A 57671-nucleotide genomic window follows, 5' to 3' on the forward strand; every position below is an offset into this window, starting at 1 on the left:
CCCAGGGGGGGTTTTTACGCTTGGGGGGGGCCCCGGCCGGGGCCCCCGGGGCGGCCCCCGCCGGCTCCCGTGCGTGCTTCGGCGCGGCCGGTCAGGCCACGTCGTTCACGCACCGGAGCGCCGGGTGCGCGGTCAGCGCGGCCGGGTCCAGACCGGTGGCGCCGCTGACCGTGAAGGTCACCGTCTCCCCCGGCAGGACGGTCACGCCGACGGCGTCCACCACGGCTTCCGGGTGTACGCGATCCGCCTGCAACGTCAGGTCCCGAAGCACGTTGTGGGCGGTCACCCGTACCCGGGTGAGGTCGCCGTCGGTGTCCACCGCGGCGTCGTAGGAGGCCGGCGACCAGCTGATGTCGCGGTCCTCGGCGAAGAACCAGAAGGCCCGTTCGCCGTCGGCGGTGTCGACCACCAGGAACTCCGCGGCCGGGTCGGCGGGCGTGGCCAGTTCCGGCGGCAGCGCGAGCGTGGTGGCCGAGCCGGGCGCGACGGTCGCGCCCGTCGCGAACTGGGCGACGACCACCCCGGCGAGGGTACGGCGGGAGACCGTGGCCGCGACCGTCCAGTCGGTCGTCGCGTCGTTCACCGCCACCACCGCCGGCGCACCGTCCCGGGGCTGCACGGTGAGCAGCCGGTCGGCGTAGGCGTGGCGCATCGCGTACCAGAGTGGTTTGCGGCGGCCGTCGCCGTCGATCGCCGCCCAGGACGTCACCGGCCAGCAGTCGTTGAGCTGCCACATGATGGTGCCGGCGCAGAGCGGGCGGAGCGACCGGAAGTGCTCGATGCCGTACGACACCGCGCGGGCCTGGTTCAGCTGGGTCAGGTAGTGCCAGTCGTCGAAGTCACGCGGCGGCGGCAGGTGGTGGTCCAGCCCGCGCTGCAGCTTGACGTCGCCGTCCATCGCCTTCTGGTGGTGCGCCATGCCGGGCGAGTCCGGCGCCAGCGGCTCGTCGGAGATCGCCCGCCGCAGCGTGGCGTACGCCGGCGGCGCCTGGAACCCGAACTCGGCGACGAACCGCGGGCGGTACTCCCGGTACTTGGTGTAGTCGTCGGTGTTCCACACGTCCCAGATGTGCGTGGTGCCGTGCGCCGGGTCGTTGGGGTGCCGGTCGCCGCCGGAGTACGGGCTGCCGGGCCAGTACGGCCGGGTCGGGTCGACCGACGTGACCACCCGGTGCAGCAGGTCGAAGTAGTAGCCGGCGCCCCAGGTGCGGCCGCCCAGCTCCTCCTTCCAGCCCCAGTCCTCGTGGCCCCAGATGTTCTCGTTGTTGCCGGTCCAGAGCACCAGGCTGGGATGCGAGGCGAGCCGGACCACGTTCTCCCGGGCCTCCGCCTCGACCTCGGTGGCGAACGGTTCCTCCTCCGGGTAGGCGGCGCAGGCGAACAGGAAGTCCTGCTGCACCATCAGCCCGTAGGCGTCGGCGAGGTCGTAGAAGTCGTCGGTCTCGTACAGTCCGCCGCCCCAGACCCGCAGATAGTTGACGTTGGCGGAGACTGCCTGGGTGAACCGGGCGGCCAGCCGCTCCCGGGTGATCCGGGTGACGAACACGTCGTCCGGAATCCAGTTCACCCCGCGCACGAAGACCGGCACGTCGTTGACCACGAACTGGAACGGCGTGCCGTCCGCGTCCGGCGTGGTGTGCAGCCGTACCGACCGGAATCCGATCTTGCGGGACCACGAGTCGAGCGGTTCCCCGCCCTCGTCGGTGACCGCCACGTCGAGGTCGTACCGGTGCTGCTCGCCGTATCCGCGTGGCCACCACAGCTCGGGGTCGTCCACGTTCAGGATCAGCAGCGCCTCGTCGCCGGTGATGGTGGCCTGCGTGCGCCGGCCGGCGACGGTGGCCGCGACGGTGACCGGCGCGGCCGAGGCGCGTTCCAGCCGGACCCGCAGCTCCACCCGGCCCACGCCGTTGGCGACGGTGACCTGCGGGCGTACCTCGGCCAGCCGGGCCACCGACCAGCTCTCCAGCCCGATCCGCTGCCAGATGCCGGCGGTCACCAGCGTCGGGCCCCAGTCCCAGCCGAAGTTGCAGGCCATCTTGCGGATGAAGTGGAACGGTTCGGGATAGGCGTTCGGGCGGTCGCCGAGGCGCTTCTGCTGCGCCTCGGCGTACCCGTACGCGGAATCGAAGGTGATCCGGAGCCGGTTCCGGCCCGGGCGCAGGGCCGCCCGGGCGTCGAACCGGTAACTGCGGTGCATGTTGGCGGTCCGGCCCAGCTCGACACCGTTCAGGGCGATGGTCGCCACGGTGTCCAGCCCGGCGCAGAACAGATCCGTCCGATCGCCCGACTCGACGTGGTCGAAGGTGGTCTCGTAGACCCATCCGGTGCGGCCGATCCAGGCCACCTTCGACTCGTTCTCGTTGAGGTACGGGTCCTCGATCAGGCCCGCCGCGAGCAGGTCGGTGTGCACGCAGCCCGGCACGGTGGCCGGCAGCTCGTGTACGTCGCCGCCCGAGACGGTCCAGCCGTCATGCAGTGGAACGTGCCGGATCACAGACTCTCCCTATTGCTTCTCAAGCTGCGCCAACCTTGTCGTGCCCTCCTGGCCCTTGCTTCGCTGCGGTGCAGTCGGTCACGACTTGACGGCGCCTTCCATGATTCCCCGGACGATCTGCCGCCCGCCGATGATCAGCAGAATGAGCAACGGCACGGTCGCCGCGAACGCCCCGGCGAGCACCCGGCGGTAGATCACGTAGTTGCCGCTCGCCAGGTCGGACAGGGCCACCATCGAGGTCGGGAACTCGGTGCCGTTCAACGTGATCAGCGGCCACTGGAAATCGTTCCAGGTCGCCACGAAGGTCAGCAGGCCGAGGACCGCGAGCGCCGGCCGGATCGCCGGAAGGATGATGTTCCAGTAGATCCGCATGGTGAGCGCACCGTCGATGCGCGCCGACTCGATCAGCTCGTCCGGCACCGCGTGCTGGACGAACTGTCGCATGTAGAACACCCCGAACGCGGTCACCAGACCGGGTGCGATGACCGCGAGCAGCGTCCCGTTCCAGTTCAGCTTGCCCATCAGGATGTAGAGCGCCACGACACCGAGCTGGTTGGGCACGGTGAGCGTCAGGATCACCACGACCATCAGCGCGTTGCGGCCCTTGAACCGCAACTTGGCGAACGCGAACCCGGCCAGCGAGCAGAAGAACAGGGTGGACAGCGTGATGACGCTGGCCACGATCACGCTGTTGATCAGCGAGGCGGCGAAGTAGACCTGCTGCAGGCTGAAGACCTCCCGCAGGTTGTTCATCAGCTCGCCGCTCGGCGTCACCGTGGGCGGGATGGACGAGACGGCCTCGTCGGTGCTCGTCGCGATGACGAACATCCAGTACAACGGGAACGCCGAGACCAGCATGACCGCGGTCAACGCCAGGTACGTACGCCAGTTGCCGCGGGTGTCCTGCGGCGCCCGGCCGATCTCCGCCCGCTTACGCGGGGTCGCCGGAAGGGTGGCGGTCATCGTTTACCTCCTCCGCCCAGGCGGTTGGTCGCCAGCGCGTTGAGACCGGCGACGACGAGGATGATCAGGAAGAGGGCCCACGACATCGCCGCGGCGTACCCGAGGTTGAGGTCCTTCCAGCCGACCTTGTAGATCAGCTGCGCGATGGTCTGGTACTGGCCGTTGGAGCCACCGCTCGCGCCGGCCGGATTCTCGTCGAACAGCATCGGCTCGTTGAACAGTTGCAGGCCGCCGATGGTGGACAGGATCACGGTGAAGACCACGACCGGCTGGATCATCGGCACGGTGATCTGCCACAGCTGCCGCCACGGGCCGGCGCCGTCCACCGCGGCCGCCTCGTAGACGTCCTTCGGGATGGACTGCATCGCGGACAGGTAGAGCAGCGCGTTGTAGCCGATCCACTTCCAGTTGACCATGGTGGCGATCGCGATCCACGAACTCCACTTGTCGGCCCGCCAGTCGATCGGGTTCTCGGTGCCGATGCCGACCAGCGACAGCACCCAGTTCGCCATGCCGCCGTCCCGGGTGAAGAAGACCGCGAAGACCAGGGTGGACGCCGCGACCGGGGTGACGTACGGCAGCAGCACCCCGACCCGCCACCAGGTGGTGGCCCGGAGCTTGCGGTTCAGCAGGTTGGCGATCATCAACGCGAGCAGAAGCTGCGGTACGGACGACAGGATGAAGATGCCGAACGTGTTGATCAGCGCGTTCCAGAAGTCGTCGTCGCCGAGCAACTTGGAGAAGTTCTCGAAACCGGCCCAGCCGGTCTGCGTCGGATCGTCCAGTCGCCAGTTCCGCAGCGCCACCACACCGTTGAAGATGATCGGGAACAGGCCGAACACGGCGAACAGGATGAAGAACGGCGCGACCAGCAGGTACGGCATGAGCTTGGTGTCGAACCGGTAGAACCCGAGGCGCCAGCCACCCGGGTCCTTGGGTGCCGGCCGCTGCTGCGCCGGCGTGTCCGCCCTGCTCGGCGGCCGCTCGATGAGGGACACGGTCACGTCCTCCCTTGGATCGAGCGACGGGGCGGCCGCAGCCGCCCCGTCGCGATTGACGTGTCTGTCAGGAGGTGGCGGCCTTCTCGGCTTCCTTGACCGCTTCGGCCCAGGCAGCGCTGGTCGACAGCTTGCCCTGCTGCACGCGGGTGATCACGTTCTCCACGGCGACCCGGGTCGGGCCGTTCTTCCGGCCCAGGTACTGCGGCTTCAGGTTCTCCGCGGTGGTGGCGAAGATCTGGCCGGTGGGCGCGTTGCTCATGAACTCCTTCTTGAAGTCCAGCACCGCGGGGTCCTTGTAGAGCGCCGGCTGCGACGGCAGGTTACCGACGGTCTTGAAGACCTCGATCTGCTGCGCCGGCTGGATCATCCACTCGACGAACTTGTACGCCTCGTCGACGTTCTTGCCCTGCGACGGGATGGTCCACCACGAACCGCCCCAGTTACCGGCGCCGCCCGGGATGGTGGCGATGTCCCACTTGCCCGCCTGGTCCGGCGCGGTCTTCTGGATGTGGCCCAGCATCCACGCCGGGCAGGCCAGCACGGCGAACTGGTCCTTCTTGAAGCCCTGGTCCCAGTTCGGCTGGAAGCTCTGCAGGTTGGCCGAGAGCCCGGCCTCGATCGCCTTCATGCTGACGTCGAACGCGACCTTCGGGCCACCCTCCATGACGAGCTTGTCCTGCTCGTCGTAGAAGCCAACCGGCTGCTGCGCGTTCACCGGGTTGAACAGGTTGGTGCCGGAGTCGACGAACTTCTTCTTCGAGTTCTTGACGTACGTCTTGCCGGTCTCGATGAACTTGTCCCAGGTCGGCCAGAGCGCGGAGACCTCGTCCCGCTCGGTCGGCAGGCCGGCCGCCTTGAACAGGTCGCTGCGGTAGCACATGGCCAGGCCACCGACGTCGGTGCCGAGACCGATCTGCTTGCCGTCCGGCGACTGCGAGTTCTTCCACTTCCACGGCAGGTACTTCGACTCGTACGAGCCGGCGCCCTTGTCGTTCAGGTTGACGAACTTGTCGGCCTGGCTGCGGAACTGAACGATGAAACCTTCGTCCACCGCCGAGATGTCCGGGGCGCCGTTGCCGGCCACCAACTTCTTCTGCAGATCCTCGTGCTGGGCGTTGAACTCACCCGAGTTGAGGACGATCTTGACGTTGGGGTTGGCCTTCTCGTAGTCGGCCTTCAACTTGTCCAGCCCCATGTCGCCCCAGAAGTTGACCTTAAGGGTGACCTGGGCGTTTCCATTCGAATCGGTGTTACCGCTCTCCAGGCTCTCACCGCTACAACCGGCGACCACGAGCATCGCTGCGAGGCCGGCCGCGACGACCGAACCGCCACGCTTGCCGAACCGTTCCATAACTCCTCCACCCGAGGGAAAGTGTCGAGAGAACTTACTGAACCGGATAAGTGACGTGACGGTATTCACTCGGTTGAGCCATGTCAATAGCGTGTTACGGGACCGTGTCCTAACCGGTCAACAGGGTCTAGAGAGTGGTCTAAACAGGGCTAAAGGCGAAAGAATGCCACCGGGTGGTTACACAGCGGGACGTGGTCTGCGACACTTAACCGCTCAAGTGATCAGCCCTTGTTAAGTTATTTCAGTAGAGAGATAACGTGAGAGCGCTCTACCGGCCCGGATTCCGGGTCGTCGATGACGCCTGTCCGGCATGGCAGAGGGAGAACGAGTGAAGCGGCCCACGATCGCCGACATCGCCCAGCGCGCGGGTGTGTCCAAGGGCGCCGTGTCGTACGCCCTCAACGGCCAGCCGGGCGTCTCCGAGGCCACCCGGCAGCGCATCGTCGCCATCGCCCGGGAGATCGGCTTCAACCCCAACAGCGCCGCCCGGGCACTGTCCGGCGCCACCGCCAAGGCGGTCGGCCTCACCCTGTGCCGGCCCGCCCGGATACTGAGCATCGAACCCTTCTTCATGGGCCTGATCAGCGGCTTCGAGGCCGAGCTGGCGGCCCGGTCGTACGCACTCACGCTGCAGGTGGTGGCCACCCCCGAGCACGAGATCGAGGTCTACCGGCGGTGGTGGGGCGAACGCCGGGTGGACGGCGTGTTCGTCAGCGACCTCCGGGAGAATGACGTCCGGATCGCGGTGCTCCAGGAACTCCAGTTGCCGGCCGTGGTGATCGGCGGGCCCGGCAACACCGGCACCATCGCGCAGATCTGGTCCGACGACGCCGGCGCCGTCACCGAGGCGGTGCGCTACCTGGTCGCCCTCGGCCACCGGCGGATCGCCCGGGTCGGCGGCCTGCCCGACCTGCTGCACACCCAGACCCGGACCCGGGCGTTCAACGAGGTGTGCGCGTCGCTGGGCATCGACAACGCGGTCACCGTGCCCAGCGACTACACCGGCGAGGAGGGCGGCCGGGCCACCCGGCGCCTGCTGATCGGCGCGGACCGGCCCACCGCGATCATCTTCGACAACGACGTGATGGCGGTGGCCGGACTCGCGGTGGCCCAGGAGATGGGCCTGAACGTGCCGGCCGACCTGTCCATCGTCGCCTGGGACGACTCCCCGCTGTGCAGCCTGGTGCACCCGCCGCTGACCGCGCTGAGCCGGGACATCTCCGAGTACGGCGCCCACGCCGCCCGGCAACTGCTCGCCGCGGTGGCCGGGGAACGGGTCACCAACGCCGAGGCCGGCACCGCCCACCTCACCCCGCGCGGCAGCACCGCACCACCCCGGCAGCCCTGACCCGGCTCAGGCCAGGCCGGTGCGCCCACTGTCCAGATAGGCCTCGATGCGCTCGGCCGGGCCTGGCCGTCCGACCGCGAAACCCTGCCCGTACAGGCAGCCGGCGGCCCGGGCGCGCTCGATCTCCTCGTCCGTCTCCAGCCCCTTCGCGACGATCTCCAGGCCCAGCCGCCGTCCCAGGCTGACCACCACGTCGATGACCGCCGGACCGGACGTCTCGGCCGGCGGGTTCACCAGCGTCTTGTCCAGCTTCAGCATGTCCACCGGCAGCCGCCGCAGGTGGGCCAGCGACGCCTGACCCGCCCCGAAGTCGTCGAGCGCGGCCCGGACGCCGAGTTTGCGCAGGCCGGCGAGGGCGGCCACGATGGCCGGCACGTCCTCGGCGATCCAGGTCTCGGCCACCTCGACGACCAGCCGTTCCGGCTCGACGGCGTACCGCGCGAGGGTGGCCGCCACCTGGTCCGGGAAGCGGGCGGTGAGGAGTTCCCGGGGCGCCACGTTCACCGACAGCCAGAACTCGCCGTCGCCGCCGGACCAGTTGGCGAGCCGGCGGCACGCCGTGTCCAGGACCCATTCGTCCAGCTCGGCGGCGATGCCCACGGCCCGCGCGATGGGCAGCAACTCGGCGGGCAGGATGGTGCCCAGCTTCGGATGCCGCCAGCGCAGCAACGCCTCCACCCCGACCGGCTGGCGGTCCCGCAGGCTCACCACCGGCTGGTAGACCAGGTCCAGTTCGCCCTTCTCGGCCGCGCTGAGCAGCTGCTGTTCCAGGTCCATCCGGCGGTGCAGCTGGATCTCGATGTCGGTGTCGTACCACTCGACCCGGTCCCGCCCGAGCTGGCGGGCGCGGCTGCGAGCCAGATCGGCGTGCCGCAGCACCTCGTCGGAGTCCGCGCCGCCGGCCAGCTCGGCGAGGCCCACGCTGGTGTGCAGCCCGACGATCGCACCGGGCAGTTCATACGGCTCGCTCAACGCGGTGACCAGCCGGGTGGCCAGCGCGTACGCCAGCACCGCACCGTCCGCGGTGAGCACCGCGAACTCGTCGCCGCCGAGCCGGGCCGGGACGTCGGTGTCGCTCAGCAGGCTGCGGATCCGCCGGCCCACCTCGATCAGCACCGCGTCGCCGGTCTCCCGGCCCTTGCCGTCGTTGACCTCGGCCAGCCCGTGCAGGTCGATCACCAGAAGCGTGCCCTGCTGCCCGGGACGCCGGCGGAACTCGAGCAGTTCCCGCATCAGCGCGCGCCGGTTGGCCAGCCCGGTCAGCTGGTCGGTGTACGACAGCCGGTGCAGCGTGCGCTCCAGCTGCCGCCGCTCGCTCACGTCCCGCACGTGCACGACCAGGGCCGCCACCTCGGGCACCGCGCGCTGATCGGCCACCGTGGACTCGGTGTCCCGCCAGACCCCGTGCCCGTCGCGGATCCGCGCGTTCACCAGGGCTGGCGACCCGCCGGCGTGCTCCCCGTCCAGCACGGACCTGATCGCCGCCTCGGCGCCGGCGACGTCGTCCGGGTGGATCAGCTCCCGGAAGTTGCGGCCCACCACCTCGCTGTCGGCCAGCCCGAACAACCGGGCCGCGGCGGGCGACTGCCAGCCGACCACCAGATGCTCGTTCAGCACCATGGTCAGGTCGGTGGCGCCGGCCACCAGGGACCGGAAGTGCGCCTCGTTCGTCTTCAGCCGGCCCGCGTACCGCCGGATGTCGCTGACCACGAGCAACTCGCGCATGGTCAGCACGGCCACCATGGACAGACCCAGGCCGATCGCGACCGGGTCGAACGTGCCCACCGTGATCAGGTGGTACGCGGCGGCCACCACCCCCACCGCGGCCGGCACCGCCAGCAGTGGATAGCCGGCCAGGTACTGGTCCGGCTCGCGCGGCTCGAGCCGCGGCGGGGGCAGGTCGCGCCGGGAGCCGCCCTGCGCGGTCAGGGTCAGGCCGGCCACCACGGGCAGGCCCAGCAGCGGCAGGGCGAACCCGTCGTCCTGGCCCTGGGCCAGCAGGCTGACGATCGCGTACGTCCCGAGGACCACCAGGACCGCGCCCAGCCCGCAGAGCAGCGAGGGACGCCGGTGCGGGCGGCCCCGCAGCACGGTCACCACCACGATGGACGCGCCGGCCGCGGCGATCAGGGTGGCCGGCAGGGTGGTGGCGGGTGCCCGGCCCATCGGCGGCACCAGCCAGGCGGCGAAGCCCAGGCTGACGCCCAGCCCGAGCCCGTCGAACGCCCGGCGCAACCGGACCGGCATCGTGGTGGCGGCACCGGGCAGCAGCATGGTGCCGAGCACGAACAACCCGGCCACCACGCCCAGCCCGAACGTCAGTGCCACCCGCGGGCTCGGCGGGCGCAGCAGCGGCAGCGCGACGGTGAGGCCGGTCGCCAGCGCCGCCATCCCGACGAAGCCGGCGCCGCGGCAGGCCGCGAACGTGCCGTCGGCGTGGTGGATGGCCAGCGCGGAACGCACCAGCAGCACCGTGGACCAGAGCGCGGTCAGGCCGACGCCGGCGACCAGGGCGGTGCGGGCGTTCACCAGCCCCGTGGCGCCGGCCAGCAGGGCCAGCACGGCGACCGCCGGGACAGCGAGGAGCCGGACCTGGTCGGCCGGGCGGGTCGGGGGGCGCGCGGTAGGCAGCAGTGCCACGTCAGCGGTCTCCTGCGCTGGGTGAGGGGCGGGCGGACGGGCGCGGCGGCGGGGAGGGGTCACTGCACCCACACCGGCTAACGCCCGTCCCTCGATCAGGTTACGGCGCGGTAGAAATGCTCTGCACGTTCGGATCGTCGGGTATGGATCGGCGCCGGTCAAACGCACGCCGGCCATTCGACCCGTCCGGAGCGCACGCCTGTCCCACCGGCCGATGCGCGCGGACGGCCGGCTACCCGCCCGCGACCGACGGCAGCACCTGGATCTCCGCCGTCGGCGGCACCGGCGTGTCCAGCCCGGCGGAACGGCGGCAGTCCTCCCCGTCGACATAGACGTTGACGTAGCGCCGCAGCACCCCCTGCTCGTCGCGGATCCGGCGTTCCAGCCGGGGCCACCGGCGGCCGATCTCGTCCAGCACCGCCGCCAGCGACCCGTCCGCGTCGACCCGCAGCCGGGACTCCCCACCGGCCTCCGCGCGCAGCACGCCGGGCACCAGCACCACCGGCATCAGCTCTGCACCGCCCGCACGCACAGCACGTCGGGGAGATGCGCGGCCACCGCCGACCAGGTCTCGCCCTCGTCCCGGGTGGCGAACACGTCGCCGGACCGGGTGCCGAAGTAGACACCGGCCGGCTCGCCGTCGTCCGTGGTCATCGCGTCGCGCAGCACCACCGGGTAATACGGGTCGGTCGGCAGGCCCTTCTCCTGCGGCTGCCAGGTCTCGCCCGCGTCGGTGGAGCGGAACACCCGGCAGCGCAGGTCGACCGGATGGCGCTCGCTGTCCGCGGTGAGCGGGAAGCTCCACAGCACGCCGGGCCGGCGCGGGTGCGACACGATCGCGAACCCGAAGTCGGACGGCAACGTCGCGGCGATCGACTCCCAGGTCCCGCCGCCGTCGCCGGAGCGGTAGACGCCATGGTGGTTCTGCAGGTAACAACGCTCCGGATCGGCCTGGTCGCGGGCCACCTTGTGCACGCACTGGCCGAACTCCGGCCACGGGTCGGGCAGGAAGTATGCCTTGACGCCGGTGTTCGACGGCGACCAGGAGGCACCGCCGTCGGACGTGCGGTAGACCCCGCCGGTCGACATCGCCACCAGCACCCGCTGCGGGTCGTCCGGATGCGGCAGGATCGTGTGGATCGCCTGACCGCCGTAGCCACCCTCCCACTGCGGCCGGTGCGGGTGGTCCCACAGGCTCTGCACCAGCGCATAGGTCCGGCCGCCGTCGGTGGACCGGAACAGCGCGGACGGCTGGGTGCCGGCATAGACCACGTCGGGCTCCGCCGGACCGGCCGGCGCGATCTGCCAGACCCGCTCGACCGCGGCGCCGGCCCCGGCGGGGAACGCCAGCGGCGCGGTGTCCGGCTCCTGCCAGGAACCTCCGAGGTCGTCGCTGATCGCCACGCTCGGCCCGAAATGCGAGTTGTCCACCCCTGCGAGGATGCGCGGCGGGCCACCGGGGCGCCTGGTGTCGAACGCCACGGCGTAGACCGACGTGCCGGCGAAGTGCGCGGAGCTCACCTGCCAGGTCCGCCGGTCGTCGTCGCTGGTGGCCAGGAACAGGCCCTTCTGGGTGCCGATCGCAAGCAGCGTGGTCATGGGGCACACACCTCGTCGTCTGTGCGGACTGGGGTTTGGCTGTGCCGGACATTATGCGCGCGAGGTCCGACAAGAATGGCTCGTCCGGCGGATGCGAGGATGACCGGCGTGAGCGACAAGCCAGTGCTGCGCGTCCGCAAGTCCGGTGCCCTGCTGGTGGCCGCGCTGATCGCGTTCGTGAGCACGGTGCCGCTGGCCGGTGCCCGGTGGGCGCTCACGCCACTGCTGCTCGTCCCGCTCGCGGCCGGCGTCTGGGCCTGGCGGGCCGGCACCGACGTCCACCCCGACCGGCTCCGGGTGCGGGCCCTGATCGGGACCACCGAGGTCCCGTGGTCCCAGGTGGCCGAGCTGGCCCCGGACCCGCGGGGCCGGGTGTCCGCGCTGCTGGACAACGGCAACGTCATCCGGCTCACCGGCGTGACCACGGCCAACCTGCCCGCGGTGCTGGCCGCGGGTGGTCAGCAGATGTCCCCCGCGCCCGACACCGACACCGACACCGACACCAACGAGACCGCGCCTCAGTAACCGTTCTCGACCACGTTGACCAGCGGCTCACCGGCCGCGAACCGGCGCAGCTGGGCACCCACCAGCCGGTAGGCCCGCGGCAGCAGGCCACGCACCGAGCCGCCGGTGTGCGGCGTGAGGAAGAGGTTGGGCAGCTGCCAGAGCGGGTGGCCGGCGGGCAGCGGTTCCGGGTCGGTGACGTCCAGCGCCGCGCTGATCCGGCCCTCGGCCAGCTCGGTGAGCAGCGCGGCGGTGTCCACCACCGGGCCCCGGGCCGCGTTCACCAGCAGCGCACCGTCCCGCATCGCGGCCAGGAACCGGGCGTCGACCAGGCCCCGGGTCTGCTCGGTCAACGGCACCACCAGCACCACCACGTCCGCGTGCGGCAGCAGCTCGGGCAGGTCGGCCACGCCGTGCACGTCGTCGTCCGGGCGGGCGGTCCGCGCCACCCGGGTCACGGTCACCTCGAACGGCGCCAGGTGGCGCTCGACGGCGCGGCCGATCGAGCCGGCCCCGACGATCAGCACCCGGGCGCCGGTCAACTCGGCGGTCGGCATGTACTCGTCGTACGCCCAGTCCTCGCGCGCCTGCGCCCGGACGAACGCCGGGAACTGGCGCAGCATCCCCACCGTGGCACCGACCACCCACTCGGCCACCGGCGCGTCGTGCACGCCCCGGGCGTCACAGAGCTGCACCCCGGCCGGCAACCGGCCCACCCAGGTGTCCGCCCCGGCGGAGAGCAGCTGCACCACCTCCAGGCCGGTCAGCTTGGCCAGCACCTCCGTGGCGCGCGCCGTGGCCAGGAACGGCGGCACCCAGAAGCGGAGGTCCGCCGGGTCGGACGGCAACGACCGCGGGTCCGGGCAGACCTCCAGCTCGACACCGAACGGCAGGTCACCGAGCAGCGTGCGGCCCTCTTCGTGCGGAATCCAGACTTTCACCACCCCAACCTAGGCCCTGTGCCGTCCGGACGGATCAGGTGTGCCGGACGTCCCGGCGCCCACGGCTACCCTGGTTCGTGTGAACGAGGAGATCCAGTGAGCGTGCCCCGCCGGCGGGTCCGGGCCGTGGCCGGGACGCTCGGCGCCGTGCTGGCCGTGAGCACCGCCTGCACGTTCGGGCCCCCGGATCCGGACGTGGCGGGCGCCCCGCCGAACCTGCCCGCGCCCTCGTACTCGACTCCCCCGGGTAGCGACGACACCGAGCAGGAGGTGGCCGTCTCGGTGCTGGCCAAAGGCCTGGACGTGCCGTGGGGCATGGCGTTCCTGCCGGACGGCACGGCGCTGGTCACCGAACGGGACACCGCCCGGATCGTGCAGGTGGGGCCGGAGACCGACCCGGAGGGCCTCAAGGTCACCGAGGTGCAGCGGCTGAGCGAGGCGGTCAGCGGCGGCGACGGCGGCCTGCTCGGCATCGCGGTGTCGCCGGCCTACGCCAAGGACAAGACGGTGTACGTCTACTACACCACCGCGACCGACAACCGGGTCGCCAAGCTGGTCCTCAAGGGCAGACCCGCACCGATCCTGACCGGAATCCCGCGCTCGGCGAACGACAACGGCGGGCAGCTGGCGTTCGGTCCCGACGGCTTCCTCTACGTCACCACCGGCGACGGCACACCCACCGGCACCCAGGCGCAGAACGCCAAGAGCCTGGGCGGCAAGATCCTGCGGATCACCACGGCCGGCAAGCCGGCACCCGGTAATCCGGTCAAGAACTCCCCGATCTGGTCGTCCGGGCACCGCAACGTGCAGGGCATCGCCTGGGACGCCGGAAAGCGGATGTACGCCAGCGAGTCGGACCAGAAGACGTACAGCGAACTGAACGTCATCACCAAGGGCCGGAACTACGGCTGGCCGAAGGTCGAGGGCGCGGGCGCCGACGCGAAGTACACGAACCCGCTGCGCTCCTGGCCGAACGCCGACGCGCACTGCTCCGGGGTCGCCGTGCTGGAACGGATCATCGCCACCGCGTGCCTGCGCGGCGAGCGGCTGTGGATCCTCACCACCACCGGCAACGGCACCGTCCTCGGCCAGCCGCGCCCGCTGCTGGCCACCGAGTACGGGCGGCTCCGCGCACTGGCCGCCGCTCCGGACGGCTCGCTGTGGGTGAGCACCTCGAACCAGGAGGACGGCGGGGAACCGGACCCGGAGGACGACCGCATCATCCGCCTCGTCTTCTCCGGCGGCGGTGCCGGGCGGAGTTGACCGCGGTGACTGTTTCACAACCGGCGCACGGGGGCAGGTGAGCGCCTGATGAGTTCTAGTCTGCGCCGCTTCCCGCGGACCGTCGGGACGCGCACCGCCCGGTTCCTGCGCCACCGGTGGACCCTCCGGATCCGGACCGCCGCGGCGATCCTGCTGATCAGCCTGTCCGGCGTGGTCGTCGGCACGCTGCTGTTCGCGCAGACCGACGTCGCGGTCGGCCCGTTCCGCGCCGAGATGTCGGTGAGCCCGTCGGTCTTCGGCGGGACCGAGGTGGACATCCCGCCGCTCGGCTCGCTGCACCTGGACAGCCACCGCGGCCCCATCCACCTCAACGTCAACCTCGGCTCTCTGGACCAGGAGCGCACCGAGGCGCTGATCGACCAGCCCGGCTCGTTCAGCACGGCCGGCCAGAGCGCGGTCGACGACGTCACCGGCGGGGTCCTGAAGGTCGGCCTGCGCGCGCTCGGCGCGGCGGTGGCGTGCGCGCTGCTGCTGTCCGCGCTGGTGTTCCGCAACGTCCGGCGGGTCGCCTGGTCCGGCGGGCTGGCGCTGGCCGTCACCGCCGGGAGCCTGGGCCTGGCGGCCGGCACCATGCGACCCGACTCGCTCAGCGAGCCGCGCTACGAGGGGTTGCTGGTCAACGCGCCGGCCGTGGTCGGTGACGCCCGGCGGATCGCGGACAACTACGGCCGGTACGCGGAGCAGCTGGAACAGATCGTCGGCAACGTAAGCCGCATCTACACCACGGTCAGCAGCCTGCCGGTGTACGAGCCGGCCGGCAACACCACCCGCATCCTGCACGTGTCCGACCTGCACCTGAACCCGGGCTCCTGGGGCATCATCCGGACCGTGGTGCAGCAGTTCGAGATCGACGCGGTGGTGGACACCGGCGACATCGTCGACTGGGGCAGCAGCACCGAGACCTCGTACGTCGCGCAGATCGCCGACATGGGGGTGCCGTACATCTACGTGCGCGGCAACCACGACTCGGTGGCGACCGAGTCCGCGGTGGCCCGGCAGCCCAACGCCCGGGTGCTGAACAACACCGTCACCACGGTGAACGGTCTGACCATCGCCGGCATCGCGGACCCCCAGTTCACTCCGGACAAGAGCGAGACACCGGCGGCGGACGGGGACGAGCCCGCCACGTCGCCGCTGCTGCGCGCCGGGACCCAGCTCGCCGACACGATCCGGGCGTCGCCGACCAAGGTGCACGTGGCGCTGGTGCACGACCCGGCGATGGCGCCGCCGCTGTCCGGCGCGGTGCCGCTGGTGCTGGCCGGGCACCGCCATCAGCGCGAGGTGAGCATGCTGCCGGCACCGGAGGCGGCACCGGGCGCTTCGACGCCGCCCGCCGCGGGCACCCCGCCCGCACCGACGCGGATCATGGTGGAGGGCTCGACCGGCGGCGCCGGCCTGCGCGGGCTGGAGGACGAGGAGCCCACGCCGCTCGCGCTGTCCGTGCTCTACTTCGACGAGCTGCAGGAACTCAAGGCCTACGACGACATCGAGCTGGGCGGCACCGGCCAGTCACAGGTCACGCTGGAGCGCAAGGTGGTCGGCCACGACACCGAATCGACCGCCGGCTCGTCGACCCCCACCGGGCCGACCCCCACCGGGCCGACGCCGGGCGGGCCGACCCAGGGCGGGCCGACCCCGGGCGCGAGCATCCCGCCCAGCCGCTGAACTGATCCCGCGGTGCCGGGGCGTCGCGCCGTACCCCGTTGGTCAGGAGACGCCGAGCCGCTCCAGAATCAGCTCGCGGACGGTCTTGGCGTCCGCCTGGCCGCGGGTGGTCTTCATGACCGCACCCACCAGCGCGCCGGCGGCGGCCACCTTGCCGTCGCGGACCTTGGCCGCGATGTCCGGGTTGGCGGCGATGGCCTCGTCGACCGCGGAGGTCAGCGCACCGGTGTCGGAGACCATCTCGAGCCCGCGCGCCGCCATCACCGCGGCCGGGTCACCCTCGCCCGCCACCACGCCTTCCAGCACGGTGCGGGCCAGCTTGTCGCTCAGCTTGCCGGACTCGACCAGGCTCTGCAGCTCGGCCACCTGCGCCGGCGTGGCACCCACCTCGGACAGCTCGACACCGGTCTCGTTGGCGCGGCGGGCCAGCTCGCCCATCCACCACTTCCGGGCGCCGGCCGGCGACGCACCGACCGCGATGGTCTGCTCGATCAGCTCGAGCGCGCCGGCGTTGACCACCGACTGCATGTCGGTCTCGGAGATGCCCCACTGCTCGCGCACCCGCGCCCGCTTGATGCTCGGCCGCTCCGGCAGTGACGCGCGCAGCGTCTCCACCCACTCCGGATCCGGCGCGATCGGCACCAGGTCGGGCTCCGGGAAGTAGCGGTAGTCGGTCGCCGTCTCCTTGGACCGGCCCGGGCGGGTGTCGCCGGTGTCCTCCTGGAAGTGGCGCGTCTCCTGGATGATCCGTTCGCCCGCGTCCAGCAGGGCCGCCTGCCGGATGATCTCGGAGCGGACCGCGCGCTCCACCGAGCGCAGCGAGTTGACGTTCTTCGTCTCGGTGCGTGTGCCCCACTCCTCGCCCGGCCGGTTCAGCGAGGTGTTCACGTCGCAGCGCAGCGAGCCCTGCTCCATGCGCACGTCGGAGACGGCGAGCGAGCGGATGATGTCGCGCAGCTCGGTGACGTAGGCGCGGGCCACCTCGGGCGCCTTCGCCCCGATGCCCGGAACCGGCTTGGTGACGATCTCCACCAGCGGGATGCCGGCCCGGTTGTAGTCGACCAGCGACTCGGTGGCGCCGTGGATCCGCCCGGTGGCGCCGCCGACGTGCAGCGTCTTGCCGGTGTCCTCCTCCAGGTGCACGCGCTCGATGCCGATCCGGACCGTCTCGCCGTCGATCTCGACGTCGACGTAGCCGTCGGTGCACAGGGGCTCGTCATACTGGCTGGTCTGGAAGTTCTTCGGCATGTCCGGGTAGAAGTAGTTCTTCCGGGCCATCCGGCACCAGGACGCGATGTCGCAGTTGAGCGCGAGACCGATCCGGATCGTCGCCTCGATGCCGGCCCGGTTGGCCACCGGGAGCGCGCCGGGCAGGCCCAGGCACACCGGGCAGACCTGGGTGTTCGGCTCGGCGCCGAACTCGGTCGGGCAGCCACAGAACATCTTGGTGTTCGTGCCCAGCTCGACGTGGGTCTCCAGGCCGATGACCGGCTCGTAGCGGCTGGTCGCTTCCTGGTAGGACGGCAGCGCGATCGTGGTCATGTGCGTGCGGCTCCAGCTCACTGGGCTTTTCCCGGACAAGGGCCAAGAGTAGTCGGCCGGTCCGACGGAAATCCGCCGGGCCGGTTGTCCACAGCCCGCGGAAGTGACCCGCACCAAGGGGGATCGCTTGGGTACGGTCTGCGCCATGCGCCGTATCCCATCCGTGCTGGCACTCGCCGCGACGGTCCTCGTCGCCGGCTGCACGTCCGGGCCGGAGCCCGCCCCGGCCGGCCGGTCCGCGGCACCCGCCACCGCGGCCGTCGACTACGCCGTCTGGGCGGCCGGCCGGTCCACCCCGGTCGCCGACAAGCTGTATCCGCGCCGCGGCAACCCCGGCCTCGACGTCCTGCACTACGGCCTGCGGCTCGACTGGCAGCCGGCCCGGAAACTGCTCACCGGCACCGCCACCCTGCGGATCCGGCCGACCCGCGACGCGGCGCAGATCGCGCTCGACTTCACCGGGCTCACCGTCGACGCGGTGACGGTCGACGGGACCGCCGCCACCGGCACGGTCAAGGCCGAGAAGCTGGCCGTGGCCACACCGGTGACCGCCGACCGGCCGGTCACGCTCGTGGTGCAGTACCACGGCACCCCGAAACCGGTCCCGATGCCGTCCCGGCGCGGCGACGCCGACGAGGGCCTCGGCCTGCGGCCGGCCAGGGACGGCAGCCTGTGGACGATGCAGGAACCGTGGGGCGCGCTGACCTGGTATCCGGCGAACGAGCACCCGTCCGACGAGGCGCTGTACGACATCGCCGTCACCGTGCCGGCGGGCTGGTCCGCGGTGGCCGGCGGCACGCCCGGCCCGGCCGACGGGCAGACCTTCCGGTACTCCAGCGCCGACCCGGTCGCCAGCTACCTGGTCACACTCGCCGTGGACCGGTACCGCAAGGTGACCGACGCCGGGCCGCGCGGCCTCCCGCTCACCTACTGGGTCCGGCCGAAGACCGACGACAAGGCGCTCACCGTGCTGCGGCAGTCCCCGGAGGCGTTGGCCTGGCTGGAGAAACGCTTCGGGCCGTACCCGTTCCCCACCGGCGGTGTCGTGCTGGTCGCGTCCGAGTCCGCCATGGAGACCCAGCAGATGATCACCTTGGGCCGTCCGGCGAAATGGTCCCGGCAGGCGGCCGACGGGCTGGAGAGCGTGCTGGTCCACGAGTACGCGCACCACTGGTTCGGCGACTCGGTCACCCCGACCACCTGGACCGACCTGTGGCTGAACGAGGGCTTCGCGATGTACGCGCAGTACCTCTGGGAGCAGGACCGGGACAGGTTCAGCGACCGGCAGCTGGAGACGTTCCTGCGCGCGTCGGACGCGCGGCTCCGCCGCCGGAGCGGGCCGCCCGGCAAACCGAACCCGGCCTATTTCGCGGAGAGCAACGTGTACGTGTGCCCGGCCGCGATGCTGAAGGAGCTGAACGACGCGCTGGGCGACGCGGCGTTCTTCGCGCTGGCCCGGGCGTGGGTGCAGGAGCAGCGCAACACGCACCAGGACCGGGCGTCGTTCATCGCGTTCGTGAACTCCAGGACCGGCCGGGACTTCACCAAGCTGATCAACGCCTGGCTGGACTCGAGGACGACGCCGCGGTGACCGGGGTGCCGGCGCGGATGGACCACGCCGGCACCGTCGGGTCGGAGTTCCGGCGGGTCAGAGTTCCGGCGGGGTCAGCGTGCCGACCGCGGACTCCAGCGCCGCCGCCACCCGGTACATCCGGTCGTCGGCCATCGTCGGGGCCATCACCTGGAACCCGACCGGCAGGCCGTCGCTCAGCCCGCACGGCACCGAGATGGCCGGACCGCCGTACAGGTTGGTCGGGATGGTGAACAGGTCCGCCAGATACATCTGGTACGGGTCCGAGGTGCGCGACCCGAACGGGAACGCCACGAACGGCGTGGTCGGCGACACCAGCACGTCGACCTGCTCGAACGCGGACTGGAAGTCGCGGGTGATCAGGGTGCGCACCTTCTGCGCCTGGCCGTAGTAGGCGTCGTAGTAGCCGCTGGACAACGCGTACGTGCCGAGGATGATGCGGCGCTTGACCTCGGGACCGAAGCCGGCCTCGCGGGTCAGCGACATGACCTCCTCGAGCGAGCGGTTGCCGTCGTCGCCGACCCGCAGGCCGTACCGGACGCCGTCGAAGCGGGCCAGGTTGGAGGAGCACTCGCTGGGGGCGATCAGGTAGTACGCGGGGAGCGCGTACCCGAAGTGCGGGCAGGACACCTCGACCACCTCGGCGCCGAGCTTGACCAGCGCCTCGAGCGACTCCCGGAACGCGCCCAGCACGCCCGGCTCGGACCCGTCACCGGCGAACTCCTTGACCAGGCCCAGCTTGACGCCGGTCAGGTCACCGTCCGCGCCGCGCCGGGCCGCCGCGACCACGTCCGGCACCGGCTGCGGGATCGAGGTGGAGTCGCGCGGGTCGTGCCCGGCGATGACCGCGTGCAGCAGCGCGGCGTCCGCCACGTTCCGGGCGCACGGGCCCGGCGTGTCCAGCGAGGACGAGAACGCGATCAGGCCGTACCGGGAGGTGCCGCCGTACGTCGGCTTCGCACCGACCGTGCCGGTCACCGCGCCGGGCTGACGGATCGAGCCGCCGGTGTCGGTGCCGATGGCCAGCGGCGCCTCGTACGCGGCGATCGCCGCCGCGCTGCCGCCGCCCGAGCCGCCCGGGATCCGCCCCAGGTCCCACGGGTTGTTGGTGGGGCCGTACGCGGAGTATTCCGTGGAGGAGCCCATCGCGAACTCGTCCATGTTGGTCTTGCCGAGCATCACCGTGCCGGCCTGCTGCAGCCGTTCCACGATGGTGGCGTTGTACGGCGGCTTCCAGCCCTCGAGGATCTTCGACGCCGCGGTGGTCGGGACGCCCTTGGTGGCGATGACGTCCTTCACCGCGATCGGCACCCCGGCCAGCGGGCCGGTCCGGTCGCCGGCGTCGACGGCCGCCGCGGCCTCCAGCGCGCCCTCGCGGTCGACGTGCAGGAAGGCGTGCACGCGCTCGTCGACGGCGGAGATCCGGTCCAGGTGGGCGGTGGTGACCTCGACGGCCGACGCCTCGCCGCGCTTGATGACACCGGCCAGTTCGGCCGCGGACATGCGGGTCAGATCGGACACGGTCAGACCTCCTCGTCCAGGATCCGCGGCACCCGGAAACGGTCGTCGGTGCGGTCCGGGGCACCGGACAGCGCCTCGTCCTGGGTCAGGCTGGGTTGCACCACGTCGTCGCGGTACACGTTGGTCAGCGGCACCGAGTGCGAGGTCGGCGGGATGTCGTCGGCGGCGACCTCCCCGACCCGGGCGACCGACTGCAGGATGACGTCGAGCTGACCGGCGAACTGGTCCAGCTCCTGCTCGGTCACGGCGAGCCGCGACAGGCGCGCGAGATGCGCTACCTCTTCGCGGGAGATGGCAGCCATCGTGGCCCCCTCTGTCGATTCGTGGTCGCTGACCGGACGAGTCTATTTCGCCGCGCGGCCGGACCTTCCCGCGACTCCCCACCTCAGCCTGCGGCGGGCCCGGGCTCAGCGGCTCGGCGCGGGCTGGGTGGTCGTGGTGCCGGGCCGCACCGGCCGGTACCGGCTCAGCCACACCGCCAGGTCCTCGGCGGGCATCGGCCGGGCGTGGAACCATCCCTGCGCGGCGTGGCAGCCGGCCGCGGCGAGCAGGCGCCAGGTCCGCTCGTCCTCCACGCCCTCGGCCACCACCCGCAGTTCCAGCGCCTCGGCCAGATCGATCACCGAGCGGACGATCGCCGCGTCCCCCCGGTCGGCCGCCATGCCGAGCACGAACGACCGGTCGATCTTCACTTCGGACAGCGGCAGCCGGCGCAGGTGCTGCAGCGACGAGTACCCGGTGCCGAAGTCGTCCAGCGAGATCGCCAGGCCCATCCGGTCCAGCCGGGTGATCGTGTTCAGTACCCGGTGCGGGTCGGCCATCAGCGCGCTCTCGGTGATCTCCAGCTGCAGCAGGTCGGGCGGCACCGCGTACCGTCGCAACAGATCCTGGATCTCGTCGGCGATGTCGCCGGCGTGCAGGTCCCGCACGCTGACATTGACCGACACCCGCACCGCGCGACCGACCGCCCGCCACTCCGCGAGCTGGGCGATCACCTCACCCAGCACCCGCCCGGTGAGCAACCGCATGACCGGCGTGGGCTCGGCGACCCGGATCAGTTCCTCCGGGCGCACCAGGCCACGGTCCGGATGCCGCCACCTCAGCAACGCCTCCACGCCGACCACCGCACCGGTCGCGATGGCGATCTGCGGCTGGTAGTAGACCGTGATCCCGTCGTCCGCGACGTCCTGCCGCAGGGCACCGCGCAGGTCGGCGAGGAGGGCCAGCCGGTCCGGCGAATGGTGCGCGGCGTCCGGCCCGTACACCGCGATCTGGTCACCGCGCTGCTTGGCGTCGTACATCGCCACCTCGGCCTGGCGCAGCAGCGCGGCGCCGTCGCTGCCGCGTTCCGGCTGCAGCGCGATCCCGATCGACGCGCTCACGTCCACCGGCAGCCCGTCCAACGCGAACGGCGCGTTCAACGCCTCGGCCAGGTGCGCCGCGATCCGCCGGGCGCCGGCCGGCCCGTCGACCCGCGTCGCCAGCACCGCGAATTCGTCCCCACCCAGCCGAACCACAAGATCATGCGGGGGTACGACGTCCGCCAGCCGATGCGCCACCTCGATCAGCAGCCGGTCACCCAGCGCATGCCCGAGCGCGTCGTTGACGTTGCGGAACCGGTCGATGTCAAGCAGCAACAGGGCAAGCTGACGGTCCGGCCGGTGCCGCCCCCGGCCGTGCCCCCGATCGAGTACCGACGACTGCAGCGCGCGCCGGTTCGGCAGCCCGGTCAGCGCATCGACCCGGGTGGCCCGCTCGAACTCCCCCGCCGACCGCACCATCCGATGCACCGCGTGCAGGGCCAGAAGCACCAGGGGTACGAGCGCCAGCCCGACCTGCGCCGCGGCCAGCACCACCGGGCCGAGCAGCAGCAGCGCCGCGGTGGCGAACAGCTCGACGCCCCACCGCTGTGGCCTGCGGCGGGCCCGGGCCTCGGCGTTCCACCGCGCGACCAGCGCCGCGAAGCCGTAGCGGGAGAGGATCCAGGCGGTGGCCGCGGCTAGCGTGAGAAAGACGTCCGCCCAGCCCGGGCCGGCGTTCCAGCCGGTGGGGTCGCCCAGGCCGGGGCTCCAGGCGGAAGCGGGCGTCCCGTCGAGGCGGGCGGGCTGCGCCCAGCCCGCAGTGCCACCCGCGCCGGCACCGGCCCAACCGCCGCCACTCCCGGAATCCCCAACACTCCCCGAACCAGCGAGACCTGCGGAGCCGCCCGCACCGGCCAAACCGCCACCCACCGGCGAACCGCCGACACCGGCGAGGTCGGGAGCGCGGCCCGCGGCGGCCGTCCAGCCGGAACCGCTGGTCCCGCCCGGCCCGGGAGCCCAGCCCGAGCCGGCCGGACCGGTGTCCCCGGTCGCGCCGCCGCCGAACGCGATCCCGAGCAGCCCGGCGACGAGCGCCGCGCCGGCGAGCGCCACCGCATGCTGCAGCGAGAGATGGAGCACGCGACGCACCGGTTGGCGCATCCGCGCTCCGGCCACGGTGACCGCGACGACCTGCACCGCCAGCGCGGGCACCAGGCCCCAGGCGAGCACGATCGCGAACGTGAAGCAGATCGACGGCAGGACCACGGAACTGGCCCGCCGGTTCGCCACCACGTACGGGCGCGCGTCCACCGCGACGGCCAGCGCGGCCAGCAGCCAGAACGCCGCCGGCAGCGTCGCGAACGTCGGCGTGGCGCAGGCCCAGAGGATCAGGTCGAACAGGACGGCGCCGATCACCGTGATCAGTACGGTGCGCAGCCGGCCGGGCCGCAGCCGCGTTTCCCGGGCCAGGTCAGGGCTCATGGAGGTGCGCGGCTGTGCGGCATCCATGCGACCTCCACGATGGCGTCGACCGAACGGTCATCCTCACCATAGATCCGCATCGGACCATCTACGCGAAACAGACTCGTCGTTATCAAACTGGCATACGGCACTGACCTGGCTATTTCGTCAAATTCACTCGTTCGTGGCAGCCTCCTCGGGTGCCGCCGTGTCGTCCCCGGCCACCGTCGCGTCGTCCCCGGCCATCTCGGCGACCGCACGCGCGGCGTCTGGGCCGTCGGCCAGCAGCACGGCGAAACCCTCCTCGTTCAACACCGGCACCTTCAGCGAGAGCGCCTTGTCGTACTTGCTGCCGGGGTTGTCCCCGACCACCACGAACGCGGTCTTCTTCGACACCGAACCGCTGACCTTGCCGCCGCGCGACGTCACCGCCTCCGTGGCCTGGTCCCGGGAGTGCGTGGCGAGCGTCCCGGTGACCACCACGGTCAGCCCTTCCAGCGGGCGCGGGCCGTCGTCGGAGCGCTCGTCGGCCATCCGCACGCCGGCCGCGCGCCACTTGATGACGATGTCGCGGTGCCAGTCCACGGTGAACCACTCGCGCAGGCTCTCGGCGATGGTCGGCCCCACGCCGTCGACCGCGGACAGCTCCTCGGCGCTCTCCGCGGCCACCGCCGCCTCGATCGCCTCCATCGAGCCGAACTGCCGCGCCAGCGCCTGTGCCGCCGTCGGACCGACGTGCCGGATGGACAGCGCCACCAGCACCCGCCAGAGCGGGCGGTTCTTCACCTCGGACAGGTTGTCCAGCAGCTTGACCGCGTTGCTGCCGAGGCTGCCGTCCTTGTTCACGAAGAACGGCGAACGCTTCAGGTCGTCGGCGGTCAGCCCGAACAGGTCGCCCTCGTCGGCGATCACGCCGGAGTCGAGCAGTGCCTGGCCGGCCTTGTAGCCCAGCACCTCGATGTCGAACGCGCCCCGGCCGGCGAGGTGGAACACGCGCTCACGCAACTGCGCCGGGCACGACCGGGTGTTCGGACACCGGATGTCGATGTCGCTCTCCTTGGCGGGCGCGAGCGCCGTGCCGCAGGCCGGGCAGTGGGTCGGCATCACGAACGGGTGCGCGTCGTCCGGGCGCAGATCCATCACCGGGCCGAGCACCTCGGGGATCACGTCGCCGGCCTTGCGCAGCACCACCGTGTCGCCGATCCACACGCCCTTGCGCTCCACCTCGCGGGCGTTGTGCAGGGTGGCCAGCGCCACCGTGGAACCCGCCACCTTGACCGGCTCCAGCACCGCGAACGGGGTGACCCGCCCGGTCCGCCCGACGTTGACGTCGATGTCGAGCAGCTTGGTGGTGACCTCCTCCGGCGGGTACTTGAAGGCGATCGCCCAGCGCGGCGCCCGGCTGGTCGAGCCGAGCCGGCCCTGGATCGCCACCGGGTCCACCTTGACGACCACGCCGTCGATCTCGTGCTCGACGTCGTGGCGGTGCTCGGCGTAGTAGGCGATGTACTCGCGGACGCCGGCCATCCCGTCGACCAGACGCCACCGGTCACTGGTGGGCAGGCCCCAGGACTTCAGTGCCTCGTACGCGTGGGACTGGGAATCCGGCGTGAACCCGACCCGCGCACCGATCCCGTGCACCACCATGCGCAGCCCGCGGGACGCGGTGATCCGCGGGTCCTTCTGCCGCAGGCTGCCGGCCGCCGCGTTGCGCGGGTTGGCGAACGGTGCCTTGCCCTGCTCCACCAGCGACGCGTTGAGGTCGGCGAAGGCGGACGCCGGGAAGTAGATCTCGCCGCGCACCTCGAGCAGGTCGGGCGGGTTGTCGTCGGTGAGCCGCTCGGGGATCTCGCGGATGGTGCGGACGTTCGGCGTGACGTCCTCCCCGGTCCGCCCGTCGCCGCGGGTGGCGCCGCGGACCAGGCGACCCTTCTCGTACGTCAGGTTGATCGCCAGACCGTCCACCTTGAGCTCGCAGATGAACTGGACCGGACCACCGGCGTCGCGTTCGGTGCGGTCGGCCCACGCGGCCAGCTCGGCGTCGTCGAACACGTTGTCCAGCGACATCATCCGCTCGGCGTGCTCCACCGGCGTGAACTGGGTGGAGAACGTGCCGCCCACGTTCTGCGTCGGCGAGTCCGGCGTGCGCAGGGCCGGGTATCGGGTCTCCAGCGCCTCCAGCTCGCGCAGCTTCTGGTCGAACTCCGCGTCCGAAATGGTCGGCGCGTCCAGCACGTAGTAGCGGTACTGATGTTCGCGCAGCTCGTCGGCCAGCGCGGCGTGCTGGGCGCTCACCTCGGGTGGCGGTTCGGCCCCGGCCGCGGCCTCCTGCTCCGGCGTCGCGCGGCCACGGGCGATCTCCTCGGCGGTGGGCTCCGCGGCCGCGGCCGGACCCTCCCCGGCGGCGGGCCCCGCATCGGCGGCCGGACCGTCCGGGGCGGGCACCACGGCCCCGGCGTCGGCGTCCGGCCGATCGGACGCGGCCGTCTGCTCGGCCGCCGACTTCTCAGAAACCGACTTCTTGGGCACCGCTGACCTCCGTGTTCGCGCTTGAAGGAGAACGTTAGTACCCCCCTCTGACAATCTGGGGCGACCGGGCGGCGGCTCACCGACCCGGGTCGGCACAATGGCCCGGCGGCGATCGGCGCTGCGGAACGGGCGGCGGGGACGCGGAGGTGGACATGCCGGGCTGGGCACCGTGGCTGCTGGCCGGTGGCGTGGTGCTGGCCGCCGTCGCCGGCTGGGTGCTGCGCCGCCGGGCGGCCGAGGGAGACCCGCGGCCGCGTGGTGGTGACATCTGGTGGGCGCGTGTGCCCTACGCCGACGGCACCGGCGCCAAGCTGCGGCCGTGTCTGGTGCTGCGCCGGCGCCGGCAGGGCGTACTGGTCCTCAAGATCACCAGCCAGGACAAGAGCCACCGCCGCGACCACATCCTGATTCCGACCCGGAGCTGGGATCCGCGGGCCCGGCGGGACAGCTATCTCAACCTTGGCGAACCCGTGCTGGTCCGGCACGACGCCTTCCAGCGGCGCGCCGGGCGGGCCGACCGTGCCACGCTGCGCCGGGTCGCCCTGGGCCGGGCCGCCCGGCGCGGCACCAGATCCGGACCGGCCCGCTGACGCAGACCACGCCGGCCCGCGGCCTCAGACCGCACTGGCCCGGCGGCCGCAAACCCCGGCAAGACAGGCGGCGGCCTCAGCTCTCCGCAAGACGGCGGCAGCCTTAACCCCCGCAAGACGGCGGCAGCCTCAACCCCCGCAAGACGGCAGCCTCAACCCCGGCAAGACGGGCGCCGGCCTCAGACCTCCGCAAGACGGCGGCAGCCTAAACCCCCGCAAGGCGGCGGCCTCAGACCTCGGCGAGGCGGCGGCCGGCGTCGCGGCACGCCGTCAACACCGCGCGGGCGTACGGCTCCGGCGCACCGGCCAGGCCGCAGGCGGGCGTGACCACCACCTGCTCGGGCAGGCGCGCCGCCGGGAAGGCGAGGCGGTGCCAGAGGGTGCGTACCCGCTCGGCGATCTCCTTCGACGTCGGCGCGTGACCGTCGGCGGGCGGCCTGGTGGACGCCGCGCCGGCGAACAGGCCCAGCCCGGCCTCGATGGCCTCGCCCAGCGGGTCGAGGTCGCGCAGCAGGGACAGGTCGGTCGAGATCGCGGCGGCCCCGGCGTCGCGGACGACCGACAGCGGCAGGTCCGGCGCGCAGCAGTGCACCACCACCGGCGCCCCGGCGGTCTGCACCACGGTGCGCAGGGCGGTGGCGGCGTCCGGCGCGGGGACCGCCCGGTACGCACCGAGCCCGCTCTCGGTCGGAATCCGGCCGAGGATGACCGCGGGCAGCGACGGTTCGTCCAGTTGCAGCAGCACGGTGGCGCGTGGCACCCGCTTCTGCACGTCGGCGACGTGCCGGCGGAGGCCCTCGGCGAGCGAGTCGGTGAGGTCGCGGACGGCACCGGGGTCGCGCAGCATCCGGCCGCCGATCGGCAGGTCGAGCGAGGCGGCCAGGGTCCACGGTCCGGCGGCCTGGATCTTCAGCGTGCCGGCGAAGCCGTCGGCCTGCTCGGTGAGCTGATCCACATCGCGTTCCAGCAGGTCGGCGGTGCGGCGCAGGTCCCGGCCGGGGCGCGGGGCCATCTGCCAGCGGCCGGCGTAGAGCTGGACCGGCAGGTCGACCAGGAAGCCGGCGCTGCGGCCGATGATGTCGGCGCCGGGGCCGCGGGCCGGCAGTTCCGGCAGGTGCGGAAGGTCGGGCAGCTCACCGAGGACGAGACGCTGGGCCTCGGCGGCGTCGGTGCCGGGCAGGGAACCGACCCCGGTGGCGGCGCCGGCCGGCCAGGCGAAGTCAGGCATTGCCGGCCGCCCCGGCCCGGTCCCCGGCAACGGCGCCCGGCTCCGAGACCGTGCCCGACGCGATGGTGGCCGAGCCGAGCACGATGTCCCCGTCCTGGTCGGTGCGGTAGGCCACGATGGCCTGACCGGCGGCGACGCCCCGGGCCGGGCGGCGCAACCGGGCCACCAGCGTGTCGCCGTCCACGGTGACCACGGCGGGAACGACCTCGCCGTGGGCGCGCATCTGGACGTCGCACTCGACGGGGGTGCACTCGCCGTGCCAGATCACCCGGTCCGCGGTGACGGTGTCGACCTCGAGGTCCTCGCGGGAGCCGACGGTCACGGTGTTCGTCTTCGGGGTGATCGACAGCACGTAGCGCGGACGGCCGTCGGGCGCGGGCACCCGCAGGTCGAGGCCCTTGCGCTGGCCGACCGTGTACGCGTAGGCCCCGGAGTGGCGGCCCACCACGGCACCGGTGCGGCCGTCGACGACGTCACCGGGGGTCTCGCCCAGCCGGTCGGCCAGGAAACCACGGGTGTCGCCGTCGGCGATGAAGCAGATGTCGTGCGAGTCGGGCTTCTCGGCGACGGCCAGCCCGCGCTCCGCGGCCTCCGCCCGGACCCGCGCCTTGGTCGAGTCGCCGAGCGGGAAGACCGCCCGGTCCAGCTGGGCGCGGGTGAGCACGGCCAGCACGTACGACTGGTCCTTGGCCTGGTCGACGCTGCGCCGCAGCAGGCCGTCGGCGCCGAGGCGGGCGTGGTGGCCGGTGACCACCGCGTCGAAGCCGAGGGCGACCGCCCGGTCCAGCACGGCCGAGAACTTGATCTTCTCGTTGCAGCGCAGGCAGGGGTTGGGCGTCCGGCCGGCGGCGTACTCGGCGACGAAGTCGTCCACCACGTCGTCCTGGAACTGCTCGGCCATGTCCCAGACGTAGAACGGGATTCCGATCACGTCGGCGGCGCGGCGCGCGTCGCGGGAGTCCTCCAGCGTGCAGCAGCCGCGGGCGCCGGTCCGGTAGGTCTGCGGGTTGCGCGCCAGCGCCAGATGCACGCCGGTGACGTCGTGGCCGGCCGCCACCGCCCGGGCGGCGGCGACCGCGGAGTCGACCCCGCCGGACATGGCCGCTAGAACTCGCATGCCGCAAGCGTAACCACCGGAGGGGACGCCCACCGACCGGGACGGGCCGGGGCCGGCGCGGTGACTCAGCGGGGTGTCTTCATGGCGGTCGCGCGGCGCGCCCGCTCCACCGCGCCGGGCAGCGCGGCCAGCAGCGCGTCCACGTCCGCGCGGGTCGAGGTGTGCCCGAGCGTGAACCGCAGCGACGACCGGGCCCGGTCGTCGTCCGCACCCATCGCCAGCAGTACGTGCGACGGCTGCGCCACCCCCGCCGAACAGGCCGACCCGGTCGAGCAGGCGATGCCCTTCGCGTCCAGCAGGAGCAGCAGCGCGTCGCCCTCGCAGCCGGGGAACGAGAAGTGCGCGTTGCCGGGCAGGCGGTGCTCCGGATGCCCGTTCAGCACCACGTCGGGCACCGCCGCGCGGACCCGCTCGACCAGTTCGTCGCGGAGCGCGCCGATCCGCACGGCGTACTCCTGCTGGTTCTTGATCGCGCTCTCCACCGCGACCGCGAACGCGACCACGCCCGCGGTGTCCAGCGTGCCGGACCGGACGTCGCGTTCTTGGCCGCCGCCGTGCAGCAGTGGCGTGCACGGCACGTCCCGGCCGAGCAGCAGGGCACCCACGCCGACCGGACCGCCGAGCTTGTGGCCGGTGAGGGTGAGCGCGGCCGCGCCACCGGCGGCGAAGTCGACCGGGATCTGGCCGACCGCCTGCACCGCGTCGGTGTGGAACGGGATGCCGGCCCGGGCCGCGACCTCGGCCAGTTCGTGCACCGGCTGCACCGTGCCGACCTCGTTGTTGGCCCACTGGACGCTGATCACCGCGATCTCGTCGCCGTGCTCGTCCAGCAGGTCGGCCAGGGCCGCCGGATGGACGCGGCCGAGCGCGTCGACCGGCAGCCAGCTGACCGTGGCGCCCTCGTGGCCGCTCAGCCAGTCGACCGAGTCCAGCACCGCGTGGTGTTCGACCGAAGAGGCCACCACCCGGGTACGCCGGGGGTCGGCGTCCCGCCTGGCCCAGAAGATTCCCTTCGTGGCGAGGTTGTCGCTTTCCGTGCCGCCGCTGGTGAACACCACCTCCGACGGACGGGCACCGACCACCGCGGCGATCCGCTCGCGGGACTCTTCCACCAGCCGGCGGGCACCCCGGCCGGCGGCGTGCAGGGACGACGGATTGCCGATCCCCCCGGCCGCGACGACGTACGCGTCGAGCGCTTCGGCGAGCATCGGCGTGGTCGCCGCGTGATCCAGGTAGGCCATCGACTCAAAGCTTATGCCTACGACCGGACGACCGGCGTGGCCGTCACGACGACGTTGTCACGGTAGTGGCCGGTCCGCGCGTCGAACGGGCCGCCACAGGTGATCAGCGTGAGTCGCAGCACACCGTCCCGGGCGAAGTACTTCTCCAGCGGAATGCGCGTCTTGTCGTACCTCTCCCGCGCCACCACCTCGAAGATCCGCCGCTCGCCGTCGGAGCCGGTGAGCGTGATCCGGTCGCCGGTGTCCATCCGGCCGAGCCGGAAGAACGCGCCCTCGCCCTGGTCCGCGCTGTCCACGTGCCCGGCGATGACGATCGAGCCGGCGGTGGCGGACAGGCCCGGACCGAAGCGGTACCAGCCGACCCGGTCCACGCTCGGCGGGACGTCGAACTCGCCGGTCTTCGGATCCACGCCGACCGGGGCGACGGTCGCGTTCAGCCGCAACGCGGGCGCGGCGAGCCGCACCGGTGCCGTGACCGCGCCGTCCTCGGGAAGCGTGCCGTCCCGCACCGCCACCGACCGCGCCGGGGCCGGGGCCGGCGACGCGGAGGCCAGCGCGGACACCGTCGCGGCACCGGTGTCCGGCGGCGGCTCCGACCGGCAGGCCGACACCCCCACGCCGACCAGCAGCACCGTGCCCAGGCCCGCGGCCACGTACGGCCACCGGGGGCGGCGCGCCCCGGGGAGATCCCGGGACGCGCCGTTGCCGGCCGAGGTCACGAGCGGCGGACCGGCACGAGCCGGGCGGCACCCGTCACCACCAGCAGCAGGCCCAGGGCCGCCAGGGCGTACCAGCCGGTGGTCAGGCCGCGGTCGGCCAGGCCGCCGCTGCCGCTGGGCACGCCGCCCGGGGCGGAGTGCAGGCCCTTGATGGTCTGTGCGACCACGCCGAGCGTGTCGGCCTCGGCCGAGCCGATCGCGTACACGATGGTGGCCGTGCCCTCCTGCAGGTTGAGGTCCTGCGGGCCGATCGCGACGTCGTCGGTGCCGGCCAGCACCACGTCCGCGGAGACGGTGCCGGCGGGCAGGTCGGCCTTGGCCTCCTTCGGGTTGGTCAGGTCCTCGAACACCGGCTCGCCGCCGGCCCGGACGTCCACCGCCGGGGCCGCGGCGGTGTGCCGCACGATCAGGCGGGCCTGGCCGGCGTCGAGCCGGCTGACGTCGTTGGCGAACGGCGTGATGGCGGGCTGGCCGCTCGCGTTCAGGTGGGCGACCAGGCTGATGTTCGCGCCGCCCGGCACCGCGGCGTCGTCCACGGTGAGGATGGCTTCGGTGAGCGCGGCGCCCGGCTCGGTCAGCGCGATGTCGTAGCTCCCCTCCTCCAACGACAGCGGACCGGCGATCTTGCCGGGCTGGAAGTTGTCCACCGTCTTCTCGCCGTTGACGTACACGTCGACCGGGGTGCCGGGGATCCCGTGCACCACCGAGACCTGTGACGTGGCGGCCAGCGCGGGCGTGGCGGAGACCAGGCTGAGGCCGGCGAAGGCGAGGGCAGCGGTTGCTGCTCCCGCGGCGGTCCGGCGGAACGTCGTACTCTGCATCTCGGTGCCTCCAGGAGACTGGGTGTCGGACAGCAGAGGTTTCGCCGCCGCGGCCGCATCCGGATGCGTACCGACAGATAGCCCACTTTCTGCATCCAGCCGCGCATCCCCGGTCGTAGGCCCGGGTAGGCAATCTCTGACCGAGCGGAAGTGGAGGGGTTCGATGAGCGACCTTTCCGGCCGCGACGACGAACTGGCCCAGCACTTCCGCGACGGCGACGAACATGCGCTGCGGATCGCGTACGACCGGTACGGCAGCGCCGTGTTCCACCTGGCGACCCGGCTGCTGCCGAACCGGGCCGACGCCGAGGACGTCACCCAGGCGACGTTCGTGGCGGCCTGGCTGGGGCGTGGCACCTTCGATCCGGACCGGGGCGGAATGCTGAGCTGGTTGCTCGGCATCGCGCGCCGCAAGGCGATCGACCGGATGCGCGCCGCGGCCCGGGAGACCCGGGTCACCGACACGGTACGGGCACTGCCCGAGCCGCCGCCGGTGGACGAGTCGCCGGAGCGGGTGCTGGACCGGCTGATCGTCGCGGACGAGCTGGCCCGGTTGCCCGTCGAGCAGCGGCGGACACTGGAGTTGGCGTTCTACGACGATCTGACGCACCCGCAGATATCGGCGGTCACCGGGATGCCTCTGGGCACGGTGAAGAGCCATATCCGGCGGGGCATGGCGAGCCTACGACGACGATGGGAGGTGGACGGTGCAACACCTGGACCCCGATCGGCTGGTACTACTCGCATTCTCGGATAGCCCGGCGGACGACGAAGCCGTTCATCTGTCCGAGTGCGCGGGCTGCCGCGCCGAGATCGACGCGCTCAAGCACGTCACCGAACTCGGCTCCGAGACCCAGGAACTGCGCGACCTGCCGCCGCCACCGGACCGGGTCTGGACCGGCATCGCGGCCGAGGTGGCCAAGGCCGAGGCCGCTCCGGCCCCGGTGGTCGACCTGACCGCGGTACGCCGCTCCGGCCGCCGACGGATGCCGCGCTGGGCCGGACCGGTGGTGTCCGCGGCCGCCGCGGCGGTGCTGGCCGTGGCCGGCACGGTGACGGTGATCCGCTGGATGGACCGCCCGGCCGCACCGGACGTGACCGCGAGCGCCACGCTGGAGCCCTTGAAGGGGGTGCCGGACACCGCACGCGGCGACGCCCGGGTGCTCTCCGGTGCCGCGCTGGAGGTGGACGTACGGAACCTGCCGCTGACGCCGGGTCACTACGAGATCTGGCTGATCGATCCGGAGGACATCACCAAGATGCAGGCGATCGGCGCGGTGCCGCAGGGCACCGACGCGGTGCAGCTGCCGATCCCGCCGGGGACCGACCTGAACCGGTACCGGCTGGTGGACGTGTCCGCGGAGCCGAACGACGGCAACTCGGCGCACTCCGGCAACAGCCTGCTGCGGGGCACCCTGACGAGTTGACGCGAGGGATGCCCGGGGCCGGCGCCGGCCCCGGGCACCAACGTCACCTCACTTGCGCTTGCGAATCTCCTCGGCGGCCTGGGGCACGATCTTGAACAGGTCGCCCACCACCCCGAAGTCGGCCAGCTCGAAGATCGGCGCCTCGGCGTCCTTGTTGACCGCCACGATCGTCTTCGACGTCTGCATGCCGGCCCGGTGCTGGATCGCACCGGAGATGCCCAGCGCCAGGTAGAGCTGCGGGGACACGGTCTTGCCGGTCTGGCCCACCTGGAACTGGTGCGGGTAGTAGCCGGAGTCCACCGCGGCCCGGCTCGCCCCCACCGCGCCGCCGAGCAGGTCGGCCAGCTCCTCGACCAGCTTGAAGTTGTCCGCGTTGCCGACGCCGCGACCGCCCGAGACGACGATCGAGGCCTCGGTGAGTTCGGGGCGCGAGCCCTTCTGTTCGGCGACCCGCTCGACCACCTTGGCCAGCTTGTCCTTCTCGCCGACCTCGACGGTGACCTGCTCCACCGTGGGCGTGGCCGGGGCGGCGGCGGGGGTGACCGAGTTGGGGCGGATGGTGACGATCGGCAGGCCGCGGGTGACCTTGGACTTCACGATCGTGGAGCCGGCGAAGACGACCTGGGTGGCGGTGCCGTCCGCGGCCACCTCGACCGCGTCGGTGAGCAGGCCGTTGTCCAGCTTGACCGCGAGCCGGCCGGCGATCTCCTTGCCCTCCTGGGTGGAGGCGAGCAGCACGGCGGCGGGCTGAACCCGGCGGACCAGGTCGGCGACCACGGTGGCCTTGGGCGCGACCAGGTAGCTCTCCACGTCGTCGCCCGACGCGACGTAGATCTTCTCGGCGCCGTACTCGGCGAGCTTGTCGGTGAGGGCCGCCGCGTCGCCGATGACCACGGCGCTCACCGAGCCCAGGGTGCGGGCGATGGTGAGCATCTCGAGTGTGACCTTCTTGACGCCGGCAGCCGCGGAGGCCTCGACGACGACCAGTACTTCAGCCATGGTGGGCCCCTCTCAGACGAACTTCTCGGTGGCGAGGAACTCGACGAGCTGCGTGCCGCCCGCGCCCTCGTCGACGGTCTTGGTGCCGGCCGAGCGCGGCGGCCGCTTGGCGGACTCGAGGACCGCGCTGGTGGCGCCGGCGGTGCCGACCTCGTCGGCGGCGATGCCCAGGTCGGCCAGGGACAGCGTCCGCACCGGCTTCTTCTTCGCGGCCATGATGCCCTTGAACGAGGGGTAGCGCGGCTCGTTGATGGTGTCCCAGACGCTGACCACGGCCGGGGTGGACGCCGTGACGACCTCGTACCCCTCGTCGGTCTGCCGTTCGGCGGTCAGGGTGGCGCCGTCGACGGTGAGCTTGCGGGCGCCGGTGAGTGCGGCGACGCCGAGGCGTTCGGCCAGCATGTGCGGCATGACCTGGACGCGGCCGTCGGTGGACTCGGCACCGCAGAGGACGAGGTCGGCGTTCAGCGTGCCGAGCGCCGCGGCCAGCACCTTGGAGGTGGCGACGGCGCAGGAGCCGTGCAGCGCCTCGTCGGTGACGTGCACCGCCGCGTCGGGACCCATGGAGAGCGCCTTGCGGATCGACTCGGTGGCGCGTTCCGGGCCCATCGTCAGGATGGTGACCTCGCCGCCGTGCGCTTCCTTGATCTTGAGCGCCTCTTCGATGGCGTACTCGTCCATCTCGTTGATGACGTTGCTCGCCGAGCCGCGCTCGACGGTGTTGTCACTCGCGCTCAGGGAGCGCTCGGCACCGGAGTCGGGCACCTGCTTGACCAGTACGACGATGTTCATCGCGCTTCGACGACCCTCCTGTTGTGAACGCACCGTTGCGGCCGGACCGCTCCATCGAGGTTACCCGCCAGTAGCTTAGGCCGGACCGGCACCCGGAGTGACACACCTCACCCGGTGCGCGGGCACCCCGGCCGCAGCCCTCCCATCATCCTCCACCACGCCTTTCCCCAGCTGCGCCCGGCTCCGGCGGGCCCGCCCGGGGAGCCCTTCTGGACCGCCCGGGTCAATAATCGACGGGTGATCGGTGACCTGCGGCAATGGTTCGACCCCGAACGTGCCGAACGGGTCGGTGAGCCGCCGGACTACCGGTTCTCGCTGGCGAACGAGCGCACGTTCCTGGCCTGGATCCGGACCGGGCTGGCGCTGATCGCGGGCGGCCTGGCCTGCGCGCAGTTCCTGCCGCCGCTGCCGATCGCGCACCTGCGCGAGGGGATCGCCGTGCTCCTGCTGCTGCTCGGTGCGCTGGTCGCGCTGCGTGCGGTGGACCACTGGGCCCGCACCGAACGCGCCATGCGCCTGAAGCAGGATCTGCCCGGCTCCCGGTTCCCCGCGGTGCTGGCGATCGTGGTGGCGCTGGGCGCCCTGCTGCTCGTCGTCGCCGTCCTGATCCAGGCGTCCCGGTGACGCCGGACCCGGGCGCCTCCGCGGAACGCACCAGGCTGGCCTGGCGGCGCACCGGCCTGAGCGCGGCCGCGGTCGGTCTGCTCGCCGCCCGGCCCGCGTTCACGCCGGACGCGACCCCGCCGCGGGTGCTGCTCGCGGCCGCCGCGATGACCGGCTGGGTGATTCTGGTCCGGCTCTCCTACCTGCGGGTACGCGGACTGCGCCGCGGTCCGCCCCAGCCCGGGCGGCGCACCGTGGTGGCGTACGCGTGGGTGACCGTGGGGCTCGCGATCATCGGTGGCCTGGTTGTCACCCTCTGATCAGTGCCGTTCTCGATTCCGCGCGTCATCATTGCCACATGGTCCGGTTGTTCGTCTTCCTCGCCGCGGTGCAGCTGGTGCTTCTGGTGCTGGCACTGATCAGCTGCCTGTCCGCCGACCGCGTGCGTGCCATGCCGCGCGCGCTGTGGGTCCTGGTCATCCTCCTGGTCCCACTGCTCGGGCCGCTCGCCTGGTTCCTCTTCGGCCGGCCCCTTCCGCCACCGGCCGAGGGCCGGCCGGCCCGGCGCGGCCCGTCGTCCCCGGATGACGACCCGGACTTCCTCCGGTCCATCCAGATCGAACAGGCCCGCCGCGACCGCGAGCTGCTCGACCGGTGGGAGCGGGACATCCAGTCCGGCGACGCGGACGACCACCCCCGGCAGGACGAGGAGGACGGGCCCGCGTCCCGCCCTCCGGCGTCCGGCGCCTGACCCGGGTCAGGCCAGGTTCGACGAGCGGGGGTACGCGTCCGCCGGGTCGGTCAGCACGTTGACCAGGTAGGGCACTCCGGAGGCGAAGGCGCGCTGCAGCGCGGGGCCGAGGTCCGCGGGCTTCTGGACGGTCTCGCCGGCCCCGCCCAGCGCCCGCACCACGTCGTCGTAGCGCAGGCCGGGCTGCAGGTCGGCGGCCACGTCGTAGCCGTACATGGCCTGCATGGGGTGCTTCTCCAGGCCCCAGATGCCGTTGTTGCCGACCACGATGACCACCGGCAGCTTCTGCCGGACCAGGGACTCGACGTCCATCAGGGAGAACCCGGCGGCGCCGTCGCCCATCAGCACGCAGATCTGGCGGTCCGGGTACGTGACCCGGGCCCCCATCGCGTAGCCCATGCCGGTGCCGAGGCAGCCGTACGGTCCCGGGTCGAGCCAGGTGCCCGGCCGGGCCGGCTCCAGGTACCGGCCGGCGTACGAGACGAAGTCGCCGCCGTCGCCGATGGTGACCGCGTCCGGGGCCAGCACCTTACGCAGCTCGCCGTAGATCCGGGCCGGCCGGATCGGGTCGGTCTCGGCGGCCATCGCCTCGGCGTCGCGGGCCCGGCCGGCGTCCTCCGCGGTACGCAGTCCGTCCACCCAGTCGGCGTGGTCGGCCCGCTTGCCGCCGAAGTCGGCCAGCGCGGTGAGGATCAGGCGCAGGTCACCGGCGGGCGAGACGGCGGTCTCGACGTGCCCGGCGCGCTGGCTGGGTGCGTCCACGATGTGCACCACCTGGGCGGCGCCGAACTCGCCGAAGCCGAGCCGGAAGTCCAGCGGCGTGCCGATCACCGCGACCACGTCGGCCTCGCTCAGCGCGGGACGCCGCGCCTTGGCGAACGCCAGCGGGTGCCCGGGTGGAAGCGCGCCGCGCCCCATGCCGTTGGTGAACACCGGGACGTGCAGGGCCTCGGCGGCGGCCCGGAGCGCGTCCACCGCGCCGCCGGTCCAGACGTCCGATCCGGCGATGATGACCGGCCGCTCGGCCTCGGCGAGCAGCGTGGCCGCCCGGGACACCTGGTCCGGGTCGGCCGCCTGCGCGGGCAGCTCGGGCGCCACCGGGGCGGGTGCGTCCTCGCTGGAGAACAGCACCTCCAGCGGCAGGTCCAGGAACGCCGGGCCGCGGTGCGCGGTGAGCGCGGCGGTCAGCGCGGCGGCCACCTCGCCCGGGATCGAGGCGGTGTCGGTCACCGTGGCGGCGTACTTGGTCACCGACCGGACCAGCGGGATGTGGTCGATCTCCTGCAGGCTGCCCGAGCCCCAGCGGAACGCGGGTGCCCGGCCGCCCAGCACCAGCACCGGCGAGGCGTTGAAGAACGCGCTGGTCAGGCCGGAGATGCCGTTGGTCACGCCGGGGCCGGCGGTGAGTACGGCGAGCCCGGGCCGGCGCTGCAGCTTGGCCACCGCCTCCGCGGCGAACACCGCGGACTGCTCGTGCCGGACGTCGTAGATTCCGAACCCGGCCTTGTGCGCGGCGTCGTAGATCGGGAACACGTGTCCACCGGAGAGGGTGAACATCTCGGTCACGCCGTACGCCCGCAGCGCCGCCAGCGCCAGGTCGCCGCCGTGGCCCTCGATCATGTCCGCCATGCCCACTCCCGCCGTCGCGATCGTCAAAGATGAATCGGTCTCACCCTAGCGACAGTCCGAGGAAACGTGCGATGTCCGAGACGACGTGGCGCGCGTCGTCCGCGATGGAGTCGCCGTTGCCGTAGCCGTAGGCCAGCACCATCGCCAGCAACGGCACCGCGACCAGCGCCACCAGGCTCACCAGAACCTGAAGGAACCGCAGAAACCGGCGGGGCCGGCGGGGGCGCTTCGGGCGCGGTGCGGGCGGTGCGGGCCGGGGCGCCGTCGCCCGGGCGGCCGGACGCCCCCCGGACACCGGACTCGTTCCCGACACCGGGCGCGCCGCGGAAACCGGACTCGTCCCCGACACCGGACTTGTCCCCGAAACCGGCCGGGCTCCCGACACCGGCCGGGCTCCGGACACCGGCCGGGCCGCGGACGTCCCCCGGGCCGACGGGCGGGCCGGCGAGACCGGACGAGTCGGCGGCGGCTCGCTCCGGTTGCCGGACGACCGTTCGTAGGAGGGAGGCCAGGACGGCTCGTCCGCCACGATCGTCCGGCTCGGATCCGGCGTCCAGGTCTCCGGCACGGCGTGCGGCCACGGGTCCACCGCCGGGCGCAGCGCCGTGCCGTCGGTCCGGGACGGGACCGTGTCCTGGTCGTCCACCGAGGGTTCGGCGGCCGGCGGCGGCACCAGGGACGCGGCGGGCACGCGTACCGTCTCGCTCTCCTTGCGCCGGGCCGACACCAACCGCAACTCCGCGGTCGGGCCCGGCGCCGCGGCCCCGGTCGCGAGCAGGGCCGCATCCGCCAGGATGCTGCCCTCGGCCACCACCAGCTCGGGCTGTTCGATCACCACCGGCGCCTCGTCCAGCGCGCGGTGCAGCAGCGTCGCCACCAGCGGGATCCGGCTGGCGCCGCCGACCAGGAAGACCCCGGCCAGCCGCCCGTCCGGCAGGTCGGCCCAGCGCAGCAGGCTCCGGGTGACCTGCACGGTCTGGTCGAGCACCGGCCGGGCCAGCTTCTCCAGCTCGTCCCGGGTCAAGTGCACCTCGCGGTTGACCAGCGGCACCACCAGGTCGGCGGACTGGGTGCGGGACAGCCGTTCCTTGGCGACCCGGACGTCGTCCCAGAGTTGACGCTGGGCCCGGCGCTCGGCCACCGTGGTCGGTTCCAGCAGGCGGGCCCACTCCGGCTGGTCGGCGAAAAGTGTGCCCAGATGGGCAACGACGGCGGCGTCCACGTCCAGCCCGCCGATGTCGTCCCGGCCGTCGACCGCCAGCACCTCGAAACCCTCGGCGGTACGCGCCACCACGCTCGCGTCGAACGTGCCGGCACCGAAGTCGTGCACCACCACGACCGACCCGATCGGCACGTCCCGGCCCAGCACCTCGGCGAAGTAGGTGGCCGCGGCGACCGGCTCGGCGACCAGGCGGGCACCCTCCAGCCCGGCCCGGGCGGACGCCTCGGCGAGCAGCGTCCGGCGGGCCGCGCCCCAGGTCGCCGGGCAGGTCAGCGTCACCTCGGGGCGGACCGGCCCGACCGCGCGGTGCCACTCCTCGGCGACCCGGGCGAGCACCCCGGCGATCAGGTCGACGACCGGCACCTCGCGGTCGGCGAGCAGCACCTCACCGTCGTCGATGCGCCGCTTGGGATTCGGCTCGAACCGGGCCGGGTCGATCCGGGAGCTGTGCACGGCGTCCCGCCCGACGAGCAGTTGCCCGTCCGGTTCGGCGTACACCGCGGACGGCAGCAGCGGCGAACCGTCGATCAGGATGGGCCGCGCCCGGCCGTCCGGCCAGCGGGCCACCGCCACGGTGTTCGAGGTGCCGAAGTCCACGCCGAGGGCGTGCCGCTTCTTCGGCGTACCCGGGTCGATGGACATGGGGCTGAGTGTAGGCGGTGTCCGGCCTCAGTTGATCTGCCAGCGCAGGTCACCGTCGTCGTCCCGGACACACCGCACCCGCCGGTCGTCCGCGGTGAGGCCGCGGGCGCCCGCCGGTTTGCACCGGTCGCCGACCTCCACCGGGCCCTGCACGGTCTCGTCCGGCACCGACGGCCCGACCAGGCCCGGCCGCGTGCTGGTCAAGGTCGGCTCGGGCGCCGGCTCCGGCGGGGCGATCACCGGGTCGGCCGGCGGATCGTCCGCCGGGGCGGCCGGCGTGGTCGGCGGTGTGGTCGCGGTCGTGGTGCCGGCCGGTGGCGCGGCCAGCGGCTTCGGTGGGCGGGTGGACGAGGCTCTGGCGCGGGGGGTGCGCGACGTGGCGACCGGATCCGGCCCGGCGGTCGTGGACGTCCGCACGGTCGGCGGGAGGCTCACCGCGGGAACCACCGGCGAGTGCCGGATCAGCGGCTCGACCGGCGCGGCGGCCCGCGGGCCGGTCTCCGGCGGACCGAACGTGACCCAGCCGATCACCCCGCACAGCAGGGCCTGACCGGTCGCCAGGGCGATGGCGACCCGCACGGTGCGGCGCACGGGGGGCGTGCTCGCAACCGGTTCCGTCACACCGGCGAACTGTATGGCAATCCGTCAATCTCCGCGAGACCCTAACGACCGGTGAACCGCGGCTTACGCTTCTCCACGAACGCGGTCGTGCCCTCCACCCGGTCCGCCGTGGCGAACAGGCCCGCGAACAGCTGACTCTCCCAGGCCAGGCCCGAGGCGAGATCGCGGTCCAGGCCGCCGTCGACCGCCAGCTTGGCGGCGCGCAGCGCCAGGGCCGGACCGGTGAGGTACGGCCGGAGCAGCTCCACCGCGACCGGGTACACCTCGCCGGCCGGCACCACCCGGTCGGCGAGACCGATGCGCAGGGCCTCGTCGGCGTCCACCATGCGGCCCGAGAAGATCAGGTCCTTGGCCCGGGCCGGGCCGATCAGGCGGGCCAGCCGCTGGGTGCCGCCGGCGCCCGGGATGAGGCCCAGTTTGATCTCCGGCTGACCCAGTTTCGCGTCCTCGGCCACCACCCGCCAGTCGCAGGCCAGCGCGAGTTCGCAGCCGCCGCCCAGGGCGTACCCGGTGATCGCGGCGACGGTCGGCTTGCCGATCCTGGCGACCGCGTCGAACGCCGCGGACAGTGCGGTGGCCCGGACCGTCATCTCCGGGTAGCCGATGCTGGTGAACTCGGTGATGTCGGCCCCGGCCGCGAAGACCTTCTCCCCGCCGTACACCACCACCGCGCGGATCTCCGGGTCGGCCACCGCGGCCTCCGCCGCCGCCCGCAACTCCTCCTGCACCTGGGTGCTCAGCGCGTTCATCGGGGGCCGGGTCAGCCGGATCGTGCCAATGCCGTCGGTGCTCTCCAGAGTCACGAACTCGCCCACGCGCGTCGCCTCCCTCTCAGCGGTTCCGGTCAGCCTACGACCGGGTACGTAAGGTGGGTGGAGGGAGGCGGGATGATCACCTACTACCGGGACCGGGACGTGCTGGTCACCTCGACCGGCGTCCGGATGGGCGGCCGCGAATACCGGCTCGGCGACCTGCGCCAGGTCTGGCACCGCCGCGGCCGGCGCTCCTGGACCCGGGTGGCCGGGCGGGGCGCGCTGGGCCTGGCCATCCTCGCCCCGGTGGCGATCGGCCTGATCGGCATCGGCGTGGCCGTCCTGATCCACGCGTCCACCGGCACCACCGTGGCGCTGGTCGGCGGCGGCATCCTGATCGGCCTGGCCGCCGCGCCGCTGGCCGACTTCCTGCTCGAGCACGTCGACCGCTCCTACGACCGGGGCAGCCGCTGCCTGGAGATCTGGGCCCGGATCCGCGACGGCGAGGTGCTGCTGCTGCGCACCGACGACGCGCAGCGCTTCGGTCAGATCTATCGGGCCCTGCAGCGTGCACTGGACAGCGGGTCCGTGCCGCGTTAGCCGATTTCCGGATTTCCCCGCGCCGACCTCACCTGATCACTCACGATCAGAAGACAATGAACACCACCCAGGTACGCCCCACAGGCATCGAGCGCACCTTCGGCGACGACGAGATCATCGTCACGAAGACCGACCTCCGGGGCATCCTCACCTACGCCAACGACGTCTTCCTGCGCATCTCGGCACTCACCGAGGACGAGGCGATCGGGCAGCCGCACAACATCATCCGCCATCCGGACATGCCCCGGTCCGTGTTCAAGCTGCTCTGGGACACGGTCAAGGACGGCCGGGAGTTGTTCGCGTACGTGGTGAACATGGCCTCCGACGGCGCGCACTACTGGGTGCTGGCACACGTCACGCCGTCGCTCGACGCGGACGGGAAGGTAGTCGGCTTCCACTCCAACCGGCGCCGGCCGGACCCCGCCGCGGTCACCGCGGCCGCCGAGTTCTACGCGCAGCTGCGCGCCGAGGAGCGCCGGCACGACAGCTCCCCGGCCGCGCTGGACGCCTCCTGGACGATGCTCCAGCAGGCCCTGGCCGCACGCGGTCAGACATACGAGGAGTACGTCTGGGAGCTGACCAACGGAGGCAACCCGTGATCCGGCGTACCGCGAGTGGCCACCCGTCCACACCGGACCAGGCCGTGGCCCTGGACCGGATCGCCGAGGTGTGCCGCCGGGCCTCCGCCGGCGACCTCGAGGTGCGGCTCGAACCGCTCGGCGACTCGGAGGCGGCGATCGCCACCCGGACCGCGCTGAACGGTCTGCTGGACATGGTCGACGCGTTCGTCCGGGAGTCCGGTGCCGCCTCCGAGGCCGCCGCCGAGGGCCGCTTCCACCGCCGGTTCCTGACCCGTGGCATGCGCGGCGTGTTCCGCCTCGCCGCCGAGCAGATCTCCGCGTCCGGCGCCGCGATGCACACCTCGGCGGAACGGGTGACCGAGGCGGCCCGCTCCCGGCTGGCGCTCGCCGACGAACTGGAGTCGGCCGTGCTCACCGTCTCCGAGCAGGTGGCCACGGCGGCGACCGAGATGGGCTCGTCCGCGAACGGGCTGAGTGACTTCGCCCGCGACGCGGTCGCCGACGCGGAGCGGGGCCTGAGCACGGTGACGTCGCTGCGTACCGCGTCGGACCAGATCCGGCGCGCGGTCGACCTGATCAATCAGGTGGCGTCGCAGACCCGGCTGCTCGCGCTGAACGCCACCATCGAGGCGGCCCGGGCCGGCGAGGCGGGCCGCGGCTTCAGCGTGGTGGCCGGCGAGGTCAAGACGCTGGCCAACGAGACCAGCAGCTCCAGCGAGGAGATCATGGGCCAGGTCACCACGGTCCAGCAGGCCGCGGCGGACGCGGTCGGCGTGCTGGAGGCGGTGACCGACAGCATCCGCGAGATGGGCACCCTGGTGAGCGGCATCGCGGCCGCGGTCGACGGCCGCCACGACTCCGGGCTGACCGGGCTGTCCCAGCTCGCCGAGGTGCTGCGGTCCGAGGTGCACCGGTTCGTGTCCACCGCCCGCCAGGCCTAGAGCTCAGCCGGCGGCGTAGAGCGCGTCGATGTCGGCCCGGCCGGGCAGGGAGTTGCTGGCACCCACCTGGCGCACGCAGGCCGCCCCGGCCGCGTTGGCCCAGCGCACCGCGTCCACCACGTCCCGGCCCTCGCCCCAGGCGACGGCCAGGGCGCCGGTGAACGCGTCCCCGGCGGCGGTGGTGTCGGAGACGTCCACCCGGAACGGCGCCACCGTCTCGTTGCGGCCGTCGCGGTCGGCGTACCAGGAGCCGGCACCGCCCAGCGTGAGCACCACCCGGGGCACCAGGCGCAGCAGGGCGTCCAGGTCGGGCTCCGCGCGGCCGGTCAGGGCCTGCGCCTCGCCCTGGTTCACCACCAGCAGGTCCACCGCGGCGAGCAGTTCCGGCGACAGCTCCCGGGCCGGCGCCGCGTTCAGGATCACCCGGGTGCCGCCGGACCGGGCGGCCCGGGCGGCCGCGGTCACCGTGGCGTCCGGGATCTCCTGTTGGCAGAGCAGCACGTCGGCGGCGGCGATGGCGGCGGTCTCCGCATCGGTGAGGTCGGCGAACGTGCGGTTCGCGCCGGGGCTCACGATGATCGAGTTCTCGCCGGCCCGGTCCACCATGATGATCGCGACCCCGGAGTCGCCGTACGCCGTGCGCAGGTGGGTGGTGTCGACGCCGGAGGCGCGGAGCCGGGCGTCGATGGTGACGCCGAACGCGTCCGAGCCGATCGCGCCGAGGAACGTGCACCGGCCGCCGGCACGCGCCGCGGCGATGGCCTGGTTGGCGCCCTTGCCGCCGGGGGTCATCACGAAGCCGTCGCCGAGCACCGTCTCGCCGGGCCGCGGCAGGCGCTCGGCCAGGCCGACCAGGTCCATGTTCGCGCTGCCCGCGACGACGATCCGCGGTGGCGTGCCGTCGGCCATGGTGTCTCCCCTACGCGGCCCGGGCCGTGTACCGGTCGCCCGTGCGCTGCACCACCAGGGGTAGCCCGAACGTCTTCGACAGGTTCTCCGCGGTCATCGTCTCGGCCAGCAGGCCGGCCGCCACCACGGTGCCCTCGCGCAGCAGCATGGCGTGGGTGAAGCCGGGCGGGATCTCCTCGACGTGGTGGGTGACCAGGACCATGGCCGGTGCGTCCGGGTCGGCCGCCAGCTCGCTGAGCCGGGCCAGCAGCTCCTCGCGGCCGCCGAGGTCGAGCCCCGCGGCCGGCTCGTCCAGCAGCATCAGCTCCGGATCGGTCATCAGGGCCCGGGCGATCAGGGTGCGCTTGCGCTCGCCCTCGGAGAGGGTGCCGAACTCCCGGTCCACCAGCGGGCCCATGCCGAGCTGGTCGAGCAGCGCCCGGGCCCGGCCCTCGTCCTGCGGGTCGTAGCTCTCCCGCCACCGGCCGACCACCGACCACGCCGCGGTGACCACCACGTCGAGCACCCGCTCGGCCGGCGGCACCCGCTCGGCGAGCTGGCCGGTGGAGAGGCCGATCCGGGTCCGCAGCTCGTTGACGTCGGTGCGGCCGAGCCGTTCGCCGAGCACGTACGCGGTGCCGCGGGACGGGTGCAGGCGGGCCGACGCGAGGTTGAGCAGCGTGGTCTTGCCGGCGCCGTTCGGGCCCAGTACCACCCAGCGCTCGTCCAGTTCGACCTGCCAGGTCACGTCGCGGAGCAGATGGCTGCCGCCGCGGATGACGCTCAGCCGGTCGAAGGCGATGACGGTGTCGTCGTCCGGCGGACGGGGTACGGGAACAACAGCTTCGAGCACCCGTCCATCCAACCACGCACCGGTCGGGGGCCTCGCGACGGCCGCCGCGTGCCTCACCCGGTGGTCGAACCGAACACCTCGTCACGGACCGCGTCCAGCGCGGTGCGCAGCGCGCCGTGCAGCACCGGCTCCGCGGCCACCCCGGTGACCGTCACCTTCGGTGCGACCAGGGTGATCGCCGCGACCTCCCGCTCGACCCGTTCGGCGAGCGCGGTGCCGCCGGCCTTGCCCACCTCGCCGGCCAGCACCACCAACGGCGGATCGAGGACCACGCAGGTGGCGGCCACGCCGAGCGCGAGCCGGCCGGCCAGCTCGTCCAGCACCGGCTCGCCGGCCTCGCCCGCGGCCACCGCCGCGCGCACCACGTCGGCGCCCTCGGCACCGCGGAAGCCGTGCTGCCGGCCGATCGCCTTCGCCGCCTCGCCGCCGACCAGGGCCTGGAACGCGCCCCGCACGCCGCGCCGGGACACGTTGCGCGGCACCTCCGCACCCGGCACCGGCAGCCAGCCGATCTCCCCGGCGGCGCCGGTCGCACCCTGGTGCAGCCGGCCGTCGATCATCGTGGCCAGGCCGACGCCGCGGTCGACCCAGATCAGGACGAAGTTGTCGACGCCGGCGGCCGCGCCGCTGTGCGCCTCGGCGACCGCGGCCAGGTTCACGTCGTTGCCGAACGACACCGGCGTGCTGAGGTCGCGGCGCAGGTCGTCGAGGAGCCCGCGGTGCCAGCGGGGCAGGTCGTACGCGAAGGAGATCTCGCCGCTCTTCGGGTCGACCAGGCCGGGCGTGCCGAGCACCACCCGGCGTACCGACGCGGTGTCGGTGCCGGCCCGGGCCGCGGCCTGGACCACCGCGCTGTGCACCACGCCGACCGGGTCGTCGGTGTCCTTGGTGGACTGCTCGACCCGGCCGACGACCGCGCCGGTGATGTCCGCACAGGCGGCCACCACCAGGTCCGGGCCGACGTCGACGCCGATGACGTGGGCGCTACCGGGAGTCACCGCGTACAACTGCGCGTTGGGCCCGCGGCCACCGGCCTGCTCGCCCACCCGGCGCACCAGGCCGCGCTCTTCCAGGCGTTCCACGAGCTGGGAGGCGGTGACCTTGCTGAGCCCGGTCATCTCGCCGAGCTGTGCGCGCGTCAGCGGTCCGCGGTTGAGCAGGAGTTCCAGCGCCGCGCGGTCGTTGAGCGCGCGCAGCAGCCGGGGTGTCCCCGGGAGGCGGGAGGCGGCCATACCAAGTCCCCTAGATTTAGGATGATTTCCCATACGGATCGGCGCACAGCACGTAGCCGCAGCGTAACGGTCCTCCCACCGGTCGACTGCAGCGCGTGGCCGATAGACACCGGGCGATCATGGCAGTTGTCGGCCCCCGAGGGCCAGACCCGTCCCACGGCGGAGGACTTGAACGTGTTCAAGAATTGCCCTACGATCATGGTGACCGTAGTTGAACACGTTCAAGAAGGTGGCAGCCGTGGATCACAAGGTCTGGATGTATCTGGTCTACCTGGCGATCAGCGTCGGGCTGACGGTGTGGGTGGCGACCACGCTGTCCCGCAACGGCCTGGTCTTCCTGGAGGACGTCTTCTCCGACGCCAAGCTCGCCAAGGCCGTCAACCACCTGCTGGTGATGGGCTTCTACCTGCTCAACCTCGGTTACGTCGCGGTGGCCATGCGGTCCGGCGCGGCCGTGCCGGACACCAGCCGGGCGCTGGAGACGCTGTCCTGGAAGATCGGGCTGGTGCTGCTGGTCCTCGGGGTCCTGCACTTCTTCAACGTGTTCTTCCTCAACCGCTACCGCCGCGGGCGCCTGCGCCAGCAGCAGGGACAGCCGCCGCTGCCGCCCGCCGGCCGGCTGCCGCACCACCCGCAGCAGCCACCGGCCGCCGGCCCGCGCGGCCCCTGGCCCGGCGCGGGCGGTCCCGGCCTGTCGCCCGGCCCGGCGCAGGCCTGACCACGATGACCGCCGCACCCGCCGATCCGGTCGATGCCGGCGCCGACCGGATCGGCTCCTTCACGGTCCTCTACGACGCGGGCTGCCCGATCTGCCGGGCCGCCCGGCGCTGGCTGGCCGGCCGCGACCACCTCGTCCCGCTGGAGTTCCTGCCGGCCGGCTCGGCGCCGGCCCGGTCCCGCTTCCCCGGTCTCGACCACGGCGCCAGCCTCCGGGACCTCACCGTGATCGCGGACACCGGCGCGGTCTACGTCGGCGACGGCGCCTGGCTGGCCTGCCTCTGGGCGCTGGCCGACTACCGGGGCATGGCGGAACGGCTCGGCTCGCCGGCCCTGCTGCCGGCGGCACGCCGGTTCATCGCGGCGGCCGCAGCGGTGCGCCGGCAGACCCGGGAGGCGGACTACGGTGACGGATGTGACGACCGCTGCCGATGACGACGCCGCCGACCAGCCGACCGCGGCCCCGGACGCGGCGGGCGCGGACGCGACGGCGTCCGGCGAGGAGAAGCCGCGCCGGGCGCGGGGCGAGCAGACCCGGCAGCTGATCCTGGAGACCGCGCTCCGGCTGTTCCGCGAGCGGGGGTACGCCGAGACCACCATGCGTGCCGTCGCCAAGGAGGCGGGCGTCGCGGTCGGTAACGCGTACTACTACTTCGACTCCAAGGAACACCTGATCCAGGGGTTCTACGACCGCAACCAGCAGGCGCACCGGCTCGCCGCGCAGGCGGTGCTCGACGCCGAGAAGGACTTCGCCGCCCGGTTACGCGGCGTGCTGCACGCGGGTATCGACGTCAACCAGCCGTATCACTCGTTCGCCGCCACGTTCTTCAAGACCGCGGCCGAACCGTCCTCCCCGCTGAGCCCGTTCTCCCGGGAGTCGTCGGCGGCCCGGGAGGCGGCCATCGCGATTTTCCGGGACGTGGTGGAGGGCTCCGGCGCGAAGCTCGACCCCGAGCTGCGCCGTGAGTTGCCCGAGCTGCTGTGGCTGGGCTGGATGGGCGTGGTGCTGTTCTGGGTCTACGACCACTCGCCGGAGCAGCGCCGGACCCGGCGGCTGATCGACGGCGCGGTGCCGCTCATCGACCGCCTGGTCGCGCTGTCCCGGCTGCGCGTCCTGCGCCCCGCTCTGCGCCAGGTGCTCGCCCTGATCGACACCGTACGTTCTGACGATTGAATTAACTGAGAGTAACCATCGCCTAATCCCCGCGCGTGCTTTCCGCCCGGCCGTGGGGGGAAGTTCGGATCTGTTGCCCGAGTCTGGCCAGCCGAACGGCCAATTCCGGTACGCAGTGCTTCCGGCGCCCGCCGGTCACCACGTAGCGTTACGCCCCGGTAGGTGATCCTGGGGACGTCGTGGGGATCCCGGGCTTCGGGACCAGTTCGAGATCCCCACGACAGGTAACAGTGCGCCGGGCACCTCGCGATCTCGGGAGCGGTCAGCGAGGTGTCCGGCGCACGCCGTACCGGCAGGTCACACCGCGGCGGACGTCTTCACCAGGGTGCGGATCTGGCGCAGCAGCACGGACAGGGCGGCCAGGTCGGCCGGCGAGTCCTCGACGTCACCCATGGCGTTGCCGGCCCGGGCGATCGAGGCGGCATTCACCTGTTCCCACTCCGACACCCGGTCCTCGGGAGCACTGTCCGGCGGCGTCGAATGCAGCACCTCGGCGGTCAGCCCGGCGAGCGCGGAGTACAGGTCGTACCGCAACGCCATCCGGGCCAGCGTCTGCCACCGGTCACCCCGCGGCAGCTGGGATATCCGGGACAACAGCAGATCGATCTGGAACCGCTCGGAGATGACGAAGTAGACCTTCGCCACCTCGGTGACGTCCTGCCCGGTCGCGGTCGCCGTCTCGAGGATGTCGAACAGGCCGAAGCCGTACACCACCCGGCAGAGCGATTCGGCCAGGTCCGCCGGGATGCCCCGCTCGGTGAACTCCACCGCCGTCTCGGCCATCGACTCGCGTTCCGCGCCGACCAGCACCTCCGGCAACTGCGCCAGCAGCGAAGCCACCCCGGGCCGCAGCCGGGCGATCTCGCCGGCCACGTCGATCGGCGAGCGCCGGTTGCTGACCAGCCACCGCACCGCCCGGTCGAGCAGCCGCCGGGTCTCCAGGTAGACCAGCGTCTGCGCCCCGGTGGGCACCCGGTTGTCCAGCGCCTCCGCCCCGGCCCACAGCTCGGGCAGGCCGAACACGTCGCGCACCACGACGTACGCCCGCACCACGTCGGCCGCGGACGCGCCGCTCTCCTCCATCGCCCGGAAGACGAACGACGTGCCGCCGCCGTTGACCACCTCGTTCACCACGGCCGTGGAGATGATCTCTCGGCGCAGCCGGTGCCCGGCCATCCGCGCGGCGAACCGCTCCCGCAACGGTGTGGGGAAATACCCGGCCAGCACGTCGGTGGTCCAGGCCTCGTCGACCAGCGGATCCGCGAGCACCTCGCGCTCCAGACCGATCTTGACGTACGCCAGGAGCACGGCGAACTCCGGCGGGGTGAGTCCCTCGCCCGCCTCGTACCGGGCGGCCAGTTCCTTGTCCGTCGGCAGCGCCTCGAGTTCCCGGTTGAGCTGCCCGCTCTTCTCCATCGCGGTGAGCATCCGGCGGTGCACCGGCAGCAGCGAGTGGGCCTGGGCCCGGGCGTTGCCGAGCGCGTTCGCCTGCTCGTAGTTGTCCCGCAGCACCAGCGCGGCGACCTCCTCGGTCATCGCGGCCAGCAACTCGTCGCGCTCCCGGAGGGTCAGTTCGCCGTCGGTGACCGCGCCGCCCAGCAGGATCTTGATGTTGACCTCGTGATCGGAGCAGTCCACGCCGGCCGAGTTGTCGATGAAGTCGGTGAAGATCCGGCCGCCCGCCGGCTCCTCGCCGGCCCCGGCCGGCCCGCCGAAGCGGGCGAACTCGATCCGGCCGTGCTGGGTCAGGCCCAGGTTGCCGCCCTCGCCGACGACCTTGACCCGCAGGTCTCGGCCGTTCACCCGGATCGCGTCGTTGGCCTTGTCGCCCACGTCCGCGTGCGACTCGCCGGCCGCCTTCACGTAGGTGCCGATGCCGCCGTTCCACAGCAGGTCCACCGGTGCGGTGAGAATCGCCCGGATCAGCTCCGGCGGGCTCACCGCGGCCACGTCACCCAGGCCCAGCGCCGCCCGGGCCTCGGGCGAGACCGGAATCGACTTGGCGGTACGCGGGTACACGCCGCCGCCGGCACTGATCGTCGTGGGGTCGTAGTCGGACCAGGACGAACGCGGCAGGTCGAACAGCCGGCGGCGTTCGGCGTACGAGGTCGCCGGGTCCGGGTCGGGGTCCAGGAAGATGTGCCGGTGGTCGAACGCGGCGACCAGCCGGATGTGCTCGGACAGCAGCATCCCGTTGCCGAACACGTCGCCGGACATGTCCCCGATGCCGACCACGGTGAAGTCCTGCGACTGGGTGTCCACGCCCAGGTCCCGGAAGTGCTTCTTCACCGACTCCCACGCGCCCCGGGCGGTGATGCCCATCTTCTTGTGGTCGTACCCGGCCGAACCGCCCGACGCGAACGCGTCGCCCAGCCAGAAGTCCTTGCTCACCGAGATCTCGTTGGCGAGGTCGGAGAACGTGGCCGTGCCCTTGTCCGCGGCCACCACCAGGTAGGGGTCGTCGCCGTCGTGGCGCACCACGTCGCGCGGCGGCACGATCTTGCCGCTGAGGATGTTGTCCGTGACGTCCAGCATCGCGGTGATGAAGACCCGGTAACAGGCCACCGCCTCGTCCCGGTCGCCCGGCTTCTGCTTGAGCACGAAGCCGCCCTTCGCGCCCACCGGCACGATCACCGCGTTCTTCACCATCTGCGCCTTGACCAGGCCGAGGATCTCGGTCCGGAAGTCCTCGCGCCGGTCGGACCAGCGCAGGCCGCCGCGGGCCACCGCGCCGTACCGCAGGTGCACGCCCTCGAAACGCGGCGAGTAGACGAAGATCTCGTACTTCGGGCGGGGCTGCGGCAGGTCCGGGATCGCCTGCGGGTCGAGCTTGAACGCGATGTAGGACTTGGGCCGCTGATCGGAACCGCGCTGGAAGAAGCTGGTCCGCAGGGTGGCGGAGATCAACGTGAGGTACGACCGCAGGATCCGGTCCTGGTCCAGGCTGTCCACGTCGTCCAGCAGCCGGTTGACCTGCTCGACCAGGTCGGCCGTCGCCCGGGCCCGCTCCTGCTCGCCCATCTGGAGCCGGGGCGAGAAACGGGTCTCGAACAGCTGCACCAGCAGCCGGGCGATCTCCGGGTAGGCGATGAACGTCGACTCCACGTACCGCTGGGAGAACACCGCGCCGGTCTGCCGCTGGTACTTGGCGTACGCGCGCAGCACCACCACCTGCCGCCAGGTGAGTCCGGCGCGCAGCACCAGCTCGTTGAAGCCGTCCACCTCCGCCTCGCCCCGCCACGCCGCGGCGAACGCGTTCTCCATCTGCGGGCGGACCTCGGCCAGCTCCCGATGGTCGTCCGGCGGCAGCAGACCGAAGTCGTACAGGTAGACCGTGCCGTCGCCGCGGCGAAGCTCGTACGGGCGCTCGTCGACCACCCGCACACCCAGCGAGTGCAGCACCGGCAGCACCGCGGACAGCATCATCGGCTCGCCGTACCGGTAGACCTTGAACCGGACGTCGTTCTCGTCCGGCTCGGCGGTGCCCGTGGTGGTCAGGTGCCGCTTGCGGTACAGGTGCATCTCCAGCTGGCCCGGCTCCTCCAGCAACTCCAGCTTGGCCAGGTCCTGGACCGCCTCGTACGGCGTGTGCCCGTCCTTGTAGCCGTCCGGGAACGCGGCGGCGTACCGGCCGAACAGGCCCTTCGCCGGCTCGTCGCCCAGCTTGCGCTCCAGCACCAGGGAGAAGTCGTCGTCCCACATCCGGGTGGCGTCGGCCAGTTGCTCGGCCAGCGCGTTCGGGTCCACCGGTCCGGGCGGATCGGCCGGGTCGGTACGCACCACGAAGTGCACCCGGGCGAGCATCCGCTCGGTGACCCGGGTGGTGTAGTCCACCCCGATGCCGTTCAGCTCGCGCAGCAGGATCTCCTGCATGCACAGCCGGTTCGCGGTGGTGAAGCGGTCCCGGGGCAGGTAGATCAGGCAGGAGATGAACCGGCCGTACCCGTCCCGGCGCAGGAACAGCCGCAGCTGCCGGCGCCCGGCCATCCGCAGCACGCCGACGACCGCCTCGTACAGGTCATCGGTCTTGATCTGGAACAGCTCGTCCCGCGGGTACGTCTCGAGGATCTGCAGCAGGTCCTTGCCGGAGTGCCCGCGCGGCGACAGGCCGGAGCGGTCCAGCACCTCCATCACCTTGCGCCGCACCACCGGCAGTTCCCGCACGCTGGTGCGGTACGCCGACGAGGAGAACAGGCCGAGGAACCGGCGCTCGCCGACCACGTCGCCCTGCGCGTCGAAGACCTTGACGCCGATGTAGTCCAGGTAGGCCGAGCGGTGCACGGTGGCCCGGGAGTTGGCCTTGGTGATCACCAGCAGCCGCTTCTCCAGCGCCCGCTGGTACGCCTCCGGGGCCAGCGAGGACAGCTTGCGCGGGGTGCCGATGCCCCGGAGGATGCCCAGCCCGGAGCCCTGCACCGCGGTCAGCACGTCCTCCTGGAGCGCGTACTCCCGGTAGCCGAGGAACGTGAAGTGATCGTGCGCGAGCCACTTCAACAGCTCGATGGTGTCGGTGACGTCCTTGTCCGGCACCGGCAGCTTCGCGTCCGAACCCCGCGCGGTGGCCAGCTCGTCCGCGATGACCAGCGCCCGCTGGCGCATGCGCGGCCAGTCCTCGACCGCGTCCCGGACGTCGGTGAGCACCCGCCGGACCTCGTTGTGCAGCTGCTCGCGGGCCTCCGGGTCACGGACCGGATCCAGCTCGATCCGGATCCAGCTCTCCACGATGTCGCCGTCGATCGCGTCGTCCGGCTCCACGTCCGCCTCGACCTGGGCGAGCGCGCCGAGCGGCTCCCGGCGCACCACGATCAGCGGATGCACCAGCAGGTGGATCTGCAGCTGATGCGCGGTGAGCAGGGCGCTGACCGAATCGACCAGGAACGGCATGTCGTCCGTCACGATCTGCAGCACCGAATGCGGCTCGCCGGAGTCCGGGGCGCTGATCGCGAGCTGCAACTGCCCGGGCAGCCGCTCGGTGGCCAGGTCGCGGTGGGCCAGCGCGGCGGCGTACATCTCCTCCGGGGTGTAGCCGACCAGTTCCTCGTCGGGGGCGAACCGCCAGAACCGGTCCACCAGCGCCGCCGTGGTGTGGTCCTCCCCCGCCAGCGCGACCGCCGCGGCGACCAGCCGCTCGGCGTTGGGCAGCGGCTCCTCGAGCTCGCTGTCCTCGGATGCACCGAGACGTCCGGTCAGAGCGAGGCCCGGGCCGGGAACAAAATCCAGCTCGGGCTCGGAATCGGTCGCTGCCTCGTCGGCGACAGCCATGCCTGGCACTCCCCTCACCCACGACGTTGTGGGTTCGACGCGTCGGAGGTCAGCCTACGGCGTGCGGCGGCGGGCGTGGCGGACGGCCGTCGGTCACGCCCAGGTCGCGAATGTGCCGTTCCTCCGCGAAATTTGATACTTGTCACCCGTGCTGGGACAACGACACTGGCTTGCTCCGATTACCGTTCCCTCAGTTTCCGAAGAACAACTACCCCCGGGAGGGAGACCTCATGCGCCGCACCCCGCAACCCGGCCGCGGCCGCCTCAGGGCCGCCCGCCGGACCACCGGCACCCTGGCGACGCTCGTTCTGCTGGCCGGTGGCCTGGTCGCGTGCGGCAGCGAAGGCCCCGGCGACACGGTGGACGCCTTCCTGACCGGGTGGAAGAGCGGTGACTTCGGCAAGGTCGGGTTCGTGACCGCGGACGGCGGCTCGATCGCCGCGGCCAAGGTGGTCGAGGAGATCGGCGCCCTCTCCGGGGACCTGCCGCAGGCGTCGTTCGTGGTGTCGACGGCCGGTGCGGCCAAGGTCACCGGCGAGATCGCCAGCGCCCCGATCAAGCTGGACTGGACGCTGCCCGGCGGCGCGCCGTGGTCGTACCAGAGCACGGTCCGGCTGACCGAGCGGGACAGCGACGGCTGGCGGGTCATCTGGGAGCCGTCGATCCTGCACAGCGAGCTGAGCATCGGCGACCGGCTGGAGCTGCGCCGGGTGCGGCCCCCGCGGGCCAACATCCAGGACGCCGCCGGAAAGCCGCTGGTGCAACTGCGCCCGACCGTGATGGTCGGGGTGAGCCCGGAGAAGATCACCGACCTGCCGAAGCTGACCACCGCGCTCGGCACGGCGTTCAAGAAGATCAACCGCACGGTCGACCTCTCCGACCTCAAGGCCCGGGTGGAGAAGGCGGACAAGGGCGCGTTCATCGACGTGGTCCTGCTCCGCCGGCCGGACTACGACAAGATCCGCGACGAGATCCGGCCGCTGGACGGCACCGTGTTCCGCGAGGAGGACCGCGACCTGCCGCCCAGCCGGGAGTTCGCCCGGGCCCTGATCGGCACGGTCGATCCGGCCACCCGCGACGACCTCACCGCCAACGCCGACACGATCAGTCAGGGCGACATGGTCGGGCACGGCGGACTGCAGCAGAGGTACGACGTCCAGCTGCGCGGCGTCGCCGGTCAGTCCGTGGTGATCGCCCGCCGGTCCGCCGAAGGCTCGGTCACCGACACGAAGATCCACACCGTCGACCCCCAGCCCGGCACGCCCATCAAGATCACACTCGATCAGCGGGTGCAGACCGCGGCGGACCGGGCCGTGGCAGCGGAGAAGCGGCCCAGTTCGCTGGTCGCCATCCGGGTCAGCGACGCCTCCGTGCTCGCCGTCGCCGAAGGACCGGACGGCGGCTCGGTCAACCACGCCATGACCGCCCAGGTGCCGCCCGGCTCCACCTTCAAGATGGTGTCCACGTTCGGCCTGCTGCAGAAGAAGCAGGTCACCCCGAACACCGTGGTCGACTGCCCGAAGACCAAGTCGGTCGGCGCGCGCCCGTTCAAGAACTCGCACAACATGGCGCTCGGCCGGGTGCCGTTCCGCACCGACTTCGCCAAGTCCTGCAACACCGCGTTCGTGAACCTGGCCCCGAAACTGGGCGCCGACGGCCTGCGCACCGCCGCCACCACCCTCGGCCTGGGCACCGAGTGGGACCTCGGCGTCAAGGCGTTCAGCGGCAAGGTGTCCGACGGCAACAGCCCGGCCGAGCTGGCCGCCGCCGCGTTCGGCCAGGGCACCACGGTGGTCAGCCCGATCGCCATGGCCAACGCCACCGCGTCGGTCGCCCGCGGTCAGTTCCAGCAGCCGAAGCTGGTCCTCGATCCGGCGCCGGGCAATCCCGCCGCGGCCGGCCCGAAACTGGACGACGCGGTGGTGGCGCCGCTGCGCGAGATGATGCGCGAGGTGGTCACGAAGGGCACCGGCACGGCGTTGCGCTCGGTCAAGGGCGGGCCGGTGCACGGCAAGACCGGCACCGCGGAGTTCCAGACCGGATCGCAGGAGACGCACGCCTGGTTCGTGGGCTGGCAGGGCGACATCGCGTTCGCGGTGATGGTGCAGAAGGGCGGGGCCGGCGCGGACGCCGCCGTGCCGATCGTCGGCCGCTTCCTGAACGGCCTGAACAGCTAGGTCCTGCTCCCGTGGGCCTCGTGAGCGCGAGGCGAGGTCCACGGGACGGAACCTGGTACGCCACGGCCGGAGGGCGGGCGCACCTGGTCGGGGCGCCGACCGGAGGGGCACTTGCGCTGGAGGCGGCCGCCGCCGGACTTTCCGTCGACCGCTGCCCCGCCTTACCCGACGCCCGGCGGGAAACCCCCGCGGTGGACGGCCGAACCGGGACGGACCACTAGGAGATGTCGGCCGGTTCCTCGGGGCCGATGTCGAACGCGGGACGCTGCACCGGCAGGGAGAACCCCTCGACCGGCGCGGGCCGCGGGCGGAGCATGCCGGGCCGGGTGGCGGGCAGCGGTTCGGAGTCCAGGAGCGGCGCGGAGCCGAGCGGGCGGGGCACGGGGCCAGGGCGCGGTTGTCCGCCGTCAGCTTCCGCTCCGCCGGGCGCTCCGGGCTCGCCGGCGAGCGGGTCGGCGTCGTCGCCGGTCCACTCCGCGGCGTCATCCGGGTCGAGCTCCGCCCTCGCCTCGGCGGGCTGGATGTCCGGGAGAGCTCCGTTCAACTCGCCCGAGGCGCCGGACCGCAGCTCGGTGTCGGCGTCCAGCTCGGCGGGGCTATCGGGCCCCAGCTCAGCATCGGAATCCGACTCGGCATCAGCAGCCAGCTCAGCATCAGCAGCCAGCTCAGCATCAGCGTCCAGCTCGGCGTCAGCGTCCAGCTCGGCGTCAGCGTCAGCAACCAACTCAGCATCAGCGTCAGCAGCCAGCCCAGCGTCAGCGTCAGCAACCAACTCAGCATCAGCGTCAGCAGCCAGCCCAGCGTCAGCGTCAGCGTCAGCGTCCAACTCAGCGTCAGCGTCAGCGTCCAACTCAGCGTCAGCAGCCAGCTCGGCGTCAGCGTCTAGCTCGGCCCGAGCGTCTAGCTCAGCGACTGCGTTCAGCTCGGCTTCGGCCAGGTCACCTTCGGCACCGGGGTAAGAGCCGACACCCAGATCGGGACCAGCACCCAGATCGGAGTCGAGGGGCAACACGGCATCGGCGACGACGACCTCGGTGCCGTGCGCGGAATCCAGCTCGGCGCCGGAGCCCAACACCGCTTCGACCACGACGACCTCGGCATCCACGGCGGAAGCCGGCTCAGCCCCGGCGATGACCACCTCGGCGCCGGTCACCGGGACCAGCTGAGCACCGACGGCCTCAGCACCCGGTCCGGAGCGCGCAGGCCTCAGCAGCCCGCCACCAGCACCGGCACCGGCACCGGCACCGCCACCAGCGCCGGCACCGGGCACCCGATCGACCGACCATCCGCCGTCGATCTCCGCGGTCGCGGCCCGGTCGCGGCCCAGTGCCGGCCGGTCCTCGTCCGGGGCGGCCGGCACCTCGTCGTCGTCCCGCATGCCCGGCATGGTGACGGCCGGCCGGACCGCTTCCTCCGGCGTATCCGGGCGGTTGCTGCCGCCGGACGTCCCGGCCACCGCCGGCGGAACCTCGTCCCGGGCCGCCCGCAGTTCCCGCACCGGTTCGGCGTCCTCGCCGGCCTCGCGCCGGGCCGCCACCAGGTCCGGCCGCGGCGCCACGGTGCGCACCGGCGCCAGGCCGGCCACCAGGGCCGACGTGATCTCCTCGGCGTGTACCCCGTCCGGGTCGTAGTCCGGGTCGAAGACGGTGATCTCCACGCCCAGGCAGTGCGGCGTGTCCACCAGGCCGGCGAGCAGCAGTTCCAGTTCGGGGAACGCGATCCCGCCCGGTGACGGCGCGTCCACCGCGGGCATCACCGCCGGGTCGAGCACGTCGACGTCGAGGTGCACCCAGTATCCGGCGCAGTCCATCAGCTGCTCGCGGGCCCACTGCGCGCTGCGTGCCGCGCCCTCCGCCCGCAGCGTCGGGACCGGGCGGGTGATGATTCCGGCGGCCTGCAGGTCGAGGCGGTACTCGTCCTGGGCCCGGATGCCCATCACCACCACGTCGATGTCGCGGTAGTACGGCCGCCTCCGCTCGATCGCGGCCAGGTCGGCCTGGCCGCGGCCGGTCACCAGGGCCAGGTCCTCGCCGGCGGCCGCGCCCACGTACGACGCGTTGCCGGGGTGCCGGAAGTCGGAGTGTCCGTCCACGAACACCAGCCCGATCCGGCCGCCGACCGCCTCGCCGAGCCGGTTCATGGCCAGGGCCGACCCGAGCACGATGGAACAGTCGCCGCCGAGCACCACCGGGAACTCGCCGGCGTCGATGATCCCGCCGATCCGGTCGGCGAGCCGCTGCGAGTAGGTCGCGATCTCGGCCGCGTGGCACACGCCGTCGCCCGGGCGCCAGTCGCCCGGGTCGTACCGCGGCGGGGTGAGGCATCCGGCGTCGCGGGCGTGCAGCCGGCTGATC

General features: G+C 72.5%; 46 protein-coding genes and 1 pseudogene (1 of these 47 running past the window's edge). 18 read left to right on the top strand and 29 right to left on the bottom strand.

Annotated features, from left to right (window positions below):
- Nucleotides 1-91: 91 nt before the first annotated feature.
- From LDL48_RS31155 to LDL48_RS31170, 4 genes are all read right to left on the bottom strand, one after another.
- Nucleotides 92-2497, bottom strand: a complete 2406-nt coding sequence (locus LDL48_RS31155; protein WP_225258700.1) for a glycoside hydrolase family 2 protein — start codon at nucleotides 2495-2497, stop codon at nucleotides 92-94.
- A 78-nt stretch (nucleotides 2498-2575) separates the two neighbouring features.
- On the bottom strand, nucleotides 2576-3460 hold the full coding sequence (locus tag LDL48_RS31160; protein WP_225258701.1) for a carbohydrate ABC transporter permease: 885 nt from the start codon (nucleotides 3458-3460) through the stop codon (nucleotides 2576-2578).
- The gene (locus LDL48_RS31165; RefSeq protein WP_372472218.1) at nucleotides 3457-4464 is read right to left on the bottom strand and encodes a carbohydrate ABC transporter permease; all 1008 of its coding nucleotides are present in this window, start codon (nucleotides 4462-4464) and stop codon (nucleotides 3457-3459) included. The genes LDL48_RS31160 and LDL48_RS31165 overlap by 4 nt, the downstream gene beginning before the upstream one ends.
- Before the next feature lie 61 nt (nucleotides 4465-4525).
- Complete coding sequence (locus LDL48_RS31170; protein WP_225258702.1) at nucleotides 4526-5812, bottom strand: ABC transporter substrate-binding protein; 1287 nt, start codon at nucleotides 5810-5812, stop codon at nucleotides 4526-4528.
- A 310-nt stretch (nucleotides 5813-6122) separates the two neighbouring features.
- Between LDL48_RS31170 and LDL48_RS31175 the strand changes: the two genes are divergently transcribed.
- Nucleotides 6123-7160 carry a LacI family DNA-binding transcriptional regulator gene (locus LDL48_RS31175; RefSeq protein WP_372472219.1) on the top strand — a complete coding sequence of 346 codons (1038 nt, stop codon included), beginning with the start codon at nucleotides 6123-6125 and terminating at the stop codon, nucleotides 7158-7160.
- A gap of 6 nt (nucleotides 7161-7166) precedes the next feature.
- On the opposite strand, the gene LDL48_RS31180 is transcribed toward LDL48_RS31175, so the two are convergent.
- The 3 genes from LDL48_RS31180 to LDL48_RS31190 all read right to left on the bottom strand — a co-directional run bounded on the left by LDL48_RS31180 (nucleotide 7167) and on the right by LDL48_RS31190 (nucleotide 11399).
- Nucleotides 7167-9800 carry a putative bifunctional diguanylate cyclase/phosphodiesterase gene (locus LDL48_RS31180; protein ID WP_225258704.1) on the bottom strand — a complete coding sequence of 878 codons (2634 nt, stop codon included), beginning with the start codon at nucleotides 9798-9800 and terminating at the stop codon, nucleotides 7167-7169.
- Nucleotides 9801-10032: 232 nt separating this feature from the next.
- On the bottom strand, nucleotides 10033-10308 hold the full coding sequence (locus tag LDL48_RS31185) for a MoaD/ThiS family protein (RefSeq protein ID WP_225258705.1): 276 nt from the start codon (nucleotides 10306-10308) through the stop codon (nucleotides 10033-10035).
- On the bottom strand, nucleotides 10308-11399 hold the full coding sequence (locus LDL48_RS31190; protein ID WP_225258706.1) for a WD40/YVTN/BNR-like repeat-containing protein: 1092 nt from the start codon (nucleotides 11397-11399) through the stop codon (nucleotides 10308-10310). Before LDL48_RS31190 ends, LDL48_RS31185 begins: the two co-directional genes overlap by 1 nt.
- A gap of 99 nt (nucleotides 11400-11498) precedes the next feature.
- On the opposite strand from LDL48_RS31190, the gene LDL48_RS31195 reads away from it, so the two are divergent.
- The gene (locus LDL48_RS31195) at nucleotides 11499-11924 is read left to right on the top strand and encodes a PH domain-containing protein (protein WP_225258707.1); all 426 of its coding nucleotides are present in this window, start codon (nucleotides 11499-11501) and stop codon (nucleotides 11922-11924) included.
- Here the strand turns inward: LDL48_RS31195 and LDL48_RS31200 are convergent.
- Complete coding sequence (locus tag LDL48_RS31200) at nucleotides 11918-12844, bottom strand: 2-hydroxyacid dehydrogenase (RefSeq protein ID WP_225258708.1); 927 nt, start codon at nucleotides 12842-12844, stop codon at nucleotides 11918-11920. The genes LDL48_RS31195 and LDL48_RS31200 overlap by 7 nt on opposite strands.
- A 102-nt stretch (nucleotides 12845-12946) precedes the next feature.
- On the opposite strand from LDL48_RS31200, the gene LDL48_RS31205 reads away from it, so the two are divergent.
- The gene (locus LDL48_RS31205; RefSeq protein ID WP_372472222.1) at nucleotides 12947-14107 is read left to right on the top strand and encodes a PQQ-dependent sugar dehydrogenase; all 1161 of its coding nucleotides are present in this window, start codon (nucleotides 12947-12949) and stop codon (nucleotides 14105-14107) included.
- A gap of 48 nt (nucleotides 14108-14155) precedes the next feature.
- Nucleotides 14156-15793 carry a metallophosphoesterase gene (locus LDL48_RS31210; protein WP_225258710.1) on the top strand — a complete coding sequence of 546 codons (1638 nt, stop codon included), beginning with the start codon at nucleotides 14156-14158 and terminating at the stop codon, nucleotides 15791-15793.
- A 42-nt stretch (nucleotides 15794-15835) separates the two neighbouring features.
- Here LDL48_RS31210 and gatB read toward each other — a convergent pair whose 3' ends face one another.
- Complete coding sequence (gene gatB / locus LDL48_RS31215) at nucleotides 15836-17335, bottom strand: Asp-tRNA(Asn)/Glu-tRNA(Gln) amidotransferase subunit GatB (RefSeq protein ID WP_225258711.1); 1500 nt, start codon at nucleotides 17333-17335, stop codon at nucleotides 15836-15838.
- 145 nt (nucleotides 17336-17480) lie between these two features.
- Between gatB and LDL48_RS31220 the strand changes: the two genes are divergently transcribed.
- A complete protein-coding gene (locus LDL48_RS31220) occupies nucleotides 17481-18926 on the top strand; it encodes a M1 family metallopeptidase (protein ID WP_225258712.1) in 1446 nt (481 codons plus the stop codon).
- A gap of 57 nt (nucleotides 18927-18983) precedes the next feature.
- Here the strand turns inward: LDL48_RS31220 and gatA are convergent, their stop codons facing one another.
- The 4 genes from gatA to ligA all read right to left on the bottom strand — a co-directional run bounded on the left by gatA (nucleotide 18984) and on the right by ligA (nucleotide 25567).
- Nucleotides 18984-20447 carry an Asp-tRNA(Asn)/Glu-tRNA(Gln) amidotransferase subunit GatA gene (gatA, locus tag LDL48_RS31225; RefSeq protein WP_225258713.1) on the bottom strand — a complete coding sequence of 488 codons (1464 nt, stop codon included), beginning with the start codon at nucleotides 20445-20447 and terminating at the stop codon, nucleotides 18984-18986.
- 2 nt (nucleotides 20448-20449) lie between these two features.
- Nucleotides 20450-20749, bottom strand: coding sequence for an Asp-tRNA(Asn)/Glu-tRNA(Gln) amidotransferase subunit GatC (gene gatC / locus LDL48_RS31230; protein WP_225258714.1), 300 nt, complete (start codon nucleotides 20747-20749; stop codon nucleotides 20450-20452).
- A 105-nt stretch (nucleotides 20750-20854) separates the two neighbouring features.
- Nucleotides 20855-23257: a putative bifunctional diguanylate cyclase/phosphodiesterase gene (locus tag LDL48_RS31235; RefSeq protein ID WP_225258715.1), complete on the bottom strand. Its 2403-nt coding sequence runs from the start codon at nucleotides 23255-23257 to the stop codon at nucleotides 20855-20857.
- A 126-nt stretch (nucleotides 23258-23383) separates the two neighbouring features.
- Nucleotides 23384-25567 (bottom strand): NAD-dependent DNA ligase LigA, encoded by a 2184-nt coding sequence (gene ligA / locus LDL48_RS31240; protein WP_225258755.1) that lies wholly within the window; start codon nucleotides 25565-25567, stop codon nucleotides 23384-23386.
- 323 nt (nucleotides 25568-25890) lie between these two features.
- On the opposite strand from ligA, the gene LDL48_RS31245 reads away from it, so the two are divergent.
- Complete coding sequence (locus tag LDL48_RS31245; RefSeq protein ID WP_225258716.1) at nucleotides 25891-26328, top strand: type II toxin-antitoxin system PemK/MazF family toxin; 438 nt, start codon at nucleotides 25891-25893, stop codon at nucleotides 26326-26328.
- Between the two features lie 229 nt (nucleotides 26329-26557).
- On the opposite strand, the gene LDL48_RS31250 is transcribed toward LDL48_RS31245, so the two are convergent.
- The 5 genes from LDL48_RS31250 to LDL48_RS31270 all read right to left on the bottom strand — a co-directional run bounded on the left by LDL48_RS31250 (nucleotide 26558) and on the right by LDL48_RS31270 (nucleotide 31454).
- The gene (locus tag LDL48_RS31250) at nucleotides 26558-27556 is read right to left on the bottom strand and encodes a methionine synthase (protein ID WP_225258717.1); all 999 of its coding nucleotides are present in this window, start codon (nucleotides 27554-27556) and stop codon (nucleotides 26558-26560) included.
- Nucleotides 27549-28673: a tRNA 2-thiouridine(34) synthase MnmA gene (gene mnmA / locus LDL48_RS31255; protein WP_225258718.1), complete on the bottom strand. Its 1125-nt coding sequence runs from the start codon at nucleotides 28671-28673 to the stop codon at nucleotides 27549-27551. The genes LDL48_RS31250 and mnmA overlap by 8 nt, the downstream gene beginning before the upstream one ends.
- Nucleotides 28674-28738: 65 nt before the next feature.
- Nucleotides 28739-29914: a cysteine desulfurase family protein gene (locus LDL48_RS31260; protein WP_225258719.1), complete on the bottom strand. Its 1176-nt coding sequence runs from the start codon at nucleotides 29912-29914 to the stop codon at nucleotides 28739-28741.
- A 17-nt stretch (nucleotides 29915-29931) separates the two neighbouring features.
- Nucleotides 29932-30567: a class F sortase gene (locus LDL48_RS31265; RefSeq protein WP_372472220.1), complete on the bottom strand. Its 636-nt coding sequence runs from the start codon at nucleotides 30565-30567 to the stop codon at nucleotides 29932-29934.
- A 62-nt stretch (nucleotides 30568-30629) separates the two neighbouring features.
- Nucleotides 30630-31454 (bottom strand): DUF4397 domain-containing protein, encoded by an 825-nt coding sequence (locus tag LDL48_RS31270; RefSeq protein WP_225258720.1) that lies wholly within the window; start codon nucleotides 31452-31454, stop codon nucleotides 30630-30632.
- Nucleotides 31455-31617: 163 nt separating this feature from the next.
- Here LDL48_RS31270 and LDL48_RS31275 point away from each other — a divergent pair, with 163 nt between their 5' ends.
- Nucleotides 31618-32211, top strand: a complete 594-nt coding sequence (locus tag LDL48_RS31275; RefSeq protein WP_225258721.1) for an RNA polymerase sigma factor — start codon at nucleotides 31618-31620, stop codon at nucleotides 32209-32211.
- Nucleotides 32162-32881 carry an anti-sigma factor gene (locus tag LDL48_RS31280; RefSeq protein ID WP_225258722.1) on the top strand — a complete coding sequence of 240 codons (720 nt, stop codon included), beginning with the start codon at nucleotides 32162-32164 and terminating at the stop codon, nucleotides 32879-32881. The genes LDL48_RS31275 and LDL48_RS31280 overlap by 50 nt, the downstream gene beginning before the upstream one ends.
- 48 nt (nucleotides 32882-32929) lie before the next feature.
- Here the strand turns inward: LDL48_RS31280 and LDL48_RS31285 are convergent, their stop codons facing one another.
- Entirely contained in the window at nucleotides 32930-33880 is a 951-nt protein-coding gene (locus tag LDL48_RS31285; RefSeq protein WP_225258723.1) for an electron transfer flavoprotein subunit alpha/FixB family protein, read from the bottom strand.
- A gap of 12 nt (nucleotides 33881-33892) precedes the next feature.
- Nucleotides 33893-34672 carry an electron transfer flavoprotein subunit beta/FixA family protein gene (locus LDL48_RS31290; protein ID WP_225258724.1) on the bottom strand — a complete coding sequence of 260 codons (780 nt, stop codon included), beginning with the start codon at nucleotides 34670-34672 and terminating at the stop codon, nucleotides 33893-33895.
- 237 nt (nucleotides 34673-34909) lie between these two features.
- On the opposite strand from LDL48_RS31290, the gene LDL48_RS31295 reads away from it, so the two are divergent.
- The 3 genes from LDL48_RS31295 to LDL48_RS31305 are packed head-to-tail and all read left to right on the top strand — an operon-like array spanning nucleotide 34910 to nucleotide 36026.
- The gene (locus tag LDL48_RS31295; protein ID WP_225258725.1) at nucleotides 34910-35296 is read left to right on the top strand and encodes a YidH family protein; all 387 of its coding nucleotides are present in this window, start codon (nucleotides 34910-34912) and stop codon (nucleotides 35294-35296) included.
- Nucleotides 35293-35595 carry a DUF202 domain-containing protein gene (locus LDL48_RS31300; protein WP_225258726.1) on the top strand — a complete coding sequence of 101 codons (303 nt, stop codon included), beginning with the start codon at nucleotides 35293-35295 and terminating at the stop codon, nucleotides 35593-35595. Before LDL48_RS31295 ends, LDL48_RS31300 begins: the two co-directional genes overlap by 4 nt.
- Before the next feature lie 38 nt (nucleotides 35596-35633).
- Nucleotides 35634-36026 (top strand): PLDc N-terminal domain-containing protein, encoded by a 393-nt coding sequence (locus LDL48_RS31305; protein WP_225258727.1) that lies wholly within the window; start codon nucleotides 35634-35636, stop codon nucleotides 36024-36026.
- Nucleotides 36027-36032: 6 nt separating this feature from the next.
- Here the strand turns inward: LDL48_RS31305 and LDL48_RS31310 are convergent, their stop codons facing one another.
- The 4 genes from LDL48_RS31310 to LDL48_RS31325 are packed head-to-tail and all read right to left on the bottom strand — an operon-like array spanning nucleotide 36033 to nucleotide 40955.
- Nucleotides 36033-37655, bottom strand: coding sequence for an acetolactate synthase (locus tag LDL48_RS31310; protein ID WP_225258728.1), 1623 nt, complete (start codon nucleotides 37653-37655; stop codon nucleotides 36033-36035).
- A 40-nt stretch (nucleotides 37656-37695) separates the two neighbouring features.
- Nucleotides 37696-39519, bottom strand: coding sequence for an Hsp70 family protein (locus LDL48_RS31315; RefSeq protein ID WP_225258729.1), 1824 nt, complete (start codon nucleotides 39517-39519; stop codon nucleotides 37696-37698).
- A 27-nt stretch (nucleotides 39520-39546) separates the two neighbouring features.
- On the bottom strand, nucleotides 39547-40140 hold the full coding sequence (locus LDL48_RS31320; RefSeq protein WP_225258730.1) for a hypothetical protein: 594 nt from the start codon (nucleotides 40138-40140) through the stop codon (nucleotides 39547-39549).
- A 41-nt stretch (nucleotides 40141-40181) separates the two neighbouring features.
- A complete protein-coding gene (locus LDL48_RS31325; RefSeq protein ID WP_225258731.1) occupies nucleotides 40182-40955 on the bottom strand; it encodes an enoyl-CoA hydratase/isomerase family protein in 774 nt (257 codons plus the stop codon).
- Between the two features lie 72 nt (nucleotides 40956-41027).
- On the opposite strand from LDL48_RS31325, the gene LDL48_RS31330 reads away from it, so the two are divergent.
- The 3 genes from LDL48_RS31330 to LDL48_RS43830 are packed head-to-tail and all read left to right on the top strand — an operon-like array spanning nucleotide 41028 to nucleotide 43014.
- Complete coding sequence (locus tag LDL48_RS31330; RefSeq protein WP_225258732.1) at nucleotides 41028-41492, top strand: DUF6232 family protein; 465 nt, start codon at nucleotides 41028-41030, stop codon at nucleotides 41490-41492.
- Between the two features lie 56 nt (nucleotides 41493-41548).
- Nucleotides 41549-42091 (top strand): PAS domain-containing protein, encoded by a 543-nt coding sequence (locus LDL48_RS31335; protein ID WP_225258733.1) that lies wholly within the window; start codon nucleotides 41549-41551, stop codon nucleotides 42089-42091.
- On the top strand, nucleotides 42088-43014 hold the full coding sequence (locus LDL48_RS43830) for a methyl-accepting chemotaxis protein (protein WP_308016512.1): 927 nt from the start codon (nucleotides 42088-42090) through the stop codon (nucleotides 43012-43014). The genes LDL48_RS31335 and LDL48_RS43830 overlap by 4 nt, the downstream gene beginning before the upstream one ends.
- Nucleotides 43015-43017: 3 nt before the next feature.
- Here the strand turns inward: LDL48_RS43830 and LDL48_RS31345 are convergent, their stop codons facing one another.
- From LDL48_RS31345 to LDL48_RS31355, 3 genes are read right to left on the bottom strand one after another with little or no spacing between them, the layout of a single operon-like run.
- Nucleotides 43018-43923, bottom strand: coding sequence for a ribokinase (locus LDL48_RS31345; RefSeq protein WP_225258734.1), 906 nt, complete (start codon nucleotides 43921-43923; stop codon nucleotides 43018-43020).
- 10 nt (nucleotides 43924-43933) lie between these two features.
- Nucleotides 43934-44767: an ABC transporter ATP-binding protein gene (locus tag LDL48_RS31350; protein ID WP_255629496.1), complete on the bottom strand. Its 834-nt coding sequence runs from the start codon at nucleotides 44765-44767 to the stop codon at nucleotides 43934-43936.
- 41 nt (nucleotides 44768-44808) lie between these two features.
- The gene (locus LDL48_RS31355; protein WP_225258736.1) at nucleotides 44809-45987 is read right to left on the bottom strand and encodes an ROK family transcriptional regulator; all 1179 of its coding nucleotides are present in this window, start codon (nucleotides 45985-45987) and stop codon (nucleotides 44809-44811) included.
- Nucleotides 45988-46225: 238 nt separating this feature from the next.
- Here LDL48_RS31355 and LDL48_RS31360 point away from each other — a divergent pair, with 238 nt between their 5' ends.
- From LDL48_RS31360 to LDL48_RS31370, 3 genes are read left to right on the top strand one after another with little or no spacing between them, the layout of a single operon-like run.
- Nucleotides 46226-46705: a hypothetical protein gene (locus LDL48_RS31360; protein WP_225258737.1), complete on the top strand. Its 480-nt coding sequence runs from the start codon at nucleotides 46226-46228 to the stop codon at nucleotides 46703-46705.
- A 5-nt stretch (nucleotides 46706-46710) separates the two neighbouring features.
- On the top strand, nucleotides 46711-47139 hold the full coding sequence (locus tag LDL48_RS31365; RefSeq protein WP_225258738.1) for a thiol-disulfide oxidoreductase DCC family protein: 429 nt from the start codon (nucleotides 46711-46713) through the stop codon (nucleotides 47137-47139).
- A complete protein-coding gene (locus LDL48_RS31370; RefSeq protein WP_372472221.1) occupies nucleotides 47120-47878 on the top strand; it encodes a TetR family transcriptional regulator in 759 nt (252 codons plus the stop codon). The genes LDL48_RS31365 and LDL48_RS31370 overlap by 20 nt, the downstream gene beginning before the upstream one ends.
- Nucleotides 47879-48175: 297 nt before the next feature.
- Here the strand turns inward: LDL48_RS31370 and LDL48_RS31375 are convergent, their stop codons facing one another.
- Nucleotides 48176-53140 (bottom strand): NAD-glutamate dehydrogenase, encoded by a 4965-nt coding sequence (locus LDL48_RS31375; protein WP_225258739.1) that lies wholly within the window; start codon nucleotides 53138-53140, stop codon nucleotides 48176-48178.
- Nucleotides 53141-53370: 230 nt separating this feature from the next.
- Between LDL48_RS31375 and LDL48_RS31380 the strand changes: the two genes are divergently transcribed.
- Complete coding sequence (locus LDL48_RS31380; protein WP_225258740.1) at nucleotides 53371-55317, top strand: penicillin-binding transpeptidase domain-containing protein; 1947 nt, start codon at nucleotides 53371-53373, stop codon at nucleotides 55315-55317.
- Nucleotides 55318-56880: 1563 nt separating this feature from the next.
- On the opposite strand, the pseudogene LDL48_RS31385 reads toward LDL48_RS31380, so the two are convergent.
- Nucleotides 56881-57671: pseudogene (locus LDL48_RS31385) on the bottom strand (arginase family protein); its annotated part runs 113 nt beyond the window's last position; the annotation flags it as partial.

The sequence above is a fragment of the Jidongwangia harbinensis genome (assembly GCF_020216025.1).
Taxonomy (GTDB): domain Bacteria; phylum Actinomycetota; class Actinomycetes; order Mycobacteriales; family Micromonosporaceae; genus Actinoplanes; species Actinoplanes harbinensis.

Excerpts from the sequence above, each read along its gene's own strand:
- LDL48_RS31290 (WP_225258724.1), bottom strand. The coding sequence starts at position 34,672 with ATGAACATCGTCGTACTGGTCAAGCAGGTGCCCGACTCCGGTGCCGAG.
- LDL48_RS31235 (WP_225258715.1), bottom strand. The coding sequence starts at position 23,257 with ATGGATGCCGCACAGCCGCGCACCTCCATGAGCCCTGACCTGGCCCGG.
- LDL48_RS31315 (WP_225258729.1), bottom strand. The coding sequence starts at position 39,519 with ATGTCCATCGACCCGGGTACGCCGAAGAAGCGGCACGCCCTCGGCGTG.
- LDL48_RS31270 (WP_225258720.1), bottom strand. The coding sequence starts at position 31,454 with ATGCAGAGTACGACGTTCCGCCGGACCGCCGCGGGAGCAGCAACCGCT.
- LDL48_RS31175 (WP_372472219.1), top strand. The coding sequence starts at position 6,123 with ATGGCAGAGGGAGAACGAGTGAAGCGGCCCACGATCGCCGACATCGCC.
- LDL48_RS31260 (WP_225258719.1), bottom strand. The coding sequence starts at position 29,914 with ATGGCCTACCTGGATCACGCGGCGACCACGCCGATGCTCGCCGAAGCG.
- LDL48_RS31305 (WP_225258727.1), top strand. The coding sequence starts at position 35,634 with ATGGTCCGGTTGTTCGTCTTCCTCGCCGCGGTGCAGCTGGTGCTTCTG.
- LDL48_RS31245 (WP_225258716.1), top strand. The coding sequence starts at position 25,891 with ATGCCGGGCTGGGCACCGTGGCTGCTGGCCGGTGGCGTGGTGCTGGCC.
- gatC (WP_225258714.1), bottom strand. The coding sequence starts at position 20,749 with ATGGCTGCCATCTCCCGCGAAGAGGTAGCGCATCTCGCGCGCCTGTCG.
- LDL48_RS31190 (WP_225258706.1), bottom strand. The coding sequence starts at position 11,399 with ATGACCACGCTGCTTGCGATCGGCACCCAGAAGGGCCTGTTCCTGGCC.
- LDL48_RS31285 (WP_225258723.1), bottom strand. The coding sequence starts at position 33,880 with ATGGCTGAAGTACTGGTCGTCGTCGAGGCCTCCGCGGCTGCCGGCGTC.
- LDL48_RS31365 (WP_225258738.1), top strand. The coding sequence starts at position 46,711 with ATGACCGCCGCACCCGCCGATCCGGTCGATGCCGGCGCCGACCGGATC.
- LDL48_RS31335 (WP_225258733.1), top strand. The coding sequence starts at position 41,549 with ATGAACACCACCCAGGTACGCCCCACAGGCATCGAGCGCACCTTCGGC.
- LDL48_RS31355 (WP_225258736.1), bottom strand. The coding sequence starts at position 45,987 with ATGGCCGCCTCCCGCCTCCCGGGGACACCCCGGCTGCTGCGCGCGCTC.
- LDL48_RS31345 (WP_225258734.1), bottom strand. The coding sequence starts at position 43,923 with ATGGCCGACGGCACGCCACCGCGGATCGTCGTCGCGGGCAGCGCGAAC.
- LDL48_RS31195 (WP_225258707.1), top strand. The coding sequence starts at position 11,499 with ATGACCGGCGTGAGCGACAAGCCAGTGCTGCGCGTCCGCAAGTCCGGT.
- LDL48_RS31330 (WP_225258732.1), top strand. The coding sequence starts at position 41,028 with ATGATCACCTACTACCGGGACCGGGACGTGCTGGTCACCTCGACCGGC.
- LDL48_RS31310 (WP_225258728.1), bottom strand. The coding sequence starts at position 37,655 with ATGGCGGACATGATCGAGGGCCACGGCGGCGACCTGGCGCTGGCGGCG.
- LDL48_RS31210 (WP_225258710.1), top strand. The coding sequence starts at position 14,156 with ATGAGTTCTAGTCTGCGCCGCTTCCCGCGGACCGTCGGGACGCGCACC.
- LDL48_RS31250 (WP_225258717.1), bottom strand. The coding sequence starts at position 27,556 with ATGCCTGACTTCGCCTGGCCGGCCGGCGCCGCCACCGGGGTCGGTTCC.
- LDL48_RS31160 (WP_225258701.1), bottom strand. The coding sequence starts at position 3,460 with ATGACCGCCACCCTTCCGGCGACCCCGCGTAAGCGGGCGGAGATCGGC.
- gatB (WP_225258711.1), bottom strand. The coding sequence starts at position 17,335 with ATGACCACGATCGCGCTGCCGTCCTACCAGGAAGCGACCAGCCGCTAC.
- LDL48_RS31275 (WP_225258721.1), top strand. The coding sequence starts at position 31,618 with ATGAGCGACCTTTCCGGCCGCGACGACGAACTGGCCCAGCACTTCCGC.
- LDL48_RS31185 (WP_225258705.1), bottom strand. The coding sequence starts at position 10,308 with ATGCCGGTGGTGCTGGTGCCCGGCGTGCTGCGCGCGGAGGCCGGTGGG.
- LDL48_RS31375 (WP_225258739.1), bottom strand. The coding sequence starts at position 53,140 with ATGGCTGTCGCCGACGAGGCAGCGACCGATTCCGAGCCCGAGCTGGAT.
- mnmA (WP_225258718.1), bottom strand. The coding sequence starts at position 28,673 with ATGCGAGTTCTAGCGGCCATGTCCGGCGGGGTCGACTCCGCGGTCGCC.
- LDL48_RS31380 (WP_225258740.1), top strand. The coding sequence starts at position 53,371 with ATGCGCCGCACCCCGCAACCCGGCCGCGGCCGCCTCAGGGCCGCCCGC.
- LDL48_RS31170 (WP_225258702.1), bottom strand. The coding sequence starts at position 5,812 with ATGGAACGGTTCGGCAAGCGTGGCGGTTCGGTCGTCGCGGCCGGCCTC.
- LDL48_RS31220 (WP_225258712.1), top strand. The coding sequence starts at position 17,481 with ATGCGCCGTATCCCATCCGTGCTGGCACTCGCCGCGACGGTCCTCGTC.